The organism is Peribacillus sp. Bi134 (assembly GCF_918698065.1).
Lineage (GTDB): Bacteria > Bacillota > Bacilli > Bacillales > DSM-1321 > Peribacillus.
The window spans coordinates 1-57,671 of the sequence record NZ_CAKKLN010000001.1 but is presented as its reverse complement, the minus strand read 5'-3'; the positions used below and the strand labels follow the sequence as shown (position 1 = coordinate 57,671).

Below are 57,671 nucleotides of genomic sequence, written 5' to 3'. Positions count from 1 at the left end.
CCGATACGACGCGTCCCTTATGTTTTTCCAGTTGTTTCTGGACTAAATGGGGCAGGTCCGTCCATGTCCCGACAGTCAAACCTAAGGCAATGCTCTCTGCTTTTTTCTCATGATTTCCCTTAGAATCATGAATTAAATAAGTAGCGACTATCTCGCTCATTTGATCACTCCTATATCACGTTAGTAAACTCTCGATGTCATTAACCTGAAATGGTCTCAAAATGGCAAAAGCCCCTTCATAAAGAAGAGGCTTTAATAAGCCATCTTCTTATCTCCCAGCCATTGGCTGCAAGAATTAGCACCGTGCCTTGTGGATTTCAAGAAAAATCCGGCGAAGAATTCCGCCCCATTTTACAATGGAATTACGGTCGGTTGCTGGGCTTCATAGGGCTAGTCCCTCCACCTGCTCAAAATAAGAAAACGCTGATATATAAATTTGCATCCAAGTATCGAAAGATTAAGAATTTATTTTGTATTCTGACAGGTAATCCCTACTTTGTCAATAAGTTTTAACTATTTAAGGGTGAATTAATCGGATATATCATTGTGGTTAAAATAATTTTAATTTACTTATCCGTTCCACAGCCTCTTTCAGCCGTTCTTCCGAAGTCAGCAGCCCTACCCTGACATAACCTTCGCCAAATTCACCAAATCCATTCCCTGCGGCAACAGCAACGTGGGCATGCGTTAATAAATAGTCTGCAAAACTCTCGGACGTAAAACCTTTAGGTACCTTGAGCCAGGCAAAAAATGATGCCGCAGGAGCTTTGACATCCCAGCCGATTGCCCTCAATCCCTCAATGAAAATATTCCTTCGCCCCTCGTACATCTGCACTAACTGCTCTACACAGCTCTGCGAGTCAAGCAAAGCGCTTGCGGCAGCTTCTTGTATCGCCGGGAAGAGACTCACATAAAGATGGTCTTGTAATAGTTCAAGAGCTTCTATGACACTCTTATTCCCCACTGCGAAGCCGACTCTCCACCCTGCCATATTGTATGTTTTCGATAGTGTGTATATTTCTATTCCTATTTCCTTCGCTCCCTCTGACTGGAGAAAGCTTATCGGTTTTTTTCCGTCGAATCCTATCGCCCCATAAGCGAAGTCGTGGACCACACAAATTGAATGCTCTTTTGCAGTAGAGACGGTCTCATCAAAGAAACTTTCAGTTGCAGAAGCACCTGTGGGATTGTTCGGATAGTTCAAGAACATCATTTTGGCTTTATCAAGCACTTCTTTATGTATGTCACTGTATTTTGGAAGAAAATCATTTTCTTCTGTCAAGGGCATGAATTCGGTCTTTGCCTGGGCTAAAACAACACCGGAAAGATAATCCGGATAGCCGGGATCCGGAACAAGGATCGTATCACCCGGATTCAATAAACACTGCGGCAGTTCGACAAGGCCTGCCTTTCCCCCGAAGAGAATCGCCACTTCACTTTTCGGATCCAGCTTGACACCGAATTCACGTTCATAAAAGACGGCAGCAGCATCTTTTAAATATTGATGCCCCCGGAATGGCGAATATTTATGATTAATCGTTTTTTCAGCGGCAGACTGCAAGCTTTTCACGATATGGTCTGGTGTCGGCTGATCAGGGTTTCCCTGGCCTAAATTAATGACATCATGTCCTTGCTCCGTGATGGCATTGACTTTTGCGACTAGTGAGGCAAAAAACTGCTTGGGCAGGTCCTGAAGCTGTCTGGATTTTTCGAATTGCACCATTTATACACCTTCTCTGAAATTTCTTGAAATTCTAGACACAAATGATATATGTTTATCATAGTCTTGTAAAGCATTTTTTACATGTGGGGGTTTTAAACGATGAAGTGGAAAATAGCTTGTATTCAAATGGATATAGCATTCGGGCAACCGGATATCAATTTTCAGGTTGCGGAACAATGGTTGGAAAAAGCAGCACGGTCAGAACCCGATATCGTCATTTTACCAGAGCTTTGGACAACCGGATACGACTTAAGCAGGTTAAATGAGATTGCTGATCAAGAGGCGGAAAAAACGATTGAATTTCTTAAAACACAGGCAAGGAAACACGAGATTCACATCGTAGGCGGTTCCATTGCGAAAAAAACAAGCAAGGGAATCTATAACACCATGATCATCATCGATAAACAGGGAAGTCTCATAAAAGAATATGATAAGCTTCACTTATTTCAGTTAATGGATGAACATCATTTCCTGAAGCCAGGAGAAAAGGATGGTTTATTTACTCTTGATGAAAAAATATGTGCTGGTTTCATTTGTTATGACATCCGTTTCCCTGAATGGCAGCGAGCCCATACCGCTAAAGGCGCCGAAGTTCTATTCGTTACGGCTGAATGGCCAAAGCCGAGACTCGATCACTGGAGAGCCTTATTGATTAGCCGTGCCATCGAGAACCAAGCCTATGTAGTAGCCGTTAATCGCTCAGGCTCTGATGTCAATAATATATTTGCCGGTCATTCCCTGATTATTGATCCTTGGGGAAATATCATAAGTGAAGCCGGAGAAGGAAACGAACTCCTGACAGGCACCTTGGACTTCAATAAAGTTACGGAAGCACGTAACAAAATACCTGTATTCGAAGATCGCCGTCCTGATTTTTATTAAATTACCCATTGACAAACTATTTAAAAAGTTGATATTATTTTCCCGAAGATTAAAATTTCAGAAAACATTTACTCTTATCAAGAGCAGGCTGAGGGATAAAGGCCCTATGAAGCCCAGCAACCGACTGTAATACCATTGTGAAATGGGGCGGATTCACCGCCGGATTATAAAATCCACAGAGCACGGTGCTAATTCCACCAGAATTCATATTCTGGAAGATAAGAGGTCCGAAGCCAAAACTTCTGCCTCTTTCTATATGAAAGAGGCTTTTTTATTCTTATTTTGAATCCGGAGGGGAAAAGAATGACTCAAAACCATTCAAATTTTAAGAGATTGACAAACGAAACAGCTATAACCCTTGCAAAAAAACTTGGGTTGGTCAATGCGGATGCAAGTTTAACATGTAAAGAAATCGGCGATGGAAACTTAAATTATGTTTTTCATATTACAGACACAGTCACAAATAAAGGAATTATCATTAAACAAGCGGTTCCTTATGCCAAGGTACTTGGCGAAGGTTGGCCGCTGACATTGAAAAGGGCTGCAATTGAAGCGAATGCGCTGATTCATTTCAGAAGTTATTGCCCAGAATTCGTACCGCAAGTCTATTATTCTGATGAAAAGCTTGCCATCACGGTCATGGAGGATTTATCCCATTTGAAAATCGTTAGAACAGGATTGATCGAAGGCGATTCATATCCATTGCTTTCACAGCATATTGGTGAATATGTTGCGAAAACGGCATTTTATACATCCGATTATCATTTAGAACCCTCTGCCAAAAAGGAAGTTGCCCGACATTTCACGAATCCCGAACTCTGCAAAATCACTGAGGTCTTCATTTTCACAGATCCATTTTTTGAGGAACTCCCGGGAGATTTCGAGGTGGAATTGACTGATGCCGCCAAAAATATATGGAATGATAAAGCAGTGATCCTCGAGGTCGCTAAGCTGAAACAAAGCTTTGAAACCGAGCAGGAAGCCTTGCTTCATGGAGATTTACATACTGGAAGTATATTTGCAAGTGAAACTGAAACAAAGGTTATTGATCCAGAATTCGCTTTTTATGGTCCAGTTGGTTTTGACCTTGGTCAATACACTGCCAACCTTCTCTTTCAGGCAGTCACACGTAATAGCGTTGGAAAGGAAGAGATTTTCACACACCTTAATGAATTTTGGAATGCCTTTGAAGAAACTTATTCCGAATTATGGGAAGGCCAAAATAAAAGCCCATTTCGTCACGTGAAAGGTTATCTGCCTTATTTACTGACAAAATTCAAAAAAGATGCATTCGGCTTTTCCGGCTGTGAACTGATTCGGCGAACCATCGGACTTTCCCATGTTGCCGATTTAAATGTCATTGAAGATAAAGAAACAAGGATCGCTGCCAAAACGGCTACATTGGAAATTGGTGCTTTTTTAATTAAAAAACGGGAAGAATTGGATGTTCCAGCTGTCATTGAAGCCTTGAAGCAACGTACACTGCCATCTTATTCAACCATTTAAAAGGAGACCTGCACATGACAACACATGCACCATTACCTTATTCGGTACAATGGGCTGATACCCATATTACATTATTAAATCAACAAGCCCTTCCTTCCATAACTGAATTCATTGAACTTCATTCTGTTGATGATGTGTATGACAGCATTTTGACATTAAAAGTTCGCGGTGCCCCAGCAATTGGACTGACGGCAGCATTTGGTGTTGCACTTGGTGCGAAACAGGAAACAACCGCTGAATTAGCCGAATTCAAGAAAAATGTATCAAGGCATATTGAAAAACTCGCATCATCACGGCCAACTGCTGTCAACCTTTTTTGGGCGTTAAGGAGGATGGAAAATACTCTGGAAGCTGCGCAAAGCATTTCAACTGCCAAGGAAGCACTTGTATCGGAGGCTAAAGCCATCTTTGCTGAAGATGAAGAAATGTGCAGGAAAATCGGGGAACATGGTTTATCCTTATTCACTAGAGGAGATTCCATTCTAACGCATTGCAACGCTGGGGGAATTGCCACGGCTCGGTATGGCACAGCCTTGGCTCCCTTCCACCTGGCAAAGGAAAAGGACTTTCCGCTAAAAGTGTATGCATGTGAAACCAGGCCTGTCCTGCAAGGGGCGCGTTTGACTGCTTGGGAATTGATGCAAGCGGGGGTTGATGTCACATTAATTTCTGATAATATGGCTGCCCATACGATTCATCAGAAAGGAATAAATGGAATCATCGTCGGTGCCGACAGAATTGCGGCTAATGGAGATACAGCCAATAAAATCGGGACATTGGGATTGGCGATATTAGCCAAGCACTTTGGTATCCCTTTTTACGTGGCCGCTCCATCAACCACATTCGACCTCACTCTCGAGTCCGGCACTTCCATCCCGATCGAAGAAAGGAATGAAGCGGAAATCACCTTCATTCAAGGTGTTAGGATCGCTCCTGAAAACGTGAAAACTTTCAATCCAGCCTTTGATGTTACACCGAATCATCTAATTACAAGCATCATTACCGAAAATGGCATCATAACCCCGGATTTCATTAAAAACATTCCGCTTTTTGTTAAATGATCCAGGTTGCTTTATTGATGATAAAAAACGAGAAGGGTTACTTATCCCTCTCGTTTTTGTGATTATTCTTGCGAGGTCCATAATACAATTTTTATTTTTTTGAAAAGAATTCTTGAAGTGCCTTCTTATTTTTAGTGTAGTCCATTTCCAAAACGGCTCCGGACTGGGGATATATTTCATCTTTAAAGCTTCCTTCCACTGGAACCCTTAAGGTTTCGACGGTGTCCGGTGTATGGAAGACGGCTTTTGGCCCCATTTCCATTATTGTTTTCAGTCCAATATCCGTATCCAAGTACGAGAGTCCTTGTTCGATTATACTAGGAAGGGCTGCCATCCCTTCGAAGGACGAGATTTGATTTATAAACGCTGTTTTTAATTGAACCATTACTTCTTGTTGTCGCTCAACCCTTCCAAAATCACTTTCATCGTCATGTCTAAAACGGACATATTTCAATATTTCCTCGCCATGTAAAACATTTTTACCGACGCTTGCTTGAATGCTCATATCATCAATGATTTCCTGGTCCACATTCACCGCTACCCCCTCAGGTGCAAGTAAATCGACCATCTTCACGAATCCCTGAAAGTCAATTACCGCCACATGATCGACCTTGACACCGAAGTTTTCCTGTATGGTTTTTTTGAGAAGTTCCCTTCCACCATAATAATAAGCTGCATTTATTTTGTTATATCCTGTTTTATTCCCAGGGATTTTCACATAACTATCACGCATAATCGAAGCCAGTTTCAATTTTTCCTGCTCAGGAAAGTATTTTGCCAGAATAATCGCATCTGATCGAGATTTTTCCTCTCCCCTTGTATCGACACCAATTAACAGAAATGTTTTCACACTTTCCTGGTTCTCTTCTTTGGTTAGTTTTTTTTCCGTACCTGCATTTCCATTTTGTTTGGGTAAAGGGGCATAAGTGCAGCCTGCCAGAATCAAGATCAATAGATATATGAACAATACCTTTTCTTTCATTACCTCACCTCATCGGAAAATTACCCCTTATTCTCTTCCTAATATTGGAATCTTATGCATTAAACGACAAAAAAGCCTGCCAACGATAATCGCTGACAGGCTTTTCGGGCTAAATCACTTATTGATTTCTTTCTTTAATACTTCTACCGCCTTTTTCACTTGTGTGTCATTCTTAAGGATTTTCTCCTGGATGACCTGCATCAATTTCACGGTAGTATCATCTTTAATGGTGCCAGTTTCTTTAATTTTTTGTTCCCTTTGAAATGCTGTGACAGCATTCGTTGTTGCTTCATCAAAGAATCCATCTATCTTACCCGGATCATGGCCTGCTTCCTTCAGCATCTCTTCAGCAGCTTTCACTTCACTCGAAGAATCGGATGCTTTCAATTCCTTGTCAGGCGAAATGTACGGAAGGCTGGCATAATCAGGAAGCTTCACGGTAATATCCGGCTTGATCCCTTTTTTATGAATCCAATTACCTTCAGGAGTCAACCATTTAGCTGCCGTATATTTGAAATTAGATCCATCTTTAAAGTCTTCGGCAGTCTGCACTGTCCCTTTCCCAAATGACTTGACCCCAATCAATGGAATGTCCGCAGATTCACTGACAGCCGCTGCAACGATTTCAGAAGCACTGGCACTTCCGTCATCAATCAACACGACTACCGGGATTTTCAGTTCTCCATCATTCTTCGATTTTTCGACTAGTTTTTCCCCGCTGCGATCCTCAACTTGAAGGACCACTTCCCCATTAGGTATGAACAGGCTTGCCATTTCTATTGCTTGATCAAGCAGTCCCCCCGGGTTTCCCCGCAAATCCAATACGAGACCCTTCATATCCTTCTTGGACATTTCTTCAAGCGCCGTTTTCAGCTCTTGGACTGTATGTTCGGAAAAACTGGTCACCTGAATCTTGGCAACTCCATCATCAAGCATTTCCGCATAAACCGTCTCTATCGGAATTGTGTCCCGTTTAATGGTGAGCTCAATCGGTGCCGACTCACCAGCTCTTGAGATGGATAGATCCACTTTCGTGCCCTTCTCGCCCCTGATTTTCAGGACAGCTTCAGAAGAGGTTAGCCCTTCAACGCTTTTACCGTCCACACTTAAAATGATATCATTCGGCTTTACCCCCGATTTTTCTGCTGGGGACCCTTTTATCGGTGAGACGACCATGATTTTTCCATCCTGCTCCTGAATCTCGGCACCGATTCCTTCAAAAGATGAAGAGATGCTTTCATGGAAACTCGATGCTTCCTTTTTATCCATATAAGCAGAGTAGGGATCATCCAATGATTTGATCATTCCATTAATTGCGCCGTCAACCAGCTTTTCTTCATCAACCTCTTCATAATAGTTATCTTTTATCTTATCGTATGTAGTATACAGCTTTTCAAATTCCGCATGCTTATCCGGTGCTAATGACTCTACTTTTTCATCTCCAAAGGTCAAGGCTATTGTAGTAATCCCTGCAGTTAGAAATATGACTAAGAAAATCCCCATAATGAACGTAAACTTTTTTATTTTAATGAATTTCCCTGCCTCTTTTGGCTGTCCTTGATTTTCTTCTTCCACTGAAGCCTCACCACTTTCATTCTTCATGACGATATAAACGATTTCTATCTATTTTAACAGCTTTCATGACAATCGAAAAATAATTGTTATCAAAAATAACAACTTATGCCCATATGTATTTTTTTACGCCTTCGCAAACGTTAAACGCTCCATGGACTACAGGCATCTATTGACATTACAAAAATGGGGCTACCAAGGAATAACTGAGCCTGTATCCAACTGTCATTATACAGCTTCACTTATTCCTGGTCACCCGCCTGTCATTTACATCCAATTATCAGTCCTGGATAGCTGCTTCCAAAGCCACTTCAACCATTTCGTTAAAGGTTGACTGGCGCTCATCCGCCGACGTTTCCTCACCGGTTAAAATGTGATCGGAAATGGTTAATACAGATAATGCTTGGCGGCCAAATTTAGCAGCAAGCGTGTAAAGCGCTGCTGATTCCATTTCTATCGCAAGGATTTGGTATTTTGCCCATTTTTCCAAATCACTATTATCATTATAAAACTGATCGGCCGTAAAAACATTACCGACCTTCAATTGCAAGCCCTTAGCTGTGCCGGCGTCATAAGCTTTTCTTAGTAATTCGAAATCCGCCGTTGGGGCAAAGTCCACCCCGCCGAAAGTCATACGGTTCATTTGGGAATCGGTGGAAGCACTCATTGCAAGGATAACATCCCTGACTTTTACATCCTTCTGAATCGCTCCTGCAGTTCCCACACGAATCAGCTTCTGGACATTATAGCTATTCATCAATTCATTCACGTAAATCGAAATGGATGGGACACCCATGCCTGTACCTTGTACAGAAATTCGTTTCCCTTTATATGTCCCTGTATATCCAAACATGTTACGGACTTCATTATAAAGTTTAGCATCCTCTAAAAATGTTTCAGCAATATATTTTGCACGCAATGGGTCCCCAGGAAGTAAGACCGTTTCCGCAATTTCATTTTCTTTTGCACCAATATGTACGCTCATACGACTATGTCCTCCTTAACTTGTGGTTGAAATGATATTCAAAAACTACTATACCATATCAACCACAAGTTAGGAAAATCCAACCTTATCCTAGAACTTGAAAAAGATAAGGAAACTGGAAGTCATGAAAAGACTTTGGCACCCTTCCTTTGAACCGCAACAAAACGGCGGAGGTCCGCCGTCTTTTTTTAAGGTTAATGAAATTAAGGGATAGGAAGCTGTTAACCGTCTTATGACAGGTTACTCATCGACTTCTTCATCAATTATGCACTTTTCAAGAAGATATTCGAATGTGATGTCAGCAAGATCTTCAACTTCAGCTTCTGTTGGAAGATAGCCCCGTCTTATCAATTCTTGAAAAAAGAATTCCGCTATCTCTTCTGTATCAATAAAAACCTCAATTTCTCGCAAATCATCGCCCCCTTATTTAAAGGTCTATGAATGTGTAGAGACAAATATACCAGTAAGGCATCCCATTATGGAAAATCATTTGAAGGGCCTATATTTATCATGATCCATCCGTGTTCAATTTGAATGGAAGCTTCTATAGGGAATTTGGAAATTGCCCCTTTAAAAATTCAGGATACCTTTCACTTCGTTTGCTTCTTTTTATGATCTGGATAAATTTCCTCTGCCGCCTTTTCAATTTTAGCAAGGGCGATCTTCATGATGTGGCGATATTCGTCATCGCCAAAATGTTCGTAGAGCTTACAATAATCATTATATAAATCCAACAGTCCATCAATCATTTCCTTTTTTTCATTTTTTGTCATTGTCATTTCTCGCTCACCTTTACCAGGGTTGTTTTGTTTAGCAATGATAGCAAGCTCATTTTTCTTTTTAGGAAGTAGCAGACCCAACTTTTTAATGATTCCATCTGCACGTTTAGCATCGGCTATCAAAGTCAGTTCTTCCTCATGCGCTTCAAGCCATTCACCATCAGAGATTCTGGATAACTCATAGATTACATCCTCCCAGGCATTTTCCTTATAGCGCCAAATTTCCGTTCGATAGCCGATAATCTTGAAATAATCCTGTTCATACCCATCCACCTGGACCAAGTCACCTAATAAAAATTTATATTCAATATCTATTTGTTCTTTTTGATAAAGGATTTCACCTTCATATTCATTTATCGATTGCAATGTTTTTTCGATATAAAGACCTTCACTATAGTTCACTTCATACACATAAGCACCATCGAGAAATTTTACATCGGTTATATTCCCGACTGTCCCATACATTGTTATTACGACTGTATCGCCTAATTTAAATTTCGGCTGTTTTTTTTTGCCCATAAGAGACATCCCCCAATATGGTCCTTATCGTTTGATTAGTAAATTATATGCACAAACAAACATGGAGGTTAATGGAAAAGAGAGGGCATTTTGCTCATTTAGCTAAGGAACCGGCCCATTTATTAAATGGCACTAAAGCCAAAAACCGCCTCATTTAATGAGACGGTTCGCAGTGGGAATGATGAGCGTCACTTTCGTTCCTTCGTCGCGGACGCTTTCAATTTGGAATTTCCCTTTTAATTCCTCCATTATCTGAATGCACGTCGCCACACCTAATCCGTTTCCATCCGGTTTGGTGGTATAAAAGGGCATGCCGATATTTTTTAAATTTTCGGGACTGATGCCTTTCCCATCATCGCTGATCACTAATCTTACATAATGGGACTCGGAAGTATGTTGCAATTCAATCTGCCCCCTAGCTTCGATGGCTTCACAAGAATTATTCAAGACATTCAAGAGAACCTGCCTTAACCGGTTCCTGTCTGAATAAACAACGACAGAGTGTGTCACTTCATTAATTAATCTTACATGAGAACTCGGAATTGAAGGGATATAGGTATCTATTATTTCTTCAAGGAAATCCTTTAAATCGATTTTCTCCCATTCCAGCTGATGCGGTTTTGCCAAATCAAGAAGTTGTGTCACGAATACATTAACCCGGTCCACTTCATGAAGCATGACATCACTATATTTTTCTATTAATGTTTTATCATGATCCTGGCTCTTCAATAATTGGAAAAAGCCCTTTATCGTCGTTAGTGGGTTCCTGATTTCATGTGCGACACCGGCAGCAAGCTGGCCGACATATTTCAATTTTTCAGTTCGGACGATTTCCTTCTCACGATCTTCTATCGTTTCCATCATTCTTAGAAAGGCAAGGTTCAATTTTTCCATTTCCTCGAAGCTTCTTTTATCGGAAATGATGAATTCCTTTCCTCCAATGAAATCCTCTGTCGCTTCGACAAGTTCTTGAACTGGCCGTACAAGGGTCTTTGTTAGTAAATAGACAGCCAGAATGATAGAAACAAAAACGATGCTGTAGATTGTCAGATACCGTGTTAAAAGGTCATTCAAAGGCTGAAACACTTGTTTCTTATCTGCCCCCACAACAACAAACCATTTATTCTCCGTTTTTGCAATCGTATGGACAGGCTGGATGGAATATATTTTTTCCCCGTTCTCTGCGCTGTACAATTCATCCGATAACGAAGCTTCCATCAGCTTACCTTTCGTTAATCCCATTTCTTTCAAGGCAGAAGCCTGCATGACTCCATGCGGGTCTTTTTTCGAAATCATGATGCCTTCTTGATTGATCATGAAAAAGTTCACTGGGTATTTATCGCTAATTTCGTTAGCCTTTTTCTCCATCAGCTCCCAAAGTCCTTCCAATCGGAAAGCTGGAGATACGACACTGATCATTTTCCCTGCATTATCATATACCGGCGCACTCAGAGCTATTATCGGTTCTGGGTATGCCCGGGTTTTATAAATGTCAGAAAGGAATTCATGACCTTCTATGGCCTCTTTGAACCATATCCTTTGCGCGAGGTTGTCCCCGATCATTTTATTGGATGTATCTGCAATGACATTGCCTTCCAAATCCAAATGCAAGACACCGTAATAATTTCCTTTTGCATCGATAAACTTTTTTAGTTCCTCTGACTTCTCTTCTTTTGAATGGCCAGGATTGTTGATTACCGAATTTGCGCTCATTAACTTCACATCACTGATCCGTTCGTTCAAATAGCTATATGTTTCATTTACAATATTCAGTGAACCCGCATTCAGGGCATTTTTTGCTTCCTTCTCAAGCAGGGACCGTTGTGATCCATAGGATATGATCCCCAATATCAGAAGAGGAACACTTGCAATAAGTAATGAATAAAGCAAAATTCGGGTTTGAAGGCTTTTAAGCATCCTTCCGATCCTCCCCTATTCCTGATCTCCTAATAAGAGCCCTTCTTCTATTTGGACATACTGTTCCCAAGCTTGATCGAATAGTGACATACTATCGAGATAGTCTGCATTCAATTCTAAATAACTGCTCAGTTCATTATAATCAGTCGATTGTTTTGGGAAGCCATGATCCTCATAGGCATGATTGGCAAATTTAGTGATTGCATCAATTTCCTTTGGTTGTCGAAATTTCATTAAATATAAATAAAATGGTCTCATGATGTTGAGCCCCCCTAAAATAACTATGATTTCTGCTTTAATATATCGGAAACTTCCGTTTCCGTCCACTTTTTTAAATAGAATTTGGTCTATTCTTCCCCACTTTATAGAAATCCACGATTTTTCAACAAAAAATGCATTCATTTTCTTACGGAATTACACTTAAATATCGCACTCCCTTCCATATTAATCCCCATCCTTTTATGATGGAAAATCTTTTTTTATACTTTTTTCATGAAGAAAGGAACGAAGTGCTTAATTCTTGCTTAACCCAATCTTTCAATCAAATGCACTTCAAAAACCTTATTATTTTCATTATCTGAAAAGGAAAATCCCCTTCATCTAAGATGGAAATAGTGGTTTGCACTAATTCTGTCCAAATGAGGGGATTTATACATTCATATATGGAAACGTACATGCATCCAGCCGCTAAAAGTCAAAGTAATTACGTTTCAATAGCCTTTTCATGTTCATTAGCTCACTGTACGTCGTTTGTTTTTCAAGCTGTTTAGTATCAATTAAAAATAATTGATTTTCAATTTCCTTCACTATTTCATCACTTTGAAAAAATGCATCGCAACTCTCACAATGAGATGAAGGGGTCTCCGTAATTTCAACTGCCCTCGTACCATCCGGCAGTTCCCAATACACAGTCCCATTCACTGATGCAAGCTTCCCTTTCTCACACCATGGACACGTCTCCATGCTATTCATCTCCCTTAGGCGTGCTCTTTTTTTGCTGTGCCTGGAATTTCTTTTCTTTTAACAAATCCCGCTTTTCACGTTGGTTTTTCAATGAAGCATGCTCTGGGTTAGTCACGTAATTTTCCCGTCGATTCATTCGCTTCAGTCCCTCAGGCACTAAATTGAATTGCTTGTCGGTCATTAAACCAGATACACCTATATCTGATTGTTTTTCTTCCATATCAGGATATACCCCTTTGAAGTACTCATCTGCAAGTCCTGGTGTATATTGCTCAGGTTCGGGATATGTGGTTATCACACCTTCAAAATTGCGCAGCACCGTTTTGGTTGGAGATTGTGAAAGGATATAGTTCGGCTGAAGCGTGATTTTCCCTCCCCCTCCAGGAGCATCGACGACGAAGGTAGGAACAGCATACCCGGATGTATGGCCTCGGAGCCCCTCGATGATTTCAATGCCTTTTGAAATGGGAGCCCTGAAGTGACCGATGCCTTCCGACAGATCGCACTGATAAATATAGTAAGGGCGGACACGAATCTTAACAAGGTCATGCATCAGCTTTTTCATGATTGCGACACTGTCATTGATCCCCGCTAAAATAACTGCCTGGTTGCCCACAGGTACACCTGCATCGGCAAGCATCTCACATGCCTTCTTTGACTCCTCGGTAATTTCTATCGAGGTATTGAAATGAGTATTCAGCCAAACCGGATGATATTTTTTTAAAATGGCACATAAATTTCCAGTGATTCTTTGAGGAAAAACAACAGGAGCGCGCGTACCTATCCTGATTATCTCAACATGAGGAATTTCCCTTAAGTTTTTGAGGATATATTCAAGGATCGTATCATTGATCAATAATCCGTCCCCGCCTGAAATAAGGACATCCCGAACTGCCGGTGTGTCACGTATATAACCGATTGCAGCGTCCAATTGTTTTTTGGGCACGCCCATGCCAATTTGTCCTGAAAAGCGTCTCCTCGTACAATAACGGCAGTACATGGAGCATTGATTCGTCACCAAAAAAAGAACGCGGTCCGGATATCTATGGGTCAGTCCCGGCACTGGGGAGTCCTCATCCTCATGAAGGGGGTCTTCCATGTCATATTTGGTTTTATGCATTTCTTCCGAGATTGGGACCGATTGCATTCTGATTGGACACCTTGGGTCATCTTTATTCATTAACGAAGCATAGTATGGGGTGATATTCAATGGAATGGTTTTTGTGGAAATCCTCACACCTTCCTCTTCATCCGGAGTCAGGTTTATCACTTTCTTCAAATCATCAACAGTCCGGATCGTATTCGTAAGCTGCCACAGCCAGTTGTTCCATTGTTCTTCGGTTACATCTTTCCATAGCTCTATATCTTTCCAATTGCGATCTGGCTTATATAAGTCAAATAACATGGTTATACCTCCTGAGTTATGATAGTAGTATTAAATGCAAGAAGGGTGCCAAAATGACCCAATAATTCGAAGGCCCATAAAAAAAACCGGATTGCAGGCTGCATCCGGATTTTTTCCATTCAAATATGCTTTTTAATTTTATATTGCAAGGTCTGCCTTGGAATTTGCAATAGCTTCGATGCCTGAAAAACGTTACCGTTCGTTTGAAGAAGGGCCTGGGTAATCAACTTTGTTTCCATTTCAAGCATGGCCTCACGAAGCGGAAGTATTTTTTCAGACGGGGTGCGCTTTTTTAAAGACTGGGGCAAATCTGCAAGGTACAAAACATCATTCTCCGTATGGTTCATCATGAATTCTACGGTATGTTTAAGCTCCCTTACATTTCCAGGCCAATGATATTCCCGAAAAAAAACCTTTGTCTGCTCATCCATGCCTTTTATGGTTAATTCTAATTTACTGTTAAATATTGATATGAAATGTTCAGTAAGAAGCTCTATATCATCAATCCGCTCCCTTAGCGGAGGCAGCTCGTAGCTCAATACGTTCAATCGGTAAAATAAATCGGGCCTTAACCTGTTATCCGATACCGCCTTTTTCGGATCTATATTCATCGCTGCCATGATCCTCACATCCACCTGTACACTCTTTGTACCTCCTATCCTTCTTATGAACCCATCTTCGAGCACACGCAGAAGCTTTGCCTGCAAGTCAATCGGCATCGATTGCAATTCATCCAAAAACAAGGTTCCGCCATTGGCCAATTCAAACAGTCCCTGGCGTTCCACAGCACCAGTGTAGCTTCCTTTAGCCGTACCGAATAGAAGCGATTCCAATAAATTTTCTGGTAAGGCCGCACAATTTTGCGCGATGAATGGTTCTTTACTGCGGCTCGAACCCTGGTGTATGCTTTGAACAAAAAGCTCTTTTCCTACACCGCTTTCCCCATAAACCAACACCGATGAGGAGGAGCGGGCAGCCTTTTTCCCTTGTGAGATCAGACCTTTAAATCCAGCATCAATAGTCAGGATTTCAGTGAAAGAATATAATCCATCGGTTCCGGGCGTTTTCCTTTCAGGACTTTTGATCGTCTTGAGCGAGCTTTCCAGGTCTGCTAGCCTTTCAGATAATTGCTTCAAGCTTGAATAATCCTTGGCAATCTCGATAGCACCTATCATAAACCCTTCTACATATATGGGGAGCGTCGTGTTTAACGTCTCAATAATTCGCCCATGTGCATTTACATACGATTGGCTATAGTTGTAGATTGGTTTTTCAGATTTAATGACTCTCAGCAATGTCGATGATTTGTGATTCAAAGAAGGGAAGGCTTCAAGCAAAGGTTTCCCAAGCACCTCACTTCTTTTCATCCCATCATGATTGGCCGCCACTTCGTTATAAAAGATGGTCTGTCCTTTTGGATCTATCACATGAATGCCTTCATCAATGGTTTCTAATATTGCTTCCAATACTTCACTTGTATTAAAAAATTCACTTGGCAAGATATCCCTCCTCAAGACCTTCTTGCTAGATGTATATGAGGAAATGCCAAAAACTTGTCATGTACCGCCTAAAATTGAGCATTCAAGTGAAATTTTTCACCCAAAGGTTCATGTCTTCCAGTTTATCGAAGATGTAACAGTTATTGGCCAAACGTCCGCGGTACGAGTATCCATGCTGATGCAATGCAGCATTCATGCCGAATGAGAGCGACCTGGCAATCGAATAAATACAATAAATTTCATGAGAGATAAGATATTCTTCAAGCGCGGAAATCAAGTGTTTCATCAAGCCGTACTGCCGGTGTTCCGGCAATGTCGCACAATCGGTGATTTCTGCGTTATGGTAAAAGGAAGCAATTTCTGCTGAAGCAGCACTGACAATCCTGTCTTCATGGACATAAATATAAAAAACCGTTCCCCTTTCCATGCACTTTTTCACATATACCGGATCATTCATCGGTGTGGGATACACTTCAAAAACCTCCCCATACAATTGGGCCAGCTGAGGTGCATCGGTAACTTCCGCTTTACGGCCTTGATAGGCTGACGGCGGATTATCTAAACCGGATTTTATCGGCAGCCTCTGAACATCGGTAAGGATTTGATCTTCCTTTACCCATTCTGCACTGTTGCGCCTTGCATTCCGGTTATATTTAACAAGGAAGAAACAATCGCTTCCCAAAAAGAATTTGTCGATGCTTCCTTCATATAGAAAGCCCTGAGCAAGCAATGCCAAAACGTTTTCCTTTCGTGACTTGAAGATGATTTTTTCTGCTGAAATGTCTTTAGCCACCCTTAAAGATTCCTCCACGCATTCTTGAAAATGACCTAAATAATCATCAATCCTGATTCGCTTATTAAAATGGTCAATCGTAATATGTATGGTGCACCTTGGCTTTTGAATCCTTTTTTCAGTGATTCCAGCCTCCATTTGTCCCGCTCCCTTCAAAACTTCGAAATTGTTGCGAAAGGCCTGACCCTTCCTGGAATCAGACCTCCGGAAAAATGATTATTCCTGGTCCACCCCACACCATTCAATCATGGTCAATGCAATGATTTCCGCAACCTCCATCATTTTATCCACCTCTATATATTCGTTCGAATCATGGGCCATCTTCGTTTCCCCTGGTCCAAACACAACTACGGGGGTAGAGCCAACAGAGGAAAGATACCCTCCGTCCGTCGCCCAAGGGGACGCTTCGACAAGCGGTTCCTCCCCTACCACTTTTTCATAATAAGTGCCAATTGTCTTCATGAGCGGATGTTCTATTTCGAGATTGCCAGGCAGCCATCTGGCCCCAAACCATTCTAATTCAATCGGTTTTTCTTTAAACCATGCATCACTCTCATTTAAAGCATCTATTCGCTCCATCAGCGATTTTTGTGCTTCTTCCATGGTTTCTGTCGGGGCGATGCCGAATCTACCTTCCAGAACGGCTGTATCCGGCACGGAGGAAGGCCAATTCCCGCTTTTAATGCTACCTATGTTGATTGGAATGGGGATAGGTACATTTTTATAGAGTGAATGACGAAGTGACTCATTCCGTTCTTTTTCGAGCATCTTGATTTCTTTCATTACACTAACCGCTTTATCTATTGCACTGACTCCTTCATACCTAGTGCCCCCATGTGCAGACTTGCCTTTTATTTTCAGTCGAAACCACATCGAACCTTGCTGTAAAGGGAATAGTTTCATATTTGTAGGCTCCGGAATGATTGCACCATCAGCTTTGTACCCCCGTATGACTGCCGCAAGTGTGCCGGCACCACCGCTTTCCTCTTCAATCACACTCTGGAATATCACATCGCCCTTCAATTTGATTCCGGATTCGACGATCGCTTCAATGGCCAGCAATAAAGATACATTTCCGCCTTTCATGTCCGTCGTTCCCCGCCCGAAGACTTTCCCGTCCATTAACTTGCCGCTATAGGGTTCATCGTGCCATGCTGCAAGATCTCCTTCAGGAACTACATCAATATGTCCGTTTAAAATAAGGGATTTCCCCTGGCCCGTTCCTCTTTTAATAGCCACAAGATTCGGATTTCCTTTAAAGTCCCGGCGGTCGCAATAAAAATGGGGATGTTTTCTTAATTGTTCATCCCCGATTTCCCAAAGATCTATTTCTAGACCAAGTTGTCTGCACTTCTCGACCACTATGGCTTGTGCACTTCCTTCTTGCCCCCTTTTGCTCGGTTCCTGAACCAGTTTTTGCAAAAGCTGAACCCCATTCATCCGATGTTCATTCAACCATGTTTTTATTTTTTCCTCATACATATCCATTCTCCTCTCTCATTCTTTTAAAATATGGATGTTTTCAGAGACGGTAAACGAGGCTTCAGTCCGATTCCTGATTTCCTGAATGCTGGACGTATCAAATACATCAGTTAAAAGGAGGCCCCCCGAAGTTATGGAAAACACGCCTAATTCGGTGATGATCATATGTACGCATTTCTTGGCAGTTAACGGTAACGTACATTTTTTGACTAATTTAGACATGCCCGCTTTATCGTTATGTTCCATCAAGACAATGACCTTTTTGGCCTTTGCCGCCAGCTCCATGGCACCGCCCATGCCTGGCACCCGCTTTCCCGGGACAATCCAATTAGCGAGATCCCCCGCTTGACTTACTTGAAGGGCTCCTAGAATCGTGATATCCACCCTGCCACGCCGTATCATCCCAAATGCAACAGTACTGTCGCAGTAGGAAGCCCCGGCTCTAATGGTAATCGGCAGTCCGCCTGCATTGCAAAGATGCGCATCTTCCTTCCCCGTTTCAGGAGTACTGCCAATTCCCACAAGGCCATTTTCCGCATGAAACATAACTTTATGGTCATTCAAAAGATGATTCGGTACAAGTGATGGAATGCCAATTCCCAAATTGACCAGCATCCCATCGCTTATTTCTGCTGCTGCCCGTTTCGCTATTCTATTTCTATCTTCTGTTCCCAAACCCATTTCCAATCGACTCCTTTTGATGGAATGATATAATCCACAAAGGCACCCGGAACAATGATGTCCTCTGGATCCAAAGAGCCAAGCGGAACGATTTGCATGGCTTCGACTATAGTGATTTGTCCAGCTGCAGCAACGATTGGATTCGTGTTCCGGGCGCTTTTATCAAATATAAGATTTCCATAAGGATCTGCCATTTCTGCGTAAACAATGGCGATATCTGCAGTTAATGCCGGTTCCACCAGATAATTTTTCTTACCTAGCTTTACGGTTTGCTTGCCGTCCCGGACGATATCGGCCTCAATTCCAATATCGGTCAATATACCGCCTAGCCCCATCCCTCCGGCCCGTATACGTTCGACAAGTGTCCCTTGCGGAGAGAACTCCACTTCGAGTTCTCCATTGTTCATTAATAGTCCTGCATTAGGATTGGAACCGATATGGGAAACGATGATCTTTTTCGCTCGGCGTTGCGTGACCAGTTTTCCGATTCCGATATCGGGGAAACCTGTATCGTTGCCAATCAAGGTTAAATCCTTAATGCCTGATTCCAAAATCAGATTGATCAATCCAGGAGGAGTCCCTATGCCACCGAATCCCCCATACATGATGGACTGATTATCTTTAAAGTGATGGCGCACATCCTCCAAACTACAAATCTTCCTGAATGTATTTTCCACCACTATGACTCACTTCCTTGTTGTGATGAACGTTTACCTATCGATTCATTGAATTGTCTAAAAGTTATATCGACCCTCATTAACAATTCAGCACACTCCTCTTCCGATATCGTTAACGGAGGGGAGATGATGATGGCTGCCCCGGTTACACCATCAAGACCTGCTGCGGCGGGATAAAGAAGTATTCCATTTCTCATCCCCAATTCAATGATTTCATTTGTCACGTCTGCCTCCTTCGGAAATGGGGCCGATGTTGCTTTATCCTGTACAAATTCGATGCCAATCAATAAACCTTTCCCGCGTATATCACCGATAAAGGAATACTTCCCTGCCAAATTTTTTAGGCCCCTAATCAGGTAATTCCCTCTGTCGGCCGATTTTTCGACAAGATCATTCCTTTCGACATATTCCAAAACGGCCAAAGATACCGCACACGATAATGGATTAGCACTAAGCGTATGGCCTCCTATAATTGATTTCGAGCCTTTCATTATGGGCTCCATCACGTTTTTGGTCATTACTGCGGCTGCTATCGGGGTATACCCTCCACTCATACCTTTACCAAATGTTACGATATCAGGTTCCACATCCCAATATTCGGAAGCAAGCATCTTACCGGTACGTCCAAAGCCGGTCATTACTTCATCCGCAATGAATAAAATATCATTCTCTTCGCATATTTTCTTGAGTTTTCGATAATAACCATCAGGAGGAACGATGGCCCCTCCTGCAGCGCCGATAACAGGCTCAGCAATGAATGCAGCTATATTTTCACTGCCAATACGCCGGATTGATGCTTCCAATTCCGAAGCACAGGCCATTCCGCACGAATGCGAATCAAGTTGAAGTGGACATCGGTAACAATATGGAGGAGATACAGAAGGATATGATTCAAGCAAAGGAGTAAATCGTTCCCGGCGAATCGGATGTCCGGACATTGAAAGAGCCCCCATCGTGATGCCATGGTAGCTCATCCATCTCGATATGATTTTTTGTTTCTTAGGCTTCCCTTTTTCCTGCCAATGCTGAATGGCAATTTTCAATGCCGTTTCAGTCGCTTCGGAGCCGCTGTTTACAAAAAAGCTGTATGTCAGTTCCCCTTTGGTCAATTCTGCAATTTTTCCGGCAAGTTTCTCTGCAGCATCGCTGGTAAATTGGGAACGATACACGAATGAAACCTGCTTAGCCTGTTTGACCATCGCCTCAATGACTTCCTGGACTCCATGGCCAATATTGGCTGTAACAGCACCGGAAGAAGCATCTAGGTAATCCTTTCCATCTTTATCGTACAAAAAAACTCCCTGACCATGACTGATAGTCGGGTAGGCTCCTCCCAGGACCGGTTTTATCAATGAAGACTGCTCCATAAGCCTGCACACTCCTTCTCTTTAAAAACAAATGCAATATAATAAAGTGTATGTCCAGGTGAAGGCAATCTTGCTAAAGAAATTGGCCTAGGCATGTAATCGGATAAGTTTCTTGGTTTCATGGGAGATCGTAAAAAAAGGCGACAAAAAAAGTGTATCCGCAAAAGATACACTTTTTTCTTACAATACGCTATTTAGTTTTTCTTCACGAATTGACTCCAAAAAGCTTTCATCCTTTAAAACAGCCAGCACATTTTTATAAAAAGCAGCTTTATCGATAACTGAAGTATGTACATATTCATACTCTTTTAAAGACGGATGACGCAAAACATTTTTCATGCAGGAATGACAAACCTTTTTAGTTCCTAACTTATAGTAGTTTAAGTTACTTGCATCCCCATTAGAAGTGTCTTCGTTACATACGAAACATGTATGGCTCACACGGCCTTTTTTATTATACTCGGCCAAAGCCCCTTCTAAACGAATGGATGCTGGAATTGTTAATAACACATAATCACCTTTTCTATTTTAAATCTCTTAGTATTATATCAGAAAAATAAAGAATTTGAACTATTAGACTCATATTCCCTAATAATGCTTGTAAAATAGGACAATTTCCAGGGCTTACAAGAGGAAAGACTCCTAAAATACACCAGAATGCAAAATATATTCATACATATCCCGAACAGATTAAGACACCGTCCACTTTTTGAACGGCGTCTACATAATGTGTCAGGAAAGGATCTGGATCGTCGCTTTTCCATTCTTCACCTTCATTACAGCTTTTGAACCAACCGGCACCGTTACAAATGGATGGACATGACCGAAGTTGGCATTTGCGATCACAGGTATGCCATTTATCTCCTTTTTGGAAGTGATGATTTCCTGCAAGGCATATTCCGTCATTCCGGAATCCTTTTGGAAACGGCCGATGACGATTCCTTTAATCCCACTTGCACCCGGCTGATGGAGCAAGGATTGTAAATCCCGGTCAAAACTGAATGGATGGCTTTCTTCGTCATCTTCTATGAAAAGGATGCTGTCCTTTAAAGATGGCATGAACTCTGTCCCTTGCAATAGATTGAGTGTACAAAGATTACCTCCAATGATTGTTCCAGCCGCTTCACCCTCCTGAATGACCATATATCCACCATTCGGGTGGAAAGTTCGGTCATCCTGTTCTAAATGCCAGGAATCATCACTCCACGTTTCACTTGGCTCAAGATAAAAGCCTTCACTTTCAATTACAGCTTTTTTAAAATATTCCATCGTATATTCCAGACCAGCCTTCATCCCGAACGTCGAGAAATGAGGACCTGAATATGTAGTTAAACCTGTTTTATTATAAATGGCCAATAAAATTGCGGTTATATCACTATAACCCATCAACACTTTTGGATTTTCCTTAATCAAATCATAGTCGATATATCGTAACAATTGGTTAGCGTTATACCCCCCGATGCTTGTAAAAATCCCCTTCACATTTGGATCCCTGAACGCCTCATGCAAATCCTCGATCCGGTCTTCGATCGAATTCGAGAAAAAGTCATCATGGAACAAAGCCGTTTCACTATATGTCACTTTAAAACCAAGTTCAGTTAACCTTTCTTCTGCCAATCTGCGTTGTTCCCCTTTGACAATCGCCAAGCTTCTTGAAGGAGCAATTACGCGAATTTCATCCCCTGCTTGTAAACGGGAAGGTTTCATATCTTTATCCCCCTAAATTAATTACATTCTGTCGTTATTTTAGCAGAAATGGTGAACAAAGAAAAACCCAGAACCTTCATGGTATTCTTTCACACAAGCTATTTTGTTGCAGATTGGCCATGCCGGTATCTGGAATGGAAATAGGTTTGGTTATGTATCGCCTGTCCACCTTGGATTTAACCTGCCTTTTCAGTCAACAACCATGGAACCTAAAAAGGTCCCCACATTCCTAACATAAAGAAAAAACCAGCTTTATCAGCTGGTCTTTAGGTTATCGTATTAGCAGCAGAATGAAGCGCCGATGATAATCAATAGAATGAACAAGACAACGATTAATGCGAAGCCTGATCCAAATCCGCAGCAACCGCCGCCGCCGCCGTATCCACCGCCACCATAACCAAATCCTGGTCCTGCAACATTTCCACCATATCCGTACATTAAGTTTCACTCCTTTTAGAATTCTTATTTCTCTTTACACCTTACCATATGTCAATACGCCCGCCTTGGTCTGTGCATTTGCCTATTTTTCTGGATTTAAGAAAAAACTTCAAGCAACACCATCTTCACCTGTAATCATTCAATGGCTGAATTACCGCGACTAACCATGAAAAATGTCAAAAAAACGTTTCATACTTATTGTGTTACGTTAAAATTGGGATATAATAAGGAAAAAAGAATTCTTAGCCTCTTTAAGCTATCTCATACCTACATGGATACATAAAAGGCAATACGGGGGAACATAATTGAAAACGAACGCAAAATCCTTCATCCCTTTCGCTGCAATCGCCACGATCCTTCTAATCAGCTATATCCTTCAAAAAGTCCCTAAAACATATGGATCAGATGATTCGATAAATGTTTATCAAAAATTCCAATCAGGCCAGCCCATTCAATATCTCGTCATTGGTGACAGTATCGGAAGAGGGTCGGGAGCTGAAAAGCCTAATCTAACATGGTTCAAACAGTTAGAAAATAAGATGAATGAAGCCAATGATATTTCTTTACACGGTGACTACGTGGTCCAAAGCGGAGCCACAGCTTTTGAAGGCCTATTCAAGCTTTCCAAAAAAAGGGAGCATGATCACAAAGATCTGATTTTCTTCGTTTTTGGTGAGAATGATCGCAAATATATGAATGTCGATGATTTTACCATGACATATGAAGCGTTAATGAGAAAGGCGAAACGTCTCCACCCTAATGCTGAATTATTCACAATAACAGAGAGTTCCTTGAAATATGAGGAATTTGCGTCAGCCATCGGACTTTTATCCAAACATTACGGTGCAACCAATGTGGATATGCGACCCATATTCAAAGATTCAGGATATACGGAAAAACAGCTGACAAGAGATTTGATTCATCCAAATGGGCTGGGTTATAAATTATATGCTGATGCAATTTATGAACGGTTCCTGGATAACTTCAAACGGGAAAAGGCTGTAGCAGGCCTTCCATCTAAGCTGCATGCCCGTTCTGAATTTGAATTATCGGAAATTAACCACTATGGAAAAATGAGCGGTTTCCGTCCAAGGGGTGGCTATTACACTAGCAGTGAAAAGGGCAGTGTGATTGAATATACCTTCAATGGAAGTATGCTTGGTGTTAAACTGCTTAGAAGTCCTGATGGCGGGGAAGTGAATGTATGGATCGACGGAAATGAAACCACGACTTTGAATACGTGGTGGCCATTTGCCCGTGAAAGATATTTATTTATCACAAATGGGCTCCGTCCCGGTTCACATACTGTCCGTTTTGAGGTGACTGGCAGGACTAAAGCAATGGAACTTACCACCATTCCATATGTCCGGATCGCATCAATCATCACAGATTGAATATTACCCAATAAATAACCCCCTATCATTAGCGGATAGGGGGTTTTGCATTCAATCAAACAGCTTTTTGTATTCTCCATATCCTTCTTTTTCAAGATCTTGGAGCGGGATGAACCTTAATGATGCAGAATTGATGCAATAGCGTAATCCCGACGGTCCCGGCCCATCATTGAAAACATGACCCAGATGAGAATCGGCAGTTTTTGAGCGGACTTCTATCCTTCTCATACCATAACTCGTATCGAGGTTTTCCACTACTTCCTCTTCTTTAAGCGGTTTAGTGAAGCTTGGCCAACCACAGCCTGAATCGAACTTTTCCTTTGAAGTGAAAAGAGGATTTCCTGAAACGATATCCACATATAATCCTTCCTCCTTCAAGTTCCAATATTCATTGTTAAAGGCTGGTTCCGTTCCATTATTTTGTGTGACTTCATATTGAATCGGAGTGAGTTTCTGTTTTAATTCTTCTTTACTTTTCATTTTTTTCCCCCCAGTGATGTTGTATAAATGCTTTCCGTCCTGAACCAATCGAATATCTTTCATAATGCTCAGGTTGCTTTTTATAATAATGCTGGTGGTAAGTCTCGGCTGGATAAAACGTTTTGGCTGGTATAATCGGCGTTACGATCGGTCCTGAAAATTTCCCGCTTGCCTGCAGCTTAGCCTTGGATGCTTCTGCTATTGCACGTTGTTTTTCGTCATGATAAAAAATGGCCGTTTGATAAGAACTTCCCCGGTCATAAAATTGCCCGCCAGCATCCGTCGGATCAATTTGCTGCCAGAATAACTCGATTATCTCCTCATATGGATATACGCTTGGATCAAAGGTGATTTGAACTGCTTCATAATGGCCAGTCGTTTCGGAGCAAACTTCTTTGTACGTAGGGTTTTCCGTAGTCCCGCCCGTATAGCCAGAGATAACGGATTCGATGCCAGGCTGTTCATCGAATGGTTTCACCATGCACCAGAAACATCCGCCTGCGAATGTTGCCTTCTCTAATTGCTTTGTCAAATGAAAATCCTCCTTTTTTACAAACAATCCATTGAATGCATTTTAACGCTTTTATATGACCCTGTAAAATAATATGCCGATCGACCCTTTTCACGAAAAATCATCCCTACTCTTTTTAAACGGGAGACACACGCCCAAGCATGACAACATATGATATGAACATACTGGAAAAATGAGAGGTGTTGGAAATGAGCGATAAACAATCATATTCACAAAAATCGGTAACATATGATTTACTATCGTCTTATTACAAAAACAGCGATCCGCAATTACATGATTATTATTTCCATAAGCATTTGAAAAGTCTCGAAAAATCAACACAACAATTGAGATATGAACAAATGAGTGTACTACCGCCTGCACAAGTACGCTTTTTACATGCTGCCCCAACAGCTCCATCATTTGATGTTTATGTAAATGAAATGCCTATCCTTAAAAATTTCTCATATAAAGAGAACAATGGTTATTTACCACTCCCCGCTGGCAAGTACCCATTGGAAATATACCGCAGGGGACAAAGCGCCTTACCTCTTTTAAGCTGTAAAGTGACACTTGAAAACGGGACTTTCTATACCATTGCTGTTGCATCTGCCCTGGCTAATGAATCATTGAGCATGTTATCTTTCGAAGATAATCCATTTGTTCCTCCAAATGAAGCAAAGGTACGATTCATCCACCTTTCACATGATTTACTCTCGGTGGATATTGCCGTCAAAGATGGAGATGTCGTTTTTGATCAACTTCATTTCAGGAAAGCAAGCGAATATCTTAATATACATCCCATGATAGTAGACTTCGAAGTGAGGATAGCTGGGACAAAAGAGATCGCACTCCCTTTGCCAAACAAAGCCTTCCAAGTCAATACTCCTACAACCATTTATTTAATTGGTTCGAATCGGCAGACATCCTCACTAGAAACCTTAACACTATCTCCATAAATGGATAAAAAACCAGGATGCATCGATCCTGGTTTTTTATCCATCTATTCACTATCACTGTAATGATGATGGGATGGTCAATAAAAATGAAATATCATCATTTTTCAGGTCGAATTCATTCGCCTTAACCCTAATATCGCTTTTCAGTTCCATATCCTGTAATGACACATAAATACTTTCATCATTGGGACTGATGCTAACCCAATCCGGCATATTATAACGCTCATTTATTAAATTCATTACATATGAAACAGGAAGGTTCATTTTACCGACTGCAATAGATTTTTGCTTCAGGATCAAATCCCCATTCTTTTGGGCAATTGGTTCAAAAGTCAATTTCATTTCCACTTCACGGTTGAAAAATGGCATTGTTCCATATAATTCGACTTCATCCGTTAAATACACTTCGTAGTGAATGGATCCCGTCAATCCCTCTTTATCCAGATACTGGTTGATTAATCTTGTCAAATCTTCCCGATTCGTATGAATTTGAAATTGGATATCTTCTTCATGGCTTACTTTGGGTATCAGATCTTTATCTTTAGTCGGCAGATTAACTAAAATCGTTACAAACAGGATGACCAGGATGTTTAGGGCTAATAGGGAAATAAACAAAGTCTTCCATTTGACATTTGTCATTCTTGGTCATCATCTCCTTTGGCACTCGCTTCCAATGTGTCCTTTCCGATAGTGGTAATATCCATATCATTATAGATTCTTGTTGCGATTAATTCATACCCGCGGTCATTTGGGTGAAAATAATCCTCGGCATACAGCAAATCTTCTTCGGAATTCTCGAAAATGTCTGCTATTTCAATAAAATAGGCTGAATCATATTCTTCAATGATCTCTTTTCCGCTTTCATTCCAATCATTCATGATCATATCAAGTTCATAAAAATCTCCGAACCATTTGGAAAATGGATTATAGACGCCTACAAGGTAAATTTGCGCAGATTCATTTTCGGAACGAACCTTATCAAGTATCTGCCTTAATCTTTTTTCATACCCTATTTTTGCCGAATCAAACTGATTCAGTTCCAAGTTGGAGAAATTCTGTTTAAAGACCTTCATGATATCATTTCCACCGATTGTGACGACAATCGAGTCAGCTTGCTTTATGTCTTCTTTAATCCTAGTATTATCCAGTCTTTTCAATAGTTGGTCGGTCCTATTTCCACGTATGCCATGATTAATCATCTCAACTGAAGTAATCGATGGTTCTTTTTCCAGCTTATTTTGTAAATAAGGCAGATACCCGCCATTATCTTTACTATCACCGACACCTTGAGTCAAGGAGTCGCCAATCGATACGATTTTCACAGGGTCCGGAAAAAAGCTGGCAGGAATGGTTTCCTTTTTACTCAGCTCAACTATGCTTTTCTGCTGAACAGATGGCTGATTTGAGGCTGTTTCACTTTGACTGCAGCCTGAAATCCAAACTAGGCATATGAAAAGACAGGTGATTTTGTATCTCATGACCCTCACCTTCCTACCCATATATTATATCATGCAGAAAACGAAAGATTGCAAACAATATACTTCATTGTACTTCCAGAATTGAGCATTCCTTACTATACAATATGAAAAATGCAGTGAATTAAAGCTAGTCCTATAAAAATTAGCATGTACTGAGCATGTAAAATCATTCTTCACCACTGCTGTTTCTTCATAAAATTATTGCTCATTTTCAGCATCTTTAAAACTACATTGAAATCATAATAAAGATGGATGAAAACAGAAAGAACAGGTCATTTAACCTGTTCAATAATTCTGTAAAATTTTAATATGCTTAATGATTTCATCAAAGGGAATATCCTGCAGGCCTGTATAATCCATGATGATCTTTCCTTCTTGATCAATCAGAAAAAAGCTGGTACCATGAATCACCTGATCTTCTGCTTCTGGCTTTTTGACGATCGTTTTAAAGTTATCCAATGCAAACTGCTCGATTTCTTCCTGTCCATAACCGGTCAGAAAGTGCCAGTTGCCGTAATCCACATTAAATTGGTCACCAAACTTTTTTAAAACATCAGGTTTGTCAATTTCCGGGTCCACGGAAAATGAAACGAACTCTACATCAGTAATACCTTCATCCTTCAATTGCTGCTGCAGCTTCGTCATATTCGAAGTCATGGGGAGACAGACCGTCTCACAGCTAGTGAATATAAAATCCGCTACCCAAACCTTTCCTTTGAGATCGCTTTTTGAGAAAGGTTTACCCTCCTGATCGATGTAACTGAAATCTTCAAGATCCCAATTTTTGGCATCAGGTACACCATTGGAACCACATGCTGTCAACAGCAAAAAAATTGATGCTCCCATAGCTGCCATAAGCAATTGCAGCTTTCTCATCCCTACCCCGTCCTTTATGTATAAAATATTCTGTTACTTCATTTATTCTAACAGACCAATCGGAATGAGAACAGCAACTATTTCTACGAATTAAAGACAATTGTAAAAGTGACAAAACCGTCGCCAAACGCAGTTTCACATGGTTTATCCATATCAGTCCCAATAATACATGATTGCCATGGCGCCTTCACCCGTATGGGTACTTACGACGGCAGTCGTTGCTTCTATCTTTATGTCTTGATATCCTGTTAAGTCTGAAATGGCGTGGCGGACTTTATCGGCTATTTCAAGACCATTCGCATGGACAAAACCAATGCCTCTAATTTTTTTGCCTTGAGTATCTTCTTTGAATTTCTTGATGATGAACTTCACGACCTGTGACTGGCTCCTAGCTTTGGATACAGGATTCAGTACACCATCATCAAGAAGTGCAATCGGCTTTATGTGCAGCAATGAACCAATAAAAGCAGAAACTTTGCCAATTCTTCCACCCTTAACTAGGTTATCAAGTGTTTCTATGACAATGATTAAACTTGACTGCTTTTTAATATGTTCCAGTCGATCAATTATTTCAGCTACGGATTTCCCTTCCTTCGCCATCTTCGCTGCCTCGATCACCTGGAATGACATCGCTTTTGAAATGAATTTCGAATCAAGAACGGTAACCTTCGCTTCAGACATGCTTGCTGCGCTTTCCGCTGAGCGAACTGTACCGCTCATGCCACCTGTCATATGTATGGAAATAATCTCTCTGCCGTCTTTTCCTAGTTCATCATATACCTCCACAAAGGTACCTACGGCTGGTTGTGAGCTTTTTGGCAGTTCTTTTGACTGGTTCATTCTTTTCAGGAATTCTTCTTGTTCGATTTCAACCTTATCCAAAAAAGTCTCCCCATCTATAAAAATCGATAAAGGGACCATTGTTATATCATAAAATTCCAGTTCCTCTGGTGTCATATCTACTGTCGAGTCTGTTACTATCTTTACTTTATTCATCATTACACATCCCTAAATTAACATATCTATTGTATTATACCTATTCAAGGTACGCATTCAAACCAAAGGTCTTTTTTTATCAAGTGAAGTGATACTAGTCTTTTGAAATGTTCACACAAAAAAAAGACCGTCCCATGAGCTAACCTGAACACATGCCGATTTATTAGATATTGCATGGCATTCGTGTCATCTCTTTTAACGGAGATGTTAGCTATGGAACAGTCCACATTAAGCATTATTTAGTAAACTTCCAAAAAAAAGCTTGTTATAAACGGGCCATTTGAGTACGGATGCTAAATAATGCTTAAATGAGTAATTTTCTTTATGATCTTTATTGGCAAAAACCTTCTTTACAAATACTTCCAAACGCACGGTCAACATAAAAAAATTCGGATCACTAGGCAGTAAGACAGGTATTTCTGAAATTGTGACCTTATGTCCAAAACAATCTTTGAATTCCAAGCATTTGAACATCAAAATATCAATCCTCATTTTTCACCGATTGCTTACATTATACACAATAAATCCAAAAGTATAAATATTCAAATGTGTAAAAAAACAGACAAATCAGATTGACTTTCACAAAAAAAAAGACCCATAAAGGACAAAATGCCTTTATGGACCTCTTTTTATAAACCTTCCTCGTAGGTGCCTTCCCGCAAGCTTTCACGTTTCACCCTTCGTTTATAGACGACTTTAGATAAAGAAATACTGATTTCATATAATAACAGCAGCGGAACCATCACCATAAAGTCTGACATAAAGTCGGGCGGCGTAATCGATATGGCTATGACAACCAGTACAAAGTATGCATACTTCCTTAACTTTTGAAGCACATAAGGATTAATTATGCCAAGGGAGGTCAAAAACATGGTAACGACGGGAAGCTCGAATAAAACAGCAAAAGGTATCGTCATATTAAATACGAATGAAAAGTACTTATCCGCTGTAAAACTGGTTATGAACATCCCATCGCCCAATTCAATCAAAAATTGAAGAATGGTCGGGAAGATGACAAAATAACCGAAAGCAAGCCCTCCGATAAAAAGCAGGAAAAGTGCCGGAATGTATGCAAGGGTCGCCCTTACTTCATTTGGCATCAAAGCGGGTTTAACGAATAACCAGATTTGCAGGGCAATTACCGGTATCGTTGCCGCAATGGCTACGACACCTGCAAGCATAAAGTAAATCCAGATAATATCGCTCGGTCCCAATACCATCAGTTCAAAATCGAGATCTTTCACGAACCAATTATAAATCTCCTCAACATAAATAAAACTGGCGATAAAAAAGATGACAAAAGCAACAGCTGTAATGATGAGCCGTTTTCTCAATTCATCGAGATGATCGATGATATTTAATTCTTTATCTTCCAAAGTTGATCACGCCTTCATCTGAAAATCCGTATCTTTGTTCCAGCATAAAGGCGCAAGACGGTTGCATCTTACGCCCAGCATTCAATCATTCATGATTTTTTTGTTGTAGCTTCTTATCTTCTTCATAATCACCTTTTGTTAAATCACTCGTGGACTTTTTAAACTCACGAAGTGTTTGTCCAAATGCACGTCCAATTTCTGGAAGTTTCTTCGGACCAAAGATAATTAAAGCCAATATTAAGATGAGAATTAGACCAGGTACTCCAATGTTCGACATGGATACATCCCCTTTGGTGTTATAATTAGACCTACCCCGATTATAATACCATTTCCAACCAATTGAAAGGAAACTGGAAATTCGTCATAGAATGGTAACAATTATCGACAGTATGCCCATATACGACTGGGTCGGCAGAATAAAATGTAAAAACATAGGTATTATTCTATCCTAATTTAACATTTAATCCATGATTAAATCAATAAGTGAAATAAATTACTGTCTTTATTGACCTCTACGAAAGAGAATCCTTTCTTGTTCATCCTCTGAATGAGCCCTTCATAATCATTTTTATCTTTTAGTTCTACACCAACCAGGGCCGGCCCGCTTTCTTTATTATTTTTCTTCGTATATTCAAAACGGCTTATATCGTCATTCGGTCCTAACACCTCATCAAGGAATTCCCTTAAAGCTCCGGCACGTTGCGGAAAATTCACGATGAAGTAATAAAGCAGCCCTTCATATAATAAGGATTTCTCCTTAATCTCCTGCATACGCCCAATGTCGTTGTTCCCTCCGCTGACCATGCATACAACCGTTTTGCCTTTGATTTGTTCTTTGTATAAATCCAACGCGGCTACAGATATAGCCCCTGCCGGTTCAGCTACGATCGCATGCTGATTATATAAATCGAGAATCGTCGTACAGATTTGGCCTGGAGGGACGACAACGATATCTTCCAGGTTTTCCTTACAAAGCTGATATGTCAACTGTCCCACACACTTGACAGCTGCCCCGTCAACGAATGTATCTATGTTTTCAAGCTCAGAAACTTTTCCTTCCTTGAAGGAGTATTCCATCGAAGCAGCACCTTGCGGCTCAACTCCAATGCATTTCGTATTTGGGGAAACCGATTTGAAATAACTCGATACTCCGGCCATTAAACCGCCACCGCCCATAGCGGCAAATACATAGTCGATTCCATCTTCACAATCATTCAGGATTTCTACAGCCGTTGTACCCTGCCCGGCGATTACCTTTTCATCGTCAAATGGATGGATAAAGGAACGCTCTTCTTTTTCACAGCATTCCATCGCCATGGCAAATGCATCATCGAAAGTATCCCCGACAAGGATGATTTCCACATTATCCCTTCCGAATAACTGCACTTGATCGACTTTTTGCCTTGGAGTTGTAGCAGGCATATAAATTTTCCCATGGATACCTAATTGGCTACAGGAAAAAGCTACTCCCTGTGCATGGTTTCCTGCACTGGCACAAACGACTCCATTCTTCGTCTCTTCAGCGGTCAGGCTTTTCATTTTATAGTAAGCCCCTCTTAATTTAAAGGAACGTACGTGTTGTAGGTCCTCGCGTTTTAAATAAACATTACAATCATATTTTTCAGAGAGCCTCTGATTTTTTTGTAAAGGAGTATGCAAAACGATTTCTTTCAGTTCTCTATAGGCAATTAGAATATCTTCCAATTGAATCCCCCTATTCTTAGATGCAGTCTGATTCATAACAATCCCTCATTTCCTTCCTTAATGAATTCAATCATTATAGCACTTTACTGTTATTAATGTAATTGATTTTTCTAAAAATTCTTGCTTTTGTTCGTTTCATACCAAAAAAATCCGATTATGGTCATTTCCCCATAATCGGATTAGCACTTTATTTTTTTTGTAGAATAATAAAATCATGTGCATAATGATTTTTTTCATCGATGCTGCCTGGTTTTGAGGAGACTTTATCCCATTGATTTTCATCAATCACTGGAAAGAAAGTATCACCTTCAAAGGTTTCATGGATTTCCGTTATATACAGGCGATCGGTAACAGGAAGGATTTCCTTGAAGATTTCGGCTCCGCCAATCACAAAAACTTCCTCATCACGGCTATCTGCAAACGTTTTGATTTGTGCTATATCATGTAAAACTACGCAGCCTTCCGCTTTAAAATCCTGATTGCGGGTAACGATGACATTTTCCCGGCCAGGCAGGACCCTGCCGATCGATTCAAATGTTTTTCGGCCCATGACGATCGGATGGCCCATGGTAACTTTTTTAAAATACTGCAAATCGGCCGGTAAATGCCACGGCAGTTTATTGTTATTACCTATCACACGATTTTGATCCATAGCAACTATCAATGAAATCATATGCTAACCTCACCTTTTATATGGGGATGAGCTTCGTAATTTTCCAAAACGAAATCCTCGAAGCTGAAATCAAAGATATTTTTCACATCCGGATTGATTTTCATGATTGGCAATGGTTTGGGATCACGAGTCAACTGCAGTTCCACTTGTTCAAGGTGGTTAGAGTAGATGTGGACATCCCCGAAAGTATGTACAAATTCGCCAACTTCCAAATCACACACTTGGGCGATCATCATCGTTAAGAGCGCATATGAAGCTATGTTAAAAGGAACACCTAAAAAGACGTCCGCTGAACGTTGGTATAGCTGGCATGAAAGCTTACCATCAGCGACATAGAATTGAAAGAAAGCATGGCAAGGCGGCAAGGCCATTTCGTCCAGTTCCCCAACATTCCAAGCACTGACTATCAGCCTTCTTGAATTTGGATTCGTTTTGATTTGTTCGATCAATTCACTGATTTGGTCGATTTGCCTTCCATCAGCCGTTCCCCAAGAACGCCATTGATGACCATAAATCGGACCTAATTCTCCCTTTTCATCAGCCCATTCATTCCAGATGCGCACGCTATTTTCCTGAAGGTAGCCAACGTTCGTATCACCCTTCAAAAACCACAATAGTTCATGGATAATCGCTTTTAAACTAACCTTTTTCGTTGTAAGTACAGGGAATCCATCTTTTAAATTGAATCTCATTTGATATCCAAAGGTACTGATCGTTCCTGTTCCCGTACGATCACCCTTTTGCGTTCCATTTTCGAGTACATGCTTACATAAATCTAAATATTGCTTCATGATAAACCACCTTTTCTACTTTCATTCTCCTTATTTTAACGTATTATTGCCCAATGTTTAATCTAATTGTTTAATAAAATTATAAGTCTTGGGTGCTTTTTGTCTAAGCAATTGATTTTGTTCATCGTTCACATAAAACATGGCAAACGTTTCTGCAAAGTATTCCTCAGGGTAATTGGAAAAATACGTAATCCCGGGAAACAGCCCATCCACTTCCTTACCCCAAATCTTCAAATAATCCATGTCTTCACGGATTCCATCAAACACTATATTATCGATAGAATGCCCCAGCTCATGCAGTTCCAAATTAACGGAGCCATGCCCGTTGCCCTTGTCACTTGCCCCGATTTTAACCAATACCGTATGTGATCCGCCCATACCAGGCACATCATCCCAAGTTGTTTCTTTATTCAAATAACCACGCGGAGTTTTCCCCTTTAATTTTGCTGCGGATTGATTTTCTGTTAAATCACCATCGAATAGTTTGATCCTCACACCACTTTCAGCAGTTTTCTTCAATAGGGAATGAGGCAGTTTATTAATGGTACCAGCAATTTTAAGTGCTTCCCTTTCATCGTACCCCTCTTCTGGAAATAAAAATATTCGTTGCAATTCTTTATTGCCTTTAAAAAGTTCAGCTTGTCTTAAAAGATTATCTTTGGGTAAATTCCGCCATTTCACCCCTTCATCCTTCGCTAATGAATAGGAGAGCATTGAGAATAAAAAGACAAATAATGCAAGTATGGATAACCATTTCTTCCTTTTCACACGCTTCTCCCCCCTTCTTCATTCCTCATTTATGTTAAGAAAATATATGTTATTTAAAAACTCTAAACCTTCGATACTATTATATTAGTATAACATATTGCCCTAATGTAAAAACTCTATGTTTTTTTGGTAATTTCGGTTGCCATTCATCATGAGAAGAACCATTGATCCGCACTTTTCATATATCAACAGTATATAATCGTAAAAGGTTTAAGGTGATCGCATGGAAACCAATAATAAAAAAGCAATCTTGAAGGAGCACCGAGAACTTGCTGAAGAAGTGCTTGATATTTACAGTTTAAGAGTGTTCATCATTCTCGACCTTTTTCTCTTCTCCATCTTATTTGGCATACTGCTGCATCCGCTACTGTCTTCACTTTGGCTTAACTTTTTATTGCCATTGCTTTTCTTCACAACATTTACAGCCCTTCTTCAAATAATTGATATTTTCCAAAATAAAAGCTGACATCATATTTGATGTCAGCTTCAGACGGGTAGGCAACCTCGATGAAAAATCAAGTTTGCCTACAGTTTTTTTATATGTGCACAATTTAGACGTTGATTTCCGCTCCAGGCACTCGCTTTCCGCGGGCGGTCCGGTAGCCTCCTCGGCGCTTTTGCGCCTGTGGGGTCAACCCTCGACTCGCTTTTCCCGCAGGAGTCTCGCACCTTCCGCTTCAATCAACTTTGTTTTAAATTTTGGTTATGTTAAATAATATTGTTGTTTTTTAGTCAAATAAATGAGACCTTCTCTTATCAGGGGTCTCATAATCATTTTAATTTTTAAAATTACTCGTACTTACATAGCTTTGGAACTACAAAATCGGGAAAAGTCTTGATTATTTTTTTATAGGTTGCGAAATTCGATTGACTTGAGATAACCGCAATGTTATCTCCATCATAGCCAATCCAAAAAATACTTGTATCGACTTCTACTTTAACCACTACTGTTCCCACAATTTTCCCTTCCCAATTTCCTTTCCATTCTCTTTGTTCTACACTAAATACATCTTTGTTTGTGGACCATAAAACTAAATCATTCCCACTACCAAGAGTAATATAGAAAGGGAAAATCTCCTGAAACTGCTTTTCATTCTGGATTTCAGTAACAACGTATCGGTTAGTTAAGTATCTATAACTGATATTGAATTCCTTGCAATTATGTTCAAACTCTTCTTTGCAATAAGAAGAAACCTCAGCACAAAAATAAAGTGGAAATGCTTGAATGTTTCTCATCCACAATGGCAGGAAATTTTCATCACATTCTGGTAGATAAAAGCCATCCATTGAGAAAACATATGGCGTAGTGCCTTCTATTGCAAACGGGAAAAAACCTCCAGCATCAGGATTTGAGTCATAATATCTCTTCGGGAAATAGCCAACTTCTATATTCAATTTTCCGCCCCCGTAGTTCCAATGTATTCATTTATTAAAGGTTGATAATCTTAACTCTTTATAAGTAACATCTGTCTTGAAAAGACAATTTTCTACTATCATACTACTTATTGATATATTATCACTTTGAGAAAATGCCCTCCAAGCATCGGTGCAAAATGTATTGTCCGACGACAATTTATTGCCGATAGCATTTTCTAATTTAGTTTTGACGATTCTTCCTCTACCAAGAACACCTGAATAATGACACCATTCTGAAACTTTTGCGACAAAAAGCTGCCATCATTTTCGATGGCAGCTTTTTTAAATAGTGCTCAACCATGTTCCTTAAGCTTTTTCCCTTTCTTCAAATGGAATACGATCGTGGTGCCAAAAATCAGCAAAATAAAGGCAAAAAAGATTGCAGGCGGGATTTCTATCCTTGCAACGGCCAATAACATTTTTATAGCAATGAATCCGATAAGGACATATGCGGCAGTTTCCAATTCAGGAACCTTATCTATCAATTTTAGAAATAATCCCGCCACTCCCCGCATCATCAAGACACCAATCATTCCCCCTGTCAAAAGCACCCAGACTTTTTCACTCACCCCGAATGCGGCCAAGACACTATCGACGGAAAATGCTATATCCATCAATTCCACTGCGGCAACCGTTCCCCATAAGGTACCAAACATACGGATCAGTATGCTGTTTTTATTCATTCCCTGAATATCTTCATCAGCTTGTTTTTTTCTTTTATCCCTAAAGTATTTAAATGAGAGCCAACCAAGATAGGCTGCTCCAATTACCTTCACCCACCAAAGCTTAATGAGGAAAACACCGATTCCAATCGCTATAAATCTAAAAGCGTAAGCACCTAATAAACCGTAAAAAAGTGCTTTTTTCCGTTGTTTTTCCGGAAGGTGCCTGACCATTACTGCTAATACCAAAGCGTTGTCCGCTGATAGCAACCCTTCCATTAATACGAGCGTTCCAATCAATCCCCAGCTCACCGGGTCGGATAAAACCTCGACCCACATATGCCAGTCAAAAAACTGGGCATACGTTTGCATGATGTTATTTAACAACTCTGACATGATAAAGACTCCTCTGCTACTATAACCGCAAAATTAGAAAACCTTTTAAAATAACATTGTTCACATTGTTCCCCGTTATGATAAAAACTCTGCTTTTATTTCAACACAAAATAAATACGTTGCATGACAACGTATCATTTCGATGCTATTAGAGATTCACTTCATTTTCATCATACTCTTACACTTACATAAAATCAACGAAACCAACCGCTATGAGATCCTTTGTTTACTCGTCCACTCTGGCGGCGTATTTTTATCCCAATATATTTTCCCTATATTATAATGGGTGGCAAATGAATCATGATGGGTATGATAATGAAAATCGAACCAATACCCTTCCAGTGGAGGATTTTCCTGCCTGACATGGAATCTGATGATATCCTTGCCGCTGTTTGTATCATAAATATGAAATATTTTTTCAGCCCTGCCCGCACTCGGCTGCTCAGTGATGGTTAATTGCTGTAATTTCTCATCTGGAAATTGGGCAGCCATTTCGGTAATGGCTTCTTCCATTTTTGGTAATATGGCCATTTTGAACTCATCACCAATTTTAGGATTGATCTTCTCGCCAAATTTCACAAATGCGTTTTCCTCTGCCTTATTCATTATGCCCGATAAAAATTCTTCCCGGTTGAATTCCTCTTCTAGTTCAGTAGAATTTTGCGAAGGAAGATAGGATAATCCCTCTTCTTCCACTAACCCTTTTTTAGTATCCTTTAACGAATCGGCTTCCGCAAGCCACGCCAGATCTGAAGGAGTGACAAGACCAAACGTCAAAACGGATACTAAAATGACGAGACTTTTCCTGAACCAAACCGCCGCTTTCAAATCACACTCCCCCTCCTTTTTTGTATTGTCTTTATATTTAGTATACTTTTATTTTTTGGTAATTACGAATATATAGTTACCCATGTTTTAAAAATCAAAAAAAAGGATATATACCTATATAAAGTTTATGAACTCGAACTTTTTTATTAAATATCAATAAATTTACATTTAAATGAAGGATTTTGACGATTATTGGAGAACTTAATTAGATTCAAGTCTTTTTAAGGAGGGGTCTTATATGGCTTCGACTGCCATGGTGGCTTTATGTCTTGTAACATTAGCATTTTTCGTATATTTATCATTTGCTGATTAAGAATAAATGAATACCTACGAAAAATCTCCTTGTCATTCTTCTACAATGACAAGGTTTTCTTTTCATTCAAACATAAGCCTTACCTTTTGGCAGATAAAAGGACTGAATAATGGAGGAATTATTTTGGAAAACAACAATGAAATCATTAAAGATAAGGATTATAAAAGGGAAACAGCTACAGGGGGCGCCGGAATGGTCGTTACAGCTCATCCGGTAGCCACTTCCATAGGGGAAAAAATATTACGTGAAGGTGGAAATGCTGTCGATGCGGCGGTCGCCATCCAATTTGCCCTGAATATTGTGGAACCCATGATGACCGGTATCGGCGGAAGTGGTTTCCTAATGGTATATAACGCTAAAAATAAGGAAACGAAAATATACGATGGGCATGTAAGAGCACCTAAAGCAGCACATCGAGACATGTTTCTTGATGAAAAAGGGAAAGTCATCCCATTTAAAGAAAGATCAATCAAAGCCACAGCGGTAGGCATACCCGGAATACTGAAAGCTTTGGATGAAGCACTCGCTGAAAATGGCAGTAAGCCATTGGCTGAACTTATCGAGCCATCCATTGAATTTGCTGAAAAAGGAGTTCCCGTCAATTGGGTACTATGCGATGCTCTTAAAAACTTTGAATATAGATTGGGCGATGAAGCGCGTAAGTTCTTCATACCAAACGGAAAACCCTATCAGGATGGCGATTTGCTGATTAAAGAAAAATTGGCGAATACCTATCGGATATTACAACGTGAGGGAATTTCCGCTTTTTATGAAGGTGAAATCGGAGAGGGCATCATTTCCTGTATACAGGAGCTTGGAGGGTTCATGGAGCTTTCTGATTTAAAGGGCTATAAAGCTACTATCGATGTACCAATGTATGGGACTTATAAGGATTATTTAATTGCTTCATCAAATGCGCCAAGTGCCGGCGGATTCACGGTCATTCAAATCCTGAAAATTTTGGAAAGCTTCCAAATCGAACAATATGACGCCCGTTCTTGGGAAAAATATTATTTAATCGCAGAAGCGATGCGTCTGGCATTTACAGATAAAAAAGCATTTCTCGCTGATCCCGAATTTGCCGAATTGCCATTGGCGGGTCTCATGCATGATGAGTATATAGCTAAACGCCGCTCCTTCATTAATTTCAAGTCAAGAAATAATGCCATTGACTTCGGAAACCCTTGGATTTATGATTCCGTGCAACAAAGGGAAGTCATTCCGCAACCTAATGAAGAAGAGATCAGTGAAACGACACACTTCACTGTCCGTGACAGATGGGGTAATATCGCAGCATGCACTTCTACAGTAGAACATCCATTCGGATCAGGTATCATGGTTTCAGACTATGGTTTCATGCTGAATAACGAACTGACTGATTTTGATTCCATTCCAGGCGGCATGAATGAAGTGCAGCCCAATAAACGCCCAGTCAGCTGTAAAAGCCCGACCATCATCTTTAAAGACGGCGAGCCGATCTTGACGTTAGGGTCACCAGGTGGACCAACCATCATCAGTTCAGTCGTACAAACGATCATTAATGTACTCGATTTAAAAATGGATTTGAAAGCAGCCATCGAAGAACCTAGAATTTTCACTCCGATGGGCCCTCATATTGAATGGGAGCCTGGAATGGATATGACTAGCAAAGGCCACTTGGAAGCAATGGGCTTCGCCTTTAATGAAGTTCCCCACTCAATAGGGAATGTCCAAGCGATTCAAATCAACCCCGATGGCTCAAACTATGGTGCTGCCGATTCAAGCCGGGAAGGCTGTGCCATGGGTCTGGACGAAACAGATTATAAATCGTGATCACTGGATGGAAATGAAGCCAAAATGGAATTTGGATGTTTTTCTTTTTAGTACTTCAAATCCAAATTCCTCAAAGCGGGAGCTGCGGTAATGGTCTTTCAACACGACTCTCTTGCGCGCAACCCGCTTAGCTTCTTTCATTATTTCAACCGATAGATCCTTACCATCCGCAAAATGAGTCAGTCCCCTTATACCATTCGATTCCTGAATCGTTTCTTCAAACATGGGATCGAAATATACGACATCAAAATGATTGTCCGGCAATGTTTTCAATATTTCGTAATGATCACCCTGCCTGACCTCTATTCTTCTCATCGCAGAAATCATTTTTTCTTCTGCATCCTCCCATGTTTTCATTCCACGGTCCACGAGCAAGGCCAAATATTGATTTCCTTCCAATGCGACAACCTGTCCATGTTCACCCACTTTGAAACTTGCGACAATCGCATCAGAGCCCAATCCCAAGGTACAATCAAGCACAGCGTGCCCTTCATTTATATCTCCGGCAATGAGAAATGGATCACTTTCTCCGCGCATTATTCTTTTTATACGAATCATCGCTAGGTTCGGGTGAAAAAAGAATGGTTCTTTTTCCTGGTATCGATATAACTCCATCCGCTTTTTACCAAAAACAAGGCAATCACCTTCATTATGTTCCGCTTGGATATCTCTCACTGATCGTTTTCTTCTTGCTATAAAGGGGATTTGCAATTCTTCAGCTAACCTTTTGGCTAATATCATCGTTTCTTTATCGGCTCTTCCTACTGTTGTGACAAACATGAATCCTACCCCTTCATACTCTTTTAAAATTTGAAAAGAATGCCCTGTTTCCAGGACATTCCGCTTTATCACTTATTTACTTACTGAACGCTGCCAATAAATTTTCCATGATGGCTTCCATTGGCTGTCCTTCTATATCATGGCGCGGAATGAAATGTACGACCTCTTTGCCCTTTAAAAGAGCCATGGATGGTGAAGAAGGTTCTATTCCATCGAAGTATTCGCGCATTTTAGCTGTCGCTTCCTTATCTTGGCCTGCGAATACAGTTACCAAATGATCTGGCTTATTGTCCGCTTGGAGTACGGCTTGAGTAGCAGCTGGACGGGCTAACCCGGCAGCACAGCCGCAAACTGAATTCACGACCACAAGTGTCGTACCTTCTACCGATTCCATAAAGTTTTCAACCGCTTCAGCGGATTCCAACTCATCAAAACCTGCTTGCACCAGTTCCGCGCGCATTGGTTTCACCATTTGTTTCATATATTCATCATATGCCATCGACATAAAAAAACCTCCTTGGTTACAATTCTTCAATTAGTATAATGATACTATATTATTGAGTGCATATGCAAAAATGACGCTTAAAGCTTTGTAAAATTTCATTGTTTCCCACAAAGAAACATGGTGACAGAATCCAGTTTCATTCTGCCACCATGTTTTAGTCTTCCTTTTAACTTAAACTTTCATCACTCCGCCTGAGCTGGCATTCGTCACAAGTTTGGAATAACGTGCTAAATAGCCTGTTCTGACTTTTGACTCGAAGCCTTTCCAATTGGCTTTGCGTTTTTCGAATTCTTCATCGGAAATTTCCAATTGGATTTTACGATTATTCAAATCCAATTCGATGATATCTCCATCTTCAACAAAGGCGATCGGGCCTCCCTCAGCTGCTTCGGGGGATATATGACCAATGCTGATGCCTCGGGATGCTCCTGAAAAGCGGCCATCAGTGATCAAACCGACTTTCGCTCCAAGTCCCCTCCCGACGATTTGGGAAGTGGGTGCCAACATTTCCGGCATTCCCGGCCCACCTTTAGGCCCTTCGTAACGAATGACCACTACATCCCCTTCTTTAACCTTTCCGGTAATGATTCCGGAAAGTGCATCTTCCTGGGAATCGAAACAAATGGCAGGACCCCTGTGATAGCCACCAACTGATGCGTCAACGGCGCCCACTTTTACGATGGAGCCTTGAGGAGCAAGGTTACCGAACAATACCGCAAGCCCGCCACGCTCAGAATGCGGATTATCCAATGGATGGATTACATCCTTGTCCAATATTTCACAACCGGCAACATTTTCGCGGAGCGTTTTACCTGAGACAGAAAGGCAATCTCCATTAAAGGCACCTGGTTTTTTGAGTAACTCATTAATGACGGCACTAACACCACCGGCATTATGTACATCTTCAATATGATAATCGGATGCCGGTGCGATTTTCGCTAGATGCGGTACGCGGTTAGCTATTTCATTTATGCGTTCCATCGGATATTCAAAACCTGCTTCATGTGCCAATGCAAGCGTATGAAGCACGGTGTTGGTCGAACCGCCCATCGCCATATCCAAGGCAAATGCGTTATCAATTGCATCAATCGTTACGATATCACGAGGCTTGATATCCTGTTTGATTATCTCCATCAACTGTTTAGCGGATTTCTTAACGAATTCCTTACGTTCCTCAGCTACTGCCAAAATCGTACCATTTCCCGGAAGTGCAAGTCCCAATCCTTCAGCCAGGCAGTTCATGGAGTTTGCTGTGAACATTCCTGAACAAGAACCGCAAGTAGGGCATGCAACCTGCTCGATTTCCTGCAAATCCTCTTCATTGATATTACCTGCTTGATAAGCACCCACCCCTTCAAAAACGGATGTTAATGAAAGAGATTTACCATTTTTATCTTTACCTGCTTTCATGGGTCCACCGCTTACGAATATTGTAGGAATATTGACACGAAGTGCTCCCATCATCATTCCCGGCGTTATCTTGTCACAGTTTGGAATGCACACCATACCGTCAAACCAATGTGCCGATACAACAGTTTCTACGGAATCTGCGATGATTTCACGGCTTGGCAAAGAATAGCGCATACCAATATGACCCATCGCAATTCCATCGTCTACCCCGATCGTATTAAATTCGAAAGGAACACCGCCCGCTTCGCGAATCGCTTCCTTCACTATTTTTCCGAATTCCTGAAGGTGTACATGACCTGGAACGATATCGATATATGAATTACAAACCGCGATGAACGGTTTACCGAAATCTTCTTCTTTAACACCTGCTGCCCGCAGCAGGCTTCTATGTGGAGCTCGATCGACCCCTTTTGTAATCATGTCACTTCTCATATTTGATGTAGACATTTGTTGTACCCCCAATTTCCGCTAAATGTTTAATGATTCAGAATAATATAATTTTTAGTATACTCTAAAAATTCTAACATATTTATAGACAAATGCAACCATTCTTCACTAAATATCTACAAAAATCATTTTACTAAAATAATAGAGTTCCATTTTATAGATTCGACCTCAGGGGAGCCCCTTTCAAATGATTGGAAATGATCCTTAAAAAATAAAAAGGCATGCGGATTATATTATCCGCATGCCTTTTTCCTGGGTCATTTCAAATCACTTGTCATTCGCTTGTCTTGATTCTGTCATTTGCTTCCAAACCGAACCTTTTGCTTCTTCGCCATTTTCTATACGGTCTATGGCCATCTTGACCTGAAGGGCCACTTCGAATTCAGGATCCTGTTCCGCTTGTTTAAGATAAGGGAGGGTCGTTTCATTTCCCACTTCATATAAAAACATCGCGGCCCGCCATCTAACCAATTTATTTTTATCCGAAAGTGATTGAGACATTTCTCCCATCGCTTCTTCAAAGCCAAGATCTGATAAACAATCACCAGCCGTTCGTCTTACGGCCGCACTTTTATCTTTCAATGCTTTATACAAGCTCGGGAGCACTTTTCTATCCTCGATCATACCCAAGTATACGACCGCGAGCCTTCGAATGGAGACCTTACTGTCGGAGAGTGCCATATCCAATACTGGAATATCATCAACCGTTGGATCTTCCATTTGTTCTAAAGCCTGATAACGCTTTTCCCAGCTTTCATCATTCAGCATTTCTGCAGTCAGTTTAATTTTTGGACGTTTCAAAATTGCTTCCTTCGTATCGACCATTTCTTTTGTAGCTGCAACTAGCCGATTAATTCGATCTTCCGGATAAGCTGCGATCAGTTCATCCGATACTTCCTTCACGATATCTTCCATATCACCATATCTTACGCCATAATCCTTCCATTTTCGAAGCAGGACTACATTGTCATCTTCTTTTTGGGCAGCGGCAATGCCCTTTATGAAATAATCCGGTAAGGCAAAACGTTTTTCGTGTTGACTATCACTTGCTTTAATTTGCATCGGAATGCCCTTGAATTGTTGAATGGCAACAGTTACTTCTCCGTAATGTTCATTTAGCGTTGTTTGTTGATTTTGTTCTTCGGTTTTTTCCCCGAAAACCTGACGGATTTGGACCAAGATATCTTTCCAATCATATTTCGCATTTCGCTCAACGGCTAAAAAGTCCGCAACATGATATACCCCTTTCACTCCCTCGATCGTAAATAAATCTTTGATCAGCTGGGGTGCCTGGTCAGCTTGATCTTTCTTATAATTATTGCTCTTACCAGCTAATAGTTCTTCTGTTAAATTGATTTTCATTGTATTCGGACTTGGTGTAGGTTCTATCGACTTAATTTTCAATGCATTTCTCTCCTTTTACAAGACGTTTCCATGTACTAGATATTATCACATCGGCAACAGATTCTCATGCAATTGAGATTGGCAAAAAAAAGACTGATCCAAGTTTACTTCCTTGGACCAGTCACCACGCTCATTCTTCTTCCAATTTTTCCGCTAAATACGCCCATCTTTCCATCAAATGGTCTAATTTATCCGTTAGTTCCTTTTCTTCTTCAAGAAGCAGGCGTACTTTTTCAAAATCGCTTCCCGCCGCTGACATTTCTGATGTTATGTCTTTCAAGCGCAGCTCGGCCCGCTCCATGTTCCCTTCTATCTCTTCCCATTCCTTACTTTCCGCATAGGTCAGTTTTTTCTTTTTCTTTTCGGTCCGGTTCATCTGTGGCTCTGGTGCTTTTACTGGCACAGCCTCTTCCGTCTTTTCTTCCAAGAACTCTGAATAAGAGCCGTAATAGAAGTCAATGTCACCTTTATTCTTGAAAACAAGAAGCTGATGGCACGTTTTATCCAAGAAATACCTATCATGTGATACAGTAATGACTACACCTGAAAACGTTTCTAAATAATCCTCAAGAACGGTCAAGGTTTGCGTGTCCAAATCATTCGTCGGTTCATCCAAAAGCAGGACATTAGGTGCCGACATCAATATGTTAAGGAGATATAATCTCCTTTTCTCCCCACCGGACAGCTTACGAATTGGCGTCCCATGCGATCCCATTGGAAACAAGAACCTTTCAAGCATCTGCGCAGCCGATATGAAACTACCATCTTTAAGGGCGATTGAATCTGCCGTTTCCCGAATATACTCTATCATGCGCAAATTCTCATCCATATCGACGCTTTCTTGAGTATAGTATCCTATTTTCACGGTTTGCCCTTTTTCCAGGTTTCCTTCATCTATGGATTCCCTTCCTGCCAGGATATTCAACAAGGTTGACTTTCCGCTGCCATTATTACCGACGATCCCAATTCGATCACCTGGTTTGAAGAGGAAGGAAAAATGGTTGATGATGGTTCGATCACCGAAGGATTTGGAAACATCCTGCATCTCAAGCACCTTTTTCCCAAGACGGGCACCGCTTAATTCCATTTCCAGGTTCTCGGTTTTCTGCTTATCCTTTACACCAGATTCCAATGTTTCGAAGCGTTGGATCCTGGCCTTTTGTTTCGTTGTCCGGGCCTTTGCTCCTTTACGGATCCAGGCCAGTTCCTTTTTGAATAGACTTTCCTTTTTCGTTCTTTCAGCTGACTCGTTCTCTTCACGAATGGCCTTTGATTCTAAATAATCCGCATAGTTTCCTTTGTATTCGAAAAGCTGCGTTTGGGCAATTTCCCAAATCTTATTGGACACACGATCAAGGAAATATCGATCATGGGTTACAAATAAAACGGACTTTTGATATTTCCCCAAATATTCTTCAAGCCAAGTGATGCTTTCGAAATCGAGATGGTTGGTAGGCTCATCCAAAATCAGTAAATCAGGGGTCTCAATCAAGGTTTTTGCCAGTGCCGCACGTTTTTTTTGGCCACCTGACAGTTCCCCCAATTTTCTTGAGTGATCAGGAAGTCCAAGCTTGGTCAGTATCGTTCTGGCATTGGCACTTGTATCCCAGGCGCCAAGCGTGTCCATATCCTGCTGTTGCTTTAACAAACGGTCCTGTACTGCGCCATTCTGCGGATCTACCTGGAGTTGAACGAGTGTCTTTTCATATTCTTTAATCAACGAAAATACAGGAGTTGAACTTTCATACATATATTCCATGATCGTCAATTCCTCATCGAAATGAGGGTCTTGGGATAGATAGGAAATCGTGTAATCATTCGGGTGATCTTTCTTTCCTAAATCACTGTCTTCCAATCCTGCGATAATATTCAATAATGTCGATTTACCGGTGCCGTTTATTCCAACGATCCCGATTTTCTCCCCTTCGGTTATGGAAAAAGAGACATCTTTAAAAAGCAGCTTTTCCCCTTGGGTTTTCATTACATTTTCCATGCTAAAAACTTTCATAATCGTACATCCCATTCCTTATTAAATTCATCCAAAAATCCAATCATATATTCATGCCTTTCACTTGCAATCTTCTTGGCAGTACAAGTATTGAGCATATCTTGCAAACGCAATAACTTTTCATGAAAGTGATGAATGGAAGAGCTTTTGCCATTCCTGTATTCCTTCTTGGTCATGTTTTCCCTTATGGGCAATGAAGGATCATACATAAGTTGTCCCTTTTTTCCGCCAAATGCAAATGTCCTGGCTATGCCAATGGCACCAATTGCATCCAAGCGGTCCGCATCCTGAACAATTTCAGCCTCGATCGAGGGAAGCTTCATCTGCCCTGCACTATATGAAATTGTATTGATGATCTGTTTGATGGCATCCATACTATCATTATCCAACTTTATTTCATCGAACCAAGAATCAAGCTTTTTCCAGCCTCCATCGGCTTCCTGGTTTAATTTATCATCAGGGATATCATGAAGCAGGGCCGCCAATTCAATGATGAACTCATTTCCTTTTCGTTCTTCTTTTGCAATATGTAAAGCCAGCTTACGTACACGATCGATATGGAACCAATCATGGCCGCTGGCATCAGAATTCAATTGGTCAAATACATACTTCTCCGTTAATTCAATCATCGTTTGTTTCATTTCACCACTCCATGTCCTATCTATTTTACCATGGTTCTCAATAATGGTGTGCTTTAATCTTCATTGAACCAACTGATTCCAATCGTCTGTTCACCGGTATGCACCCCGATGGCGCTCCCCAGTGGGGATACATGGGTCAACACATGAGGAAATTCTTCGGAAATCATCTTTCTCCATTTTTGTGCCTGCTCCGATACTCCACCATATAATATGGTGCATTCTTTTACTTTTCCCGCTTCGACTGATCTGCGAAAATCAGTGAAGATCTGTTTTTCTGCTTTTTTAAGGTTCCGAGGCTTAGATTTAGTATGGAGCACACCATTTTCGATTGAAATGATGGGTTTAAAGCTCAATAGGCTTCCTAGAATATACTGTGCGTTTGTTAACCTGCCGCTGCGATGCAGCTGATCTAAAGAGCCTATCATTACATAGGTCTCATGGTTATCCGCATACATTCTCGTTTTGACGAATGCTTCATTGATGGAATCGCCATTCTCAATATGATGCATGAGCCGTTTCAAGATTAATAGCATCGGAAAGGAAATAAGTAAAGTATCAAAAACGTCAACAGGGATCGTAACCATTTGTGCAGCTTGCCTGCTCGCGGAAACGGTGCCGCTCAATTCACTTGAAAGGTGTACGGCTATGATTCGATCATAGCGTTTTTCAAGCTCCTTATATAACTCATGGAATCTGCCGACCGACGGCTGTGACGTAGTGGCGGTGATTTTATCCTCACTCATCCGACGGTATAATTCCTCAGGTAATAGGTCGACGCCATCTTCATATTCCTTCCCATCGATGATGACGACCATCGGAACGACGTATACATGTTCATTCAATGATAATTCTTCGTCTAAAGTTCCCGTACTGTCTGTTACCCATGCAATTCGTTCCATGTTTTCCCCCCTCATTTGTGTCTTCTATTATATTCAACATCCCAACCATCTGTCCCCTTTTAAAAACGGATGCATGCATTAAATTTCTAACCTAAAAAAAAGAGCCCAACAGAAGTTTCCGTTGGACTCGAATCATTTCTCATAATAATTTTTTTATATCCTCTTCCATTTCCAGAGGTTTTGTTTTAGGCGCATACCGGCTGACGATATTTCCATCTCGGTCAATCAAGAACTTTGTAAAATTCCATTTTATCGATTTGGATCCCATCACTCCGGGAGCATTTTCAGTCAGATAGCTGAATAAGGGATGGGCTTCCTTTCCATTAACATTCACTTTGGCAAACATCGGGAAAGTTACACCATGATTCAATTTGCAGTATGAATCGATTTCCAGATCATCACCAGGCTCCTGATTCAAAAACTGATTACACGGAAAACCAAGTACGACAATCCCATCCTCTTTATATTGTACATACAGGCTTTGCAAATCATCATACTGTGGCGAAAAACCGCATTTGCTTGCGGTATTCACTATGATCATCACTTTCCCTCTATATTCCTCAAGCGAGATGGTTTCGCCATTAATTTTATTGACTTCAAATTCGTAAATGGACATATATGATCTCTCCCTTTAGTATGATGATTCATTTTACCGTATTTAAAGGTACGTTTACCAACTTTTATCCTTTGCCTATCATCCTGGAATCTTCACTGCTTGGATAGATTGAATCAAATACTCTACCATGTCTTCCAAATCATCCATTTGCTCTTCTTTTACCAGTCTTCCAAATGATACTTTATATATAGATGAAGTAACGGGTTGCATTTTTTTACTGACCGTATCGCTGGTCGTCACTGTAATGATTCTTTGATCTCCCCAAATTTTTTCCAGGTCGTTCAACAATTGTTCAGCATTCACCTCATCAAGCTTTTTGGGAAAAGAAATGAAAATATTGACCGTGCAACCCGTATGCGTATCATCAATATCGGCATCGAGTAACTCCGAACTTAGGTTCTTGAGAGAAGCGTGTAACTCGATGGCACCGCTAATCGAAATGGGCGCCATTGTTTTTTTCAATCCCATCTCAATCTTATATGATCTGGACATGGTCGAGAGATTCACTATATCATCACGGTTTATGACCAATATATCCCCAATGAAGTCACGATCGTAAACCGCTCCTTCCAATACCACTTTCATGTTCTCAAATGCTGTAGGATCAAACAATCTCCAAACACCTCTCCAACTTATAAGTTTATGTATTCATGATCTTCCCATTTTACCATTTCCGGGCCATTTCCTTCGGGATTTACAAGAAATTATTAAAATAGCTTTTCTATTCAATAATTTTCTATATAATTAAAATATTATGATTTTTGAAGAAGGAGGCTAATCATGCCAATCAGAATTCCAGAACAACTGCCAGCAAGAGAAATTTTAGAACAGGAAAATATCTTCGTTATGGATGAGGAAAGAGCTACCAATCAGGAAATCCGTCCATTGAATATATTAATATTAAACCTAATGCCAGAGAAAGAAAAAACGGAGGCCCAGTTACTGCGCTTTCTTGGCAATACTCCCATTCAAGTAAATATATCATTCCTGCGCTTGAGCACACATGAATCAAAAAACACAAGTAAATTTCATTTAGATCAATTTTACAAATCATTTAATGAAATTCGCACGAAGAAATATGACGGCTTGATCATTACAGGTGCTCCAGTAGAAAAGCTGGAATTTTCAGACGTCAATTATTGGGAAGAACTGCAGAATATCATGAACTGGTCAAGCGAAAATGTCACATCCACCCTACATATCTGTTGGGGGGCACAAGCTGCCCTGTACCATCATTATGGAATAGGCAAATACGAACTTCCAGAGAAATGCTTCGGCGTATACACCCATGAGGTCCTTGAACCGAATGAAAATCTAGTCCGCGGATTCGATGATTATTTTATGGCCCCTCATTCACGCCATACGGATATTGACTATCAAAAATTAGTTAACCATCCTGAATTGAAGGTTCTCGCACAGTCCGATCAAGCTGGTGTATTGATCGCTGCTTCGATTGACGGAAAAAGAATTATGGTTACCGGCCATTTCGAGTATGATGCCGATACCCTAGGTGAAGAATACAGGCGCGATAGAGAGCGTGGGATCAATACGCAACTCCCTGAAAATTACTTTCCTGATAACGATCCGACCAAGGTACCTCTCCACCGCTGGAAGAGCCATTGCAGCTTGATGTTCTCTAATTGGCTGAACTATTATGTCTATCAATCTACCCCTTATGAGTGGGATTGAAAGGGTAAGAAAAAAGAAGCTTTCACTTTTAAGTGAATCGTTTTTTTGGGCAGCCACTTCATGGGGAAACAACCTGAGTTTCTGACTCAGGTTGTTTGTTTCATGATTCCTTATTACCGAAGTATACCTCTTCAAAAGGTTGGACGACCACAAATCCTTGACCTTCGAATTTCATTTGAACGGATTCGCCGCTTCCCCTCCCAAAAAACGACTTCAATGAAACATCCGTTACGAATTCAGGCTGCAATTCCCCTGACCAAGCTACTGTGGCATTCGGGTCCGTATAGACCGGATTCCCAGATTCCACCATTAAAGTAAGCGGCTCATAATGGGAAGTGAATGCGACCATGCCTCTCCCCTCGAGCCTTACGTTGAACAATCCCCCCGCCAATAACCCGGCAATGCGCCGCATCATTTTTATATCCCATGAAATCCCCGGTTCAAATGCAAGTAAATCATTTCCGTTAACACAGATCGATTCACCATTTAACTGTAAAATAGAAATCTTCTTCCCTTGATCGGCGACGTATAGCTTGCCGCTTCCGGTCGCTTTCATCAAGGATGCACCCTCACCAGTCAAAGCTTTTTTAAAGAGTTTACCAAGACCATGCTCCAAGATGCCTTCCCGCTCGAATTTAATATGGCCGCGATAAGAAACCATCGTCCCCATTTTTGCCCAGATCTGCTTTTCCAAATTAATCTCCAGGATTCGTTCCGTTTCAAGTTCGAATAAGCCTTGCCCTTTATCCTGCTGCTTCGTCTTTTCAACGAATTGATCGATTTGATACTTCTCCATCACTGCCCCACCTCTTTTTGCAGGAGAAACAGCCACATGAACGATACAGCTTGCTTTAATTCCTTTGAAAAATGTCCCAGTTTTGCATAGTCCACCCCTCTCTTTGCAACGCCGGTATCAGCCACTGCCTTCCATCCTGTTTCTAAAGCCATTTTTTCAAATTCCCATGGCTGCATTGTATTCATGATGACTTTATCTCCTAATAACCGTTGAAAACTGAAGTTTTTTCGTGGTTCAGCTGTTGGACCAAGTATCCCAAAACATACATAGCCGCCAGGCTTTATTACCCGTTGGATTTCCTTCATCACCGTTAATGGTTCACCCGTATATTCCAAAGAATTAATGACCATTGCTGCATCCATTTCTTCATCTTTGAATGGTAGATTATAAAAATCTCCTTGCAGGAAAGAAAGTCCTGGTTGTTGAGCGGTTTTTCCCTTTGCAAATTCAATCATCACATTGGATAGATCAACTCCGGTTACTTTAAATCCCGCTTCGGCCAATTTCAAGGAACCAACTCCATCTCCACAGCCTATGTCAGCTACCTTCACTCCCGAAGGTACATATTCAGAAAAGAAAGGAATAATGTTTTTCCGGCTCCCCGTTTCCCACATTTCTTGCGAATTCTTCACCCACATAGGTGCAAAAACATCCCATTCCTTTTTCGACTCTTCATGCCATGTATGTAAATTCATCTGAAATTCATCCTCCCATATACCCCCTAATTCCCGACCGGGGCTTCCCTATAGCTATTCTGCTCTTAATTCAAAAATCCTCCTTTAAAACGTCACCCCTAGTGATTTTCAAATACATAAAAAAAAACTGCCAGCGGCAGCTTATTTTGAATTTTCTTCATTTCTTTTTTGTATCTTACGTAAATCCTCGACACGGTCAGGAGATTCTTCAAAGAATTCAACCAGGTCTCCAATCCTATCGATGGCATTCCAACTAAGGTGGTGTTCAATCCCCTCTACATCTTGATAAATATTTTCTTCCTTGACCCCAATCAACCTTAGCATCTGTTCTAAAAGTTCATGACGGTATACGAGCCTTTTACCAACTTTTTTCCCATTTGCGGTTAAAACGAGACCCCGGTACTTTTCATATATCAAATATTTTTCCTGATCCAGTTTTTGTACCATTTTTGTAACAGAAGATGGGTGGACGGAAAGATTTTCGGCAATATCGGAAACTCTTGCATATCCTTTTTCTTCAATAAGTAAATAAATTTGTTCTATGTAATCCTCCATGCTCGGTGTAGGCATTCGGAATCCTCCCATTCAAACGCATATCTAAAAATTTTACTATATAAACGGCCCCGAAACAAGAAGATATAAGTCTCAGGGCGCCTTTAATGATGCTTCTTCTCAAGTTTGCTTGATGTTTTGTTCTGTTGGGAATGTAAAACTGATCTTCTTTTCAGCATCGGACCACGATAGAATGGCATCAAAGGTTTTTTCCCCTTTTTTAAAACCGCTTATCAGATCCGTTTCACCGCTCGCCAACAGCTTTTTTATATTTGCTTGACTGATTTTCTTATTAAGGATTTTTTTGGAGATGGTGAAGTTACACTTTGTTTTTTGATAACTTACACATCCATAGAATTCCCCTTTATCGACAATCTTAGAACCGCATAGTTTACAGCTGCCCACAGATGCCGAGCTTCTTTTTTTAGAGCCGCTCCGTTGAATCGACTCGGTATCCAGCCCTTGAAAATCCCAGTTTTCCGATGATTCCACGGCATCACTGATGATTTTTGCTGACATCTTTTTAACAGCTTCCATAAATCCGCCGGCTGAAGCCTTTCCTTCACCGATTTCCCTCAAACGCTGTTCCCATTTGGCTGTCATTTCAGGTGAAGCCAGGATTTTCTCCCCGATGGCAGTAATCAGCACTTTCCCTTTATCTGTCGCAAAAACCTGATTTTTTTTGACATTGATGTATTTACGGTCTTTGAGCATGGTAATGATGCCAGCCCGAGTTGCTTCGGTTCCGAGACCCTCGGTTTTCATCAGAACTTTTTCTAACTCTTCATTATCCAGATGCTTTCCGGCTGTTTTCATCAAAGTGATCAGCTGACCTTCTGTATAGCGCTTAGGAGGTTGGGTTTTTCCTTCTTTCACCTTTATATTGGCGACCTTTCCAGTATCCCCTTTGGAAACGGACGGCAAAATGATATCATCATCCTTGTCATCTTGGAAAATCACTTTGCGCCATCCCTCTTGAATCTGCTGTTTGCCTTTAGAAATGAATTCCGCACGCTTATCGACAAGCGTTTTAATGGTGGTGTAATCGAAAATCGCTTTTTCATAATGAGCCGCAATCAACCGGCGTACCACCAAGTCATAAATATTCCGTTCTTCGGCGGAAAGCCGCTTCGGGTCGGTTACCTGCTCCGTCGGGATAATTGCATAGTGATCAGTCACTTTTTTTTCATTTACAAACCTTTTATTATTCATGATGTTCGGTTGTGGCAAAGGAAACAGGGATTCATATTCTGAAAACCCGCTTAGTTTTTGCAAGATATCGGGAAATGTTTCGGCTTCCCCTTCCGTTACATAATTGGAATCTGAACGTGGATAAGAAACGATCCCTTTTTGATATAAACTTTGTACTATATCAAGCGTCTGTTTCGGTGAATATTTATAAATCTTGTTCACTGTAGCTTGCAATGACGATAGATTAAATAACAAAGGCGGCTGAAATTCTTTCCTTTCAGTATCCATTTCAGCTATTTCAGCTTCCTTACCCTTGCAAAAGGCGGCAATTTTATCAGCCATTTCTTTTGTCTTTATTCTCGGATCATTGTTCTGCTGCCATTTTCCCTGATATTTCTTTCCATCCATCTTGAAGTCAGCGAACACTTCCCAGAACGGCTCAGACTTGAATTGCTCAATTTCCATTTCCCGCTTCACTATCAAAGCAAGAGTCGGTGTCTGAACCCTTCCAGCTGAAAACACATCCGAAACGCCCCTTTGTTTCAATAAAATACTATACGCTCTCGACGCATTCATTCCCACAACCCAGTCCGCACAAGCTCTCGTATACGCTTCATAATAGAGCGGCCTGGTTTTTTCCTCGCTCTTCAAATTTTGGAATCCCTCATAAATCGCTTTTGGGGTCAAAGAGGAAATCCATAAACGTTTCATCGGTTTATTGACATTGCATAGATTAACGATATTGCGTACAATCAATTCTCCTTCACGCCCGGCATCACCTGCATGAATGATTTCATCGACTTCCGGTTTCCTAAGTAAGGTCTTCACAACATTGAATTGCTTTGCCTTTTGTCGGGTCACTTCATATTGAAATTTCTCAGGAATCATCGGCAACGTTTCCATCGACCATTTTTTCCATTTTGAATGATAGGTTTCCGGTGAAACAAGTTGACATAAATGCCCGACAGCCCAAGTTACATAAGCTCCATCGGGAAAAAGTTCATTCGGCATGATTTCTATATAGCCTTGCTGTTTCTTCGTTTTAAATTGAGCTGCTAGCGTTGAACCTTGATCTGGTTTCTCCGCAATGATTAGCTTCATGATCATCTTCACCTAATCCGTTACAAAATATCTTTCCCCTATCATTATACCTTAATTATCACAATCGGCTAGATATGACTTCGTTTTTACTGAACTGATAGTAGAAAGCATGAAATGATTGCTTATCTTCGGTTAAGAGTGAGGATTTCAGGGAGATGAAAAAGTCCGCCTAAATATTGGAAGGTTAATAGGTAAAAACTTCGAATTTGGGTGAATCGGAGTATATACAAAAGAAACTAGTGCGATTTTAAATGTGCCCTTCCAAGCTTTTCACTGTTTAGATGAAGATGAAGAAATTAAATTTTTTGATATTATTAATACAAAAGCTCAAGGTATAGGTACTTCGTTAAGTAGATTTTTAAAAAGAGAAAGTGATAATCTTAGTTGGATTGCAACACAGCTAATTATTGACCCTAACAGCCCCTTGTATAATAAAGGAACGTTAATTGGCAAAAGAACTAAAGAAAAGCATATTACTTTACAAAATGTATATAACTTTCTTTTGTTATTAATTATAAATACAAAGATAGCCGAATTACCTAAGGAAAAAATACTTAATATAACTCTTACTTATTTTAATTGTATAAAAGAGTTGTTACCTGTTGAATGGAGTGATTATAAGCAATATAGACTAACTCATATAGTCTGTTTAAATGCTTTTGCTATAGCCGGCAATATAATTATTCCTTCAAATTATAATTTTGTTTCCAACCAGTTAAACATTAAAGAAGTAAATAAAAGAATGAGCAGTATAAAGATATTTGATTGGTCAAGTGAAGGAGCCTTGAAATATCTAAAAGGTTAGTGGTTCTAAACTCTTAGCTGAAGATATAATTGCTTGTGTAGAAAAATAATTATTTGGTTTTCATTTCTAATATTAAAATGGCCAAAAATCAAAATGATTTTTGGCCATTCTTTTTTATTATCATAAACATAAGATTAATATTTTCAATTCTATCTGGCGTAAGATTCTTGGCAATAACTATGCCGACAATTAAGGTTTGAGAAGTGATTTAAATAACACCCTCAATTTTTGAAACAGCAAAATTATCATTCGGACCCCATACTAACAAGAGAAAACTCTACGATATATTGGAACTCACCGTTAATCTCAAAAGGATAAGTGGCTTCTTCCCCCGGCTCAGTTATTATTTTTTCGGGAGGGAAGTAGCTTATTTCTACCTTCATTTTAATCGCCTCTCTTAAAAGGTTCGAATAGTTATTATAACGTGAAACCGTTGTTTTCGCTGGCTTATTAGTATTATCAGTTCCTGAATTATCCTGCTCCGATAGTTCCATAAAGAAAAAGCTGCCTTAAAGACAGCTCCGATCTTCAGCTAGAGCACCCGTTAGTTCTATAAGAAAAGGAGCTGCTGATCAGCTCCTGATATTAAAAAAGTTAAAATTATTTAGCGCGAACATAAGTTAATTCAAATGCGTAGTACTATTTAAAAACCTTATAAGTTTGTATGGATGGTCGGTATACTCAAGAAGATGTATACCTGTATTATTAGAATTGAACCACACATCATTAATTTCGGGTGGTAATTGAAGAAAGCTTTCAATTATTTTAGTAATCATCCCCCCATGGGATATTATAGCAATTCGTTTATAATTTGCACTGTTCTCTCTAATATAGGAAAGGACATTTTGAGCTCGTAATCTAAAATTAAATTCACTCTCCATATCTTGCATCTCTCGTAAATCATCTAAGAATGTTACTGGGCATTGGATAGTATTTGATAAAGTTTCAGCAGTTTCACTAGCACGAAGCAAGGTACTTGACCAGATGAATTCTGGTGGAAACTCTTCTGATACACGCCGGCACATTTTTTCTACTTGTTCAAACTCCCTTAATAGTTAATGGTAAATCTGTAGTTCCTTCGTAATTTTCTTCTAGAAAATCGTCTTCTGACTCACCATGTCGAATTAATAGTATCTGCAAGATAACACCTCAACTTTGTTTTATTTATCCATACTAATAATTCAATTCAACTTTAATAAAACCTTTAAAAGAATAAAAACTGAGGTATTTGTTATAACTCTAAATCCTATTAAGGTTTATCAAGAACCTTGTTCAACTAAACTGCCCCGTTAATTCCATAAGAAAAAGCTGTCTTAAAGACAGCTCCAAGCTTCAGCTAAACCAGCTAATAGGATGTCAATATCTTTCTCTAAAATTTTCATTTCCCTTATGATATACTATTTTTGTTCATGACAAATAACCCTCCAAAACCCTTTTGGAAGGATTTTTCTCTGTTTCACAAAATCGTTAATCAGGCTAAATCTAGGAATGCTTCTTTTCTTTTTAATAAAGCGTAAATCCAATGAAGCAACTTATTCATACAGGAAACGATTGACACTTTGGCAGGTTTTCCTTCTGATTTTTTCTTATCATAGAAGGCTTTAAGCTTTTTGTTCCTTGAACTTCTTATGCCGCATAGTACGGCAAGATACAGAGAATGACGTAGTCTGCTCGAACCTCTTTTCGTAATACGATTAATGGTTGCCGTAAACTTACCTGATGAGTGAACACTTGGATCTACTCCAGCGAAGGCAACTAGTT

At 40.5% G+C, this 57,671-nt stretch carries 61 protein-coding genes, 1 pseudogene and 2 riboswitches (1 of these 64 running past the window's edge); of the genes and pseudogenes, 9 read left to right on the top strand and 53 right to left on the bottom strand.

What is annotated here, in order from left to right:
• On the bottom strand, window positions 1-160 hold the start of the coding sequence (gene mtnW, locus LQ188_RS00310) for a 2,3-diketo-5-methylthiopentyl-1-phosphate enolase (RefSeq protein WP_230175689.1). It extends 1,073 nt beyond the left edge of the window; the window shows 160 of its 1,233 coding nt (coding positions 1-160); the start codon lies at window positions 158-160; its stop codon lies beyond the left edge, outside the window.
• Between the two features lie 105 nt (window positions 161-265).
• Window positions 266-419, bottom strand: a riboswitch (SAM riboswitch).
• 131 nt (window positions 420-550) lie between these two features.
• Window positions 551-1,723 carry a pyridoxal phosphate-dependent aminotransferase gene (locus LQ188_RS00305; RefSeq protein ID WP_101225241.1) on the bottom strand — a complete coding sequence of 391 codons (1,173 nt, stop codon included), beginning with the start codon at window positions 1,721-1,723 and terminating at the stop codon, window positions 551-553.
• Between the two features lie 99 nt (window positions 1,724-1,822).
• On the opposite strand from LQ188_RS00305, the gene LQ188_RS00300 reads away from it, so the two are divergent.
• The 3 genes from LQ188_RS00300 to mtnA all read left to right on the top strand — a co-directional run bounded on the left by LQ188_RS00300 (window position 1,823) and on the right by mtnA (window position 5,172).
• Window positions 1,823-2,605 carry a carbon-nitrogen family hydrolase gene (locus tag LQ188_RS00300; RefSeq protein WP_101225242.1) on the top strand — a complete coding sequence of 261 codons (783 nt, stop codon included), beginning with the start codon at window positions 1,823-1,825 and terminating at the stop codon, window positions 2,603-2,605.
• A 71-nt stretch (window positions 2,606-2,676) separates the two neighbouring features.
• Window positions 2,677-2,830, top strand: a riboswitch (SAM riboswitch).
• A 78-nt stretch (window positions 2,831-2,908) separates the two neighbouring features.
• Window positions 2,909-4,111, top strand: a complete 1,203-nt coding sequence (mtnK, locus tag LQ188_RS00295; protein WP_101225243.1) for an S-methyl-5-thioribose kinase — start codon at window positions 2,909-2,911, stop codon at window positions 4,109-4,111.
• A 14-nt stretch (window positions 4,112-4,125) separates the two neighbouring features.
• Entirely contained in the window at window positions 4,126-5,172 is a 1,047-nt protein-coding gene (gene mtnA / locus LQ188_RS00290; protein WP_101225244.1) for an S-methyl-5-thioribose-1-phosphate isomerase, read from the top strand.
• A gap of 91 nt (window positions 5,173-5,263) precedes the next feature.
• On the opposite strand, the gene LQ188_RS00285 is transcribed toward mtnA, so the two are convergent.
• The 18 genes from LQ188_RS00285 to LQ188_RS00200 form a co-directional block, all read right to left on the bottom strand.
• Complete coding sequence (locus LQ188_RS00285; protein WP_101225245.1) at window positions 5,264-6,154, bottom strand: LCP family protein; 891 nt, start codon at window positions 6,152-6,154, stop codon at window positions 5,264-5,266.
• A gap of 114 nt (window positions 6,155-6,268) precedes the next feature.
• Window positions 6,269-7,729, bottom strand: coding sequence for a S41 family peptidase (locus tag LQ188_RS00280; RefSeq protein ID WP_230175688.1), 1,461 nt, complete (start codon window positions 7,727-7,729; stop codon window positions 6,269-6,271).
• A gap of 277 nt (window positions 7,730-8,006) precedes the next feature.
• Window positions 8,007-8,711, bottom strand: a complete 705-nt coding sequence (gene deoD, locus LQ188_RS00275) for a purine-nucleoside phosphorylase (protein ID WP_230175687.1) — start codon at window positions 8,709-8,711, stop codon at window positions 8,007-8,009.
• 240 nt (window positions 8,712-8,951) lie between these two features.
• Complete coding sequence (locus LQ188_RS00270) at window positions 8,952-9,122, bottom strand: YozD family protein (RefSeq protein WP_064505166.1); 171 nt, start codon at window positions 9,120-9,122, stop codon at window positions 8,952-8,954.
• 179 nt (window positions 9,123-9,301) lie between these two features.
• Window positions 9,302-10,009, bottom strand: coding sequence for a hypothetical protein (locus LQ188_RS00265; protein ID WP_137017690.1), 708 nt, complete (start codon window positions 10,007-10,009; stop codon window positions 9,302-9,304).
• A 150-nt stretch (window positions 10,010-10,159) separates the two neighbouring features.
• Window positions 10,160-11,926, bottom strand: coding sequence for an ATP-binding protein (locus LQ188_RS00260; protein ID WP_230175686.1), 1,767 nt, complete (start codon window positions 11,924-11,926; stop codon window positions 10,160-10,162).
• Window positions 11,927-11,941: 15 nt separating this feature from the next.
• Complete coding sequence (locus tag LQ188_RS00255) at window positions 11,942-12,184, bottom strand: YozE family protein (RefSeq protein WP_101225334.1); 243 nt, start codon at window positions 12,182-12,184, stop codon at window positions 11,942-11,944.
• Window positions 12,185-12,613: 429 nt separating this feature from the next.
• Window positions 12,614-12,889: a YokU family protein gene (locus tag LQ188_RS00250; RefSeq protein WP_101225268.1), complete on the bottom strand. Its 276-nt coding sequence runs from the start codon at window positions 12,887-12,889 to the stop codon at window positions 12,614-12,616.
• Window position 12,890: 1 nt separating this feature from the next.
• Window positions 12,891-14,294, bottom strand: a complete 1,404-nt coding sequence (ablA, locus tag LQ188_RS00245) for a lysine 2,3-aminomutase (RefSeq protein ID WP_230175685.1) — start codon at window positions 14,292-14,294, stop codon at window positions 12,891-12,893.
• A 119-nt stretch (window positions 14,295-14,413) separates the two neighbouring features.
• The gene (locus LQ188_RS00240; RefSeq protein ID WP_230175684.1) at window positions 14,414-15,793 is read right to left on the bottom strand and encodes a sigma 54-interacting transcriptional regulator; all 1,380 of its coding nucleotides are present in this window, start codon (window positions 15,791-15,793) and stop codon (window positions 14,414-14,416) included.
• Between the two features lie 82 nt (window positions 15,794-15,875).
• Window positions 15,876-16,724, bottom strand: coding sequence for a putative beta-lysine N-acetyltransferase (ablB, locus tag LQ188_RS00235; RefSeq protein WP_230175683.1), 849 nt, complete (start codon window positions 16,722-16,724; stop codon window positions 15,876-15,878).
• Window positions 16,725-16,802: 78 nt separating this feature from the next.
• Window positions 16,803-18,074, bottom strand: a complete 1,272-nt coding sequence (locus LQ188_RS00230) for a peptidase (RefSeq protein WP_230175682.1) — start codon at window positions 18,072-18,074, stop codon at window positions 16,803-16,805.
• 9 nt (window positions 18,075-18,083) lie between these two features.
• Window positions 18,084-18,749, bottom strand: coding sequence for a 3-oxoacid CoA-transferase subunit B (locus LQ188_RS00225; RefSeq protein WP_230175681.1), 666 nt, complete (start codon window positions 18,747-18,749; stop codon window positions 18,084-18,086).
• Window positions 18,716-19,354, bottom strand: coding sequence for a CoA transferase subunit A (locus LQ188_RS00220; protein ID WP_230175994.1), 639 nt, complete (start codon window positions 19,352-19,354; stop codon window positions 18,716-18,718). Before LQ188_RS00220 ends, LQ188_RS00225 begins: the two co-directional genes overlap by 34 nt.
• Window positions 19,355-19,428: 74 nt before the next feature.
• On the bottom strand, window positions 19,429-20,793 hold the full coding sequence (locus LQ188_RS00215; RefSeq protein WP_101225274.1) for an aspartate aminotransferase family protein: 1,365 nt from the start codon (window positions 20,791-20,793) through the stop codon (window positions 19,429-19,431).
• Window positions 20,794-20,973: 180 nt separating this feature from the next.
• On the bottom strand, window positions 20,974-21,303 hold the full coding sequence (locus tag LQ188_RS00210; protein WP_101225275.1) for a hypothetical protein: 330 nt from the start codon (window positions 21,301-21,303) through the stop codon (window positions 20,974-20,976).
• A 222-nt stretch (window positions 21,304-21,525) separates the two neighbouring features.
• Window positions 21,526-22,500, bottom strand: coding sequence for a S66 peptidase family protein (locus tag LQ188_RS00205; RefSeq protein ID WP_230175680.1), 975 nt, complete (start codon window positions 22,498-22,500; stop codon window positions 21,526-21,528).
• A 279-nt stretch (window positions 22,501-22,779) separates the two neighbouring features.
• Window positions 22,780-22,938, bottom strand: a complete 159-nt coding sequence (locus tag LQ188_RS00200) for a YjcZ family sporulation protein (RefSeq protein ID WP_101225277.1) — start codon at window positions 22,936-22,938, stop codon at window positions 22,780-22,782.
• A 305-nt stretch (window positions 22,939-23,243) separates the two neighbouring features.
• Here LQ188_RS00200 and LQ188_RS00195 point away from each other — a divergent pair, with 305 nt between their 5' ends.
• Window positions 23,244-24,332 (top strand): SGNH/GDSL hydrolase family protein, encoded by a 1,089-nt coding sequence (locus tag LQ188_RS00195; protein WP_230175679.1) that lies wholly within the window; start codon window positions 23,244-23,246, stop codon window positions 24,330-24,332.
• Between the two features lie 51 nt (window positions 24,333-24,383).
• Here the strand turns inward: LQ188_RS00195 and msrB are convergent, their stop codons facing one another.
• Both msrB and msrA read right to left on the bottom strand, forming a co-directional pair.
• Window positions 24,384-24,812 (bottom strand): peptide-methionine (R)-S-oxide reductase MsrB, encoded by a 429-nt coding sequence (msrB, locus tag LQ188_RS00190; protein WP_101225279.1) that lies wholly within the window; start codon window positions 24,810-24,812, stop codon window positions 24,384-24,386.
• The gene (gene msrA / locus LQ188_RS00185) at window positions 24,802-25,344 is read right to left on the bottom strand and encodes a peptide-methionine (S)-S-oxide reductase MsrA (protein ID WP_230175678.1); all 543 of its coding nucleotides are present in this window, start codon (window positions 25,342-25,344) and stop codon (window positions 24,802-24,804) included. The genes msrB and msrA overlap by 11 nt, the downstream gene beginning before the upstream one ends.
• 188 nt (window positions 25,345-25,532) lie before the next feature.
• On the opposite strand from msrA, the gene LQ188_RS00180 reads away from it, so the two are divergent.
• Window positions 25,533-26,282, top strand: a complete 750-nt coding sequence (locus LQ188_RS00180) for a DUF4397 domain-containing protein (protein ID WP_230175677.1) — start codon at window positions 25,533-25,535, stop codon at window positions 26,280-26,282.
• A gap of 54 nt (window positions 26,283-26,336) precedes the next feature.
• Here LQ188_RS00180 and LQ188_RS00175 read toward each other — a convergent pair whose 3' ends face one another.
• The 11 genes from LQ188_RS00175 to LQ188_RS00125 form a co-directional block, all read right to left on the bottom strand.
• Window positions 26,337-26,921, bottom strand: a complete 585-nt coding sequence (locus LQ188_RS00175) for a YpmS family protein (protein ID WP_101225282.1) — start codon at window positions 26,919-26,921, stop codon at window positions 26,337-26,339.
• Window positions 26,918-27,760, bottom strand: a complete 843-nt coding sequence (locus LQ188_RS00170) for an SGNH/GDSL hydrolase family protein (RefSeq protein ID WP_230175676.1) — start codon at window positions 27,758-27,760, stop codon at window positions 26,918-26,920. The genes LQ188_RS00175 and LQ188_RS00170 overlap by 4 nt, the downstream gene beginning before the upstream one ends.
• A 285-nt stretch (window positions 27,761-28,045) precedes the next feature.
• Complete coding sequence (locus LQ188_RS00165; RefSeq protein WP_230175675.1) at window positions 28,046-28,636, bottom strand: SCO family protein; 591 nt, start codon at window positions 28,634-28,636, stop codon at window positions 28,046-28,048.
• 153 nt (window positions 28,637-28,789) lie between these two features.
• Window positions 28,790-29,632 carry a DegV family protein gene (locus LQ188_RS00160; protein WP_230175674.1) on the bottom strand — a complete coding sequence of 281 codons (843 nt, stop codon included), beginning with the start codon at window positions 29,630-29,632 and terminating at the stop codon, window positions 28,790-28,792.
• Window positions 29,633-29,860: 228 nt separating this feature from the next.
• A complete protein-coding gene (locus tag LQ188_RS00155; protein ID WP_223255914.1) occupies window positions 29,861-30,106 on the bottom strand; it encodes a DUF2535 family protein in 246 nt (81 codons plus the stop codon).
• Between the two features lie 155 nt (window positions 30,107-30,261).
• Window positions 30,262-31,008, bottom strand: coding sequence for a twin-arginine translocase subunit TatC (gene tatC, locus LQ188_RS00150; protein ID WP_101225286.1), 747 nt, complete (start codon window positions 31,006-31,008; stop codon window positions 30,262-30,264).
• Window positions 31,009-31,093: 85 nt separating this feature from the next.
• Window positions 31,094-31,285 (bottom strand): twin-arginine translocase TatA/TatE family subunit, encoded by a 192-nt coding sequence (gene tatA, locus LQ188_RS00145; RefSeq protein ID WP_034307557.1) that lies wholly within the window; start codon window positions 31,283-31,285, stop codon window positions 31,094-31,096.
• Window positions 31,286-31,479: 194 nt separating this feature from the next.
• A complete protein-coding gene (ilvA, locus tag LQ188_RS00140) occupies window positions 31,480-32,748 on the bottom strand; it encodes a threonine ammonia-lyase IlvA (protein WP_101225287.1) in 1,269 nt (422 codons plus the stop codon).
• 151 nt (window positions 32,749-32,899) lie between these two features.
• Window positions 32,900-33,385 (bottom strand): dihydrofolate reductase, encoded by a 486-nt coding sequence (locus LQ188_RS00135; protein WP_101225288.1) that lies wholly within the window; start codon window positions 33,383-33,385, stop codon window positions 32,900-32,902.
• Complete coding sequence (locus LQ188_RS00130) at window positions 33,382-34,176, bottom strand: thymidylate synthase (RefSeq protein WP_048686772.1); 795 nt, start codon at window positions 34,174-34,176, stop codon at window positions 33,382-33,384. The genes LQ188_RS00135 and LQ188_RS00130 overlap by 4 nt, the downstream gene beginning before the upstream one ends.
• A 57-nt stretch (window positions 34,177-34,233) precedes the next feature.
• Window positions 34,234-34,944: a toxin gene (locus LQ188_RS00125; RefSeq protein WP_230175673.1), complete on the bottom strand. Its 711-nt coding sequence runs from the start codon at window positions 34,942-34,944 to the stop codon at window positions 34,234-34,236.
• 223 nt (window positions 34,945-35,167) lie between these two features.
• On the opposite strand from LQ188_RS00125, the gene LQ188_RS00120 reads away from it, so the two are divergent.
• A complete protein-coding gene (locus LQ188_RS00120) occupies window positions 35,168-35,410 on the top strand; it encodes a hypothetical protein (RefSeq protein WP_101225290.1) in 243 nt (80 codons plus the stop codon).
• A gap of 323 nt (window positions 35,411-35,733) precedes the next feature.
• On the opposite strand, the gene LQ188_RS00115 is transcribed toward LQ188_RS00120, so the two are convergent.
• The 4 genes and pseudogenes from LQ188_RS00115 to LQ188_RS00100 form a co-directional block, all read right to left on the bottom strand.
• Complete coding sequence (locus tag LQ188_RS00115) at window positions 35,734-36,339, bottom strand: hypothetical protein (RefSeq protein ID WP_101225291.1); 606 nt, start codon at window positions 36,337-36,339, stop codon at window positions 35,734-35,736.
• Between the two features lie 27 nt (window positions 36,340-36,366).
• Window positions 36,367-36,582: pseudogene (locus tag LQ188_RS00110) on the bottom strand (hypothetical protein); the annotation flags it as partial.
• A gap of 71 nt (window positions 36,583-36,653) precedes the next feature.
• Window positions 36,654-37,418, bottom strand: a complete 765-nt coding sequence (locus LQ188_RS00105) for a TerC family protein (protein ID WP_101225292.1) — start codon at window positions 37,416-37,418, stop codon at window positions 36,654-36,656.
• A 210-nt stretch (window positions 37,419-37,628) separates the two neighbouring features.
• On the bottom strand, window positions 37,629-38,246 hold the full coding sequence (locus tag LQ188_RS00100) for a YpjP family protein (RefSeq protein ID WP_101225293.1): 618 nt from the start codon (window positions 38,244-38,246) through the stop codon (window positions 37,629-37,631).
• A gap of 436 nt (window positions 38,247-38,682) precedes the next feature.
• Here LQ188_RS00100 and ggt point away from each other — a divergent pair, with 436 nt between their 5' ends.
• Window positions 38,683-40,371, top strand: coding sequence for a gamma-glutamyltransferase (gene ggt / locus LQ188_RS00095; protein WP_230175672.1), 1,689 nt, complete (start codon window positions 38,683-38,685; stop codon window positions 40,369-40,371).
• Here ggt and LQ188_RS00090 read toward each other — a convergent pair whose 3' ends face one another.
• From LQ188_RS00090 to LQ188_RS00050, 9 genes are all read right to left on the bottom strand, one after another.
• Complete coding sequence (locus LQ188_RS00090; RefSeq protein WP_230175671.1) at window positions 40,372-41,151, bottom strand: class I SAM-dependent methyltransferase; 780 nt, start codon at window positions 41,149-41,151, stop codon at window positions 40,372-40,374. It lies immediately after the preceding gene.
• A 76-nt stretch (window positions 41,152-41,227) separates the two neighbouring features.
• Window positions 41,228-41,656 (bottom strand): BrxA/BrxB family bacilliredoxin, encoded by a 429-nt coding sequence (locus LQ188_RS00085; RefSeq protein WP_057277313.1) that lies wholly within the window; start codon window positions 41,654-41,656, stop codon window positions 41,228-41,230.
• 171 nt (window positions 41,657-41,827) lie between these two features.
• Window positions 41,828-43,498: a dihydroxy-acid dehydratase gene (gene ilvD / locus LQ188_RS00080; protein WP_034311212.1), complete on the bottom strand. Its 1,671-nt coding sequence runs from the start codon at window positions 43,496-43,498 to the stop codon at window positions 41,828-41,830.
• A 282-nt stretch (window positions 43,499-43,780) separates the two neighbouring features.
• Window positions 43,781-44,917 (bottom strand): conserved virulence factor C family protein, encoded by a 1,137-nt coding sequence (locus tag LQ188_RS00075; protein WP_230175670.1) that lies wholly within the window; start codon window positions 44,915-44,917, stop codon window positions 43,781-43,783.
• A gap of 130 nt (window positions 44,918-45,047) precedes the next feature.
• Window positions 45,048-46,925 (bottom strand): ABC-F family ATP-binding cassette domain-containing protein, encoded by a 1,878-nt coding sequence (locus LQ188_RS00070; RefSeq protein ID WP_230175669.1) that lies wholly within the window; start codon window positions 46,923-46,925, stop codon window positions 45,048-45,050.
• Window positions 46,922-47,566, bottom strand: a complete 645-nt coding sequence (locus LQ188_RS00065; protein WP_230175668.1) for an HD domain-containing protein — start codon at window positions 47,564-47,566, stop codon at window positions 46,922-46,924. The genes LQ188_RS00070 and LQ188_RS00065 overlap by 4 nt, the downstream gene beginning before the upstream one ends.
• 53 nt (window positions 47,567-47,619) lie before the next feature.
• The gene (locus LQ188_RS00060; protein WP_230175667.1) at window positions 47,620-48,465 is read right to left on the bottom strand and encodes a DegV family protein; all 846 of its coding nucleotides are present in this window, start codon (window positions 48,463-48,465) and stop codon (window positions 47,620-47,622) included.
• 139 nt (window positions 48,466-48,604) lie between these two features.
• Window positions 48,605-49,081, bottom strand: coding sequence for a glutathione peroxidase (locus tag LQ188_RS00055; RefSeq protein WP_101225300.1), 477 nt, complete (start codon window positions 49,079-49,081; stop codon window positions 48,605-48,607).
• Between the two features lie 78 nt (window positions 49,082-49,159).
• Entirely contained in the window at window positions 49,160-49,693 is a 534-nt protein-coding gene (locus LQ188_RS00050) for a hypothetical protein (protein WP_101225301.1), read from the bottom strand.
• Between the two features lie 168 nt (window positions 49,694-49,861).
• Between LQ188_RS00050 and metA the strand changes: the two genes are divergently transcribed.
• Window positions 49,862-50,770: a homoserine O-succinyltransferase gene (gene metA, locus LQ188_RS00045; protein WP_101225302.1), complete on the top strand. Its 909-nt coding sequence runs from the start codon at window positions 49,862-49,864 to the stop codon at window positions 50,768-50,770.
• 100 nt (window positions 50,771-50,870) lie between these two features.
• Here metA and LQ188_RS00040 read toward each other — a convergent pair whose 3' ends face one another.
• From LQ188_RS00040 to LQ188_RS00025, 4 genes are all read right to left on the bottom strand, one after another.
• Window positions 50,871-51,566, bottom strand: coding sequence for an AIM24 family protein (locus tag LQ188_RS00040; RefSeq protein WP_101225303.1), 696 nt, complete (start codon window positions 51,564-51,566; stop codon window positions 50,871-50,873).
• Window positions 51,566-52,261: a class I SAM-dependent methyltransferase gene (locus LQ188_RS00035; RefSeq protein WP_101225304.1), complete on the bottom strand. Its 696-nt coding sequence runs from the start codon at window positions 52,259-52,261 to the stop codon at window positions 51,566-51,568. Before LQ188_RS00035 ends, LQ188_RS00040 begins: the two co-directional genes overlap by 1 nt.
• Window positions 52,262-52,402: 141 nt before the next feature.
• Entirely contained in the window at window positions 52,403-52,831 is a 429-nt protein-coding gene (gene mntR / locus LQ188_RS00030; protein WP_048687667.1) for a transcriptional regulator MntR, read from the bottom strand.
• Window positions 52,832-52,933: 102 nt separating this feature from the next.
• Window positions 52,934-55,105 carry a DNA topoisomerase III gene (locus LQ188_RS00025; protein WP_101225305.1) on the bottom strand — a complete coding sequence of 724 codons (2,172 nt, stop codon included), beginning with the start codon at window positions 55,103-55,105 and terminating at the stop codon, window positions 52,934-52,936.
• A 253-nt stretch (window positions 55,106-55,358) separates the two neighbouring features.
• Between LQ188_RS00025 and LQ188_RS00020 the strand changes: the two genes are divergently transcribed.
• On the top strand, window positions 55,359-55,910 hold the full coding sequence (locus LQ188_RS00020) for a hypothetical protein (protein WP_230175666.1): 552 nt from the start codon (window positions 55,359-55,361) through the stop codon (window positions 55,908-55,910).
• Between the two features lie 245 nt (window positions 55,911-56,155).
• On the opposite strand, the gene LQ188_RS00015 is transcribed toward LQ188_RS00020, so the two are convergent.
• The 3 genes from LQ188_RS00015 to LQ188_RS00005 form a co-directional block, all read right to left on the bottom strand.
• Window positions 56,156-56,404, bottom strand: coding sequence for a hypothetical protein (locus LQ188_RS00015; protein ID WP_230175665.1), 249 nt, complete (start codon window positions 56,402-56,404; stop codon window positions 56,156-56,158).
• Between the two features lie 126 nt (window positions 56,405-56,530).
• Window positions 56,531-56,935 (bottom strand): histidine phosphatase family protein, encoded by a 405-nt coding sequence (locus LQ188_RS00010; RefSeq protein WP_230175664.1) that lies wholly within the window; start codon window positions 56,933-56,935, stop codon window positions 56,531-56,533.
• A gap of 446 nt (window positions 56,936-57,381) precedes the next feature.
• Window positions 57,382-57,671 (bottom strand): transposase (locus LQ188_RS00005; protein ID WP_230175663.1); only part of this gene is annotated, 290 nt, incomplete at its 5' end.

Bases quoted from the DNA above. Each gene is read 5' to 3' on its own strand.
- LQ188_RS00305 (WP_101225241.1), bottom strand. From the start codon at position 1,723: ATGGTGCAATTCGAAAAATCCAGACAGCTTCAGGACCTGCCCAAGCAG.
- LQ188_RS00300 (WP_101225242.1), top strand. From the start codon at position 1,823: ATGAAGTGGAAAATAGCTTGTATTCAAATGGATATAGCATTCGGGCAA.
- mtnK (WP_101225243.1), top strand. From the start codon at position 2,909: ATGACTCAAAACCATTCAAATTTTAAGAGATTGACAAACGAAACAGCT.
- mtnA (WP_101225244.1), top strand. From the start codon at position 4,126: ATGACAACACATGCACCATTACCTTATTCGGTACAATGGGCTGATACC.
- LQ188_RS00285 (WP_101225245.1), bottom strand. From the start codon at position 6,154: ATGAAAGAAAAGGTATTGTTCATATATCTATTGATCTTGATTCTGGCA.
- deoD (WP_230175687.1), bottom strand. From the start codon at position 8,711: ATGAGCGTACATATTGGTGCAAAAGAAAATGAAATTGCGGAAACGGTC.
- LQ188_RS00265 (WP_137017690.1), bottom strand. From the start codon at position 10,009: ATGGGCAAAAAAAAACAGCCGAAATTTAAATTAGGCGATACAGTCGTA.
- LQ188_RS00260 (WP_230175686.1), bottom strand. From the start codon at position 11,926: ATGCTTAAAAGCCTTCAAACCCGAATTTTGCTTTATTCATTACTTATT.
- LQ188_RS00255 (WP_101225334.1), bottom strand. From the start codon at position 12,184: ATGAGACCATTTTATTTATATTTAATGAAATTTCGACAACCAAAGGAA.
- LQ188_RS00250 (WP_101225268.1), bottom strand. From the start codon at position 12,889: ATGGAGACGTGTCCATGGTGTGAGAAAGGGAAGCTTGCATCAGTGAAT.
- ablA (WP_230175685.1), bottom strand. From the start codon at position 14,294: ATGTTATTTGACTTATATAAGCCAGATCGCAATTGGAAAGATATAGAG.
- ablB (WP_230175683.1), bottom strand. From the start codon at position 16,724: ATGGAGGCTGGAATCACTGAAAAAAGGATTCAAAAGCCAAGGTGCACC.
- LQ188_RS00230 (WP_230175682.1), bottom strand. From the start codon at position 18,074: ATGGATATGTATGAGGAAAAAATAAAAACATGGTTGAATGAACATCGG.
- LQ188_RS00225 (WP_230175681.1), bottom strand. From the start codon at position 18,749: ATGGGTTTGGGAACAGAAGATAGAAATAGAATAGCGAAACGGGCAGCA.
- LQ188_RS00220 (WP_230175994.1), bottom strand. From the start codon at position 19,354: ATGTATGGGGGATTCGGTGGCATAGGGACTCCTCCTGGATTGATCAAT.
- LQ188_RS00215 (WP_101225274.1), bottom strand. From the start codon at position 20,793: ATGGAGCAGTCTTCATTGATAAAACCGGTCCTGGGAGGAGCCTACCCG.
- LQ188_RS00205 (WP_230175680.1), bottom strand. From the start codon at position 22,500: ATGAAACCTTCCCGTTTACAAGCAGGGGATGAAATTCGCGTAATTGCT.
- LQ188_RS00200 (WP_101225277.1), bottom strand. From the start codon at position 22,938: ATGTACGGATATGGTGGAAATGTTGCAGGACCAGGATTTGGTTATGGT.
- msrB (WP_101225279.1), bottom strand. From the start codon at position 24,812: ATGAAAAGTAAAGAAGAATTAAAACAGAAACTCACTCCGATTCAATAT.
- LQ188_RS00180 (WP_230175677.1), top strand. From the start codon at position 25,533: ATGAGCGATAAACAATCATATTCACAAAAATCGGTAACATATGATTTA.
- LQ188_RS00175 (WP_101225282.1), bottom strand. From the start codon at position 26,921: ATGACAAATGTCAAATGGAAGACTTTGTTTATTTCCCTATTAGCCCTA.
- LQ188_RS00170 (WP_230175676.1), bottom strand. From the start codon at position 27,760: ATGAGATACAAAATCACCTGTCTTTTCATATGCCTAGTTTGGATTTCA.
- LQ188_RS00165 (WP_230175675.1), bottom strand. From the start codon at position 28,636: ATGAGAAAGCTGCAATTGCTTATGGCAGCTATGGGAGCATCAATTTTT.
- LQ188_RS00160 (WP_230175674.1), bottom strand. From the start codon at position 29,632: ATGAATAAAGTAAAGATAGTAACAGACTCGACAGTAGATATGACACCA.
- LQ188_RS00155 (WP_223255914.1), bottom strand. From the start codon at position 30,106: ATGTTCAAATGCTTGGAATTCAAAGATTGTTTTGGACATAAGGTCACA.
- tatA (WP_034307557.1), bottom strand. From the start codon at position 31,285: ATGTCGAACATTGGAGTACCTGGTCTAATTCTCATCTTAATATTGGCT.
- ilvA (WP_101225287.1), bottom strand. From the start codon at position 32,748: ATGAATCAGACTGCATCTAAGAATAGGGGGATTCAATTGGAAGATATT.
- LQ188_RS00135 (WP_101225288.1), bottom strand. From the start codon at position 33,385: ATGATTTCATTGATAGTTGCTATGGATCAAAATCGTGTGATAGGTAAT.
- LQ188_RS00130 (WP_048686772.1), bottom strand. From the start codon at position 34,176: ATGAAGCAATATTTAGATTTATGTAAGCATGTACTCGAAAATGGAACG.
- LQ188_RS00120 (WP_101225290.1), top strand. From the start codon at position 35,168: ATGGAAACCAATAATAAAAAAGCAATCTTGAAGGAGCACCGAGAACTT.
- LQ188_RS00105 (WP_101225292.1), bottom strand. From the start codon at position 37,418: ATGTCAGAGTTGTTAAATAACATCATGCAAACGTATGCCCAGTTTTTT.
- LQ188_RS00090 (WP_230175671.1), bottom strand. From the start codon at position 41,151: ATGTTTGTCACAACAGTAGGAAGAGCCGATAAAGAAACGATGATATTA.
- LQ188_RS00085 (WP_057277313.1), bottom strand. From the start codon at position 41,656: ATGTCGATGGCATATGATGAATATATGAAACAAATGGTGAAACCAATG.
- ilvD (WP_034311212.1), bottom strand. From the start codon at position 43,498: ATGAGAAGTGACATGATTACAAAAGGGGTCGATCGAGCTCCACATAGA.
- LQ188_RS00070 (WP_230175669.1), bottom strand. From the start codon at position 46,925: ATGAAAGTTTTTAGCATGGAAAATGTAATGAAAACCCAAGGGGAAAAG.
- LQ188_RS00065 (WP_230175668.1), bottom strand. From the start codon at position 47,566: ATGAAACAAACGATGATTGAATTAACGGAGAAGTATGTATTTGACCAA.
- LQ188_RS00060 (WP_230175667.1), bottom strand. From the start codon at position 48,465: ATGGAACGAATTGCATGGGTAACAGACAGTACGGGAACTTTAGACGAA.
- LQ188_RS00055 (WP_101225300.1), bottom strand. From the start codon at position 49,081: ATGTCCATTTACGAATTTGAAGTCAATAAAATTAATGGCGAAACCATC.
- metA (WP_101225302.1), top strand. From the start codon at position 49,862: ATGCCAATCAGAATTCCAGAACAACTGCCAGCAAGAGAAATTTTAGAA.
- LQ188_RS00040 (WP_101225303.1), bottom strand. From the start codon at position 51,566: ATGGAGAAGTATCAAATCGATCAATTCGTTGAAAAGACGAAGCAGCAG.
- LQ188_RS00035 (WP_101225304.1), bottom strand. From the start codon at position 52,261: ATGAATTTACATACATGGCATGAAGAGTCGAAAAAGGAATGGGATGTT.
- mntR (WP_048687667.1), bottom strand. From the start codon at position 52,831: ATGCCTACACCGAGCATGGAGGATTACATAGAACAAATTTATTTACTT.
- LQ188_RS00025 (WP_101225305.1), bottom strand. From the start codon at position 55,105: ATGAAGCTAATCATTGCGGAGAAACCAGATCAAGGTTCAACGCTAGCA.
- LQ188_RS00015 (WP_230175665.1), bottom strand. From the start codon at position 56,404: ATGGAACTATCGGAGCAGGATAATTCAGGAACTGATAATACTAATAAG.
- LQ188_RS00010 (WP_230175664.1), bottom strand. From the start codon at position 56,935: ATGTGCCGGCGTGTATCAGAAGAGTTTCCACCAGAATTCATCTGGTCA.